Source organism: Psychrobacter immobilis (assembly GCF_904846225.1).
Classification (GTDB): Bacteria; Pseudomonadota; Gammaproteobacteria; order Pseudomonadales; family Moraxellaceae; genus Psychrobacter; species Psychrobacter immobilis_F.
Window position 1 is genome coordinate 1 of sequence record NZ_CAJGZJ010000018.1, and the last position, 57,407, is coordinate 57,407.

The following is a 57,407-nucleotide window of genomic DNA, read 5'->3' on the forward strand; positions in this document are numbered from 1 at the left end:
CAAGGGTGGATGGAGAATAATCTACCTAAACTGTTTCATGATATGGGTTGTATCTCTTTTATTCTGGATTGACTATAGACTGTCAAAACTATAAATGCCCGTCGCGTATTAGGCGACGCTTTCTGCATCATTGCGTTTCTCGATTTTATGCTGATCTTCTGTGTTATCGACTTTCCAATAGCTGGATATGTATAAATGCGTTTTTGGTATGGGACGCTCTACTTTAAAGTATTGGCGTAGGGCACGCATACTATGGAATTCACAAGCCGCCCAAACTGCAGGTTGCCCTGCCAGCCAAGTCAAGGTTTTGGCATGTTCAAGCAATGGGCTGCTTTCTATATTTGGCTCCGCGTTAATAACCCAATGGATTTCGACGTTTTCTGGTTTTTTAAGTGTTTGACGATCCGCCTCAGTCGTCACCTCAAGTACGGCATAGCCGCGTGCATCATCAGGCAGCTGGGCAAGGTTGACGGTAATGGCAGGTAGGGCGGTCATATCGCCAATTAATAAAAACCAGTCTGCCTCATTGTTGATGAGCTTTTTTGGTCCGGGGCCGCCGACTAATATTTGGTCGCCCATTTGGGCGTTTCGCGCCCATGTTGAGGCAGGACCTTCAGCATCATGCAAAGCAAAATCAACGTCTATTTCATTATCACGTTGGACGCTGATGGTATACGTGCGCATCAGTGGTCGAGCTTCTTCGCCCTGAGGAAATATGAGTTTGATGTAAGCACTTTCTTGATCGACAGGAAAGTCTAGTAAATCATCACCACCAAGCGTGATACGGCACATATTTGGCGTGATGTATTTGGTTTGAATGACCTCAAGTAATCTTGGATTGGGTTTTGCCATGATGTATTTTCCTTCTCTTGTAACGGTAGTGCTAAAAGTGTTTGCTATTATATTGTGACTAAACCATCAGAATAAAACCATCAAACCGATTTGATGGTTGTTCAGTCTTAATACTATGCTCAAAAAATATAATTGGCAGTATGGAATTTTGCTCATCTAATCAATAAACAGTTTTGAGATTATTAAAAGTTGGCCTTTAGACTGACTGACATTTGCCGTTCAGGTCCCATCCAGCAGTTATTGATATCGTAGCAAGTGCCGACATAGGTTTTATCAAAGAGATTGTTGATACTAGCACCGACAGTGAGCATCGGGTTGATTCGATAGTTGCCGCCGACATCTACTAAAGTCACGCTTTGCAGCTCATCTGAGTTTTGTTTATCAAGTTGCATGCCACCTTCATAGCGAACACCCGCATTGAGTGTAAGCTTGTCTGTGGCGTAATAGTCTGTCCACAGTGTGGCTTTGTGCTTCGCCGTTTGCGCTGGGGTGTTGCCGATCACATCAGGGTTGAATTCATCCTCTGTAATCTCAGCATCGGTATAGCTGTAACTTGCATTGATATCTACCCAGTCATTGAGCATGTGGCTGCCTGAAACCTCAAACCCTTTGGATGTGATTTCACCTGTTTGAGTTTGGCTTCTATAATTGATTTCATCAGCCACTACGACGTTCTTTTGTTTGATATCAAAGACCGCCAATGTTCCTTGTGTGGCGCGATCAGCAGAGAGATACTTGATACCGGCTTCTAACTGATCTGCCGTGGTAGGCTCAAACGCCTTGTTAGTAATAAAGTTACTGCCAACTACAGGCTGAAATGATTGCGAGTAGCTGGCATAAGGCGATATTCCATTATCAAAGTTATAAATAGCTGCGAGACGACCACTGGTTTTTGAGGCATCATTATCAATGTTTTGGTCGCTATAGACGGCACCTTCAGAGGCTTTGGTCTGCTTAGTGATACTATCAAAGTTATCATGACGTAAGCCTGCTACCACTGTCAAATCTTGCCATGTCATCTCGTCTTGTACATAAAATCCTAACTGGCTTTGCTCGATGTCTTCATCTTGTCGATAGGCATTTAAAGGCAGCGTATCGGTATTGATTTGTGAAAAATCTGGGTTAGATAAATCAAGGTTTGGCGTACCGTCTGCGCCAGCATCATAGTAAGTCGCAGTACTGTCTGTTTCTTGATACTCAATACCAAATAACAAATTATGAGAAGTGTTAGCAGTATCTAGTTTATAAGCAAGCTGATTGTCCGTGGTCCAGTTGTTCATACTCTCATCGGTGGTGTAGGCCACACGGTTTAGTATTTTATCACTCCCACTCACAAACCCACTGTTGTACATATTGCGTTGCTGCGCGTCGGTATCGGTATAGCGCAGTATGTGTTTGAACGTCAACTTATCGTTAATGTCCCAGTTTACGGTGACACTGGGCATAAATACTTCTTTGCTAAAGCGATTCCATTTATCACCCGCGTAAGCATCACTGCCCAGTTTGCCATAACTGGCATTATACACAGTGCCAACAGCAGGCAACGGAGTGGAGGGCACCATCTCTGGATCATCTTGATAAAAAAGATTGGCAAGAACAGAGACATCATCCGTTGGTCGCCACTCAAGTGAGGGATTGATAAGTGTGCGCTCTTCTTCGGTGGTCTGCATCTGCCCCTCTTTTCTACGTTTTAATGCCACCAAACGATAATTGAGCGTGTCTGAGATAGGACCTGTCGTATCGATGGCTATCTCTTTTAGGTTTTGATTACCAAGTCGCAGCTGCACCTCAGACGCTTGGGTGCTTTTTGGGGTTTTGGCTACTTGATTGACCATGCCACCGGGTGACGCATAGCCGTAGAGTGAGGATGCTGGGCCTTTTAACACCTCTACCGCTTCAGTGGCATAAATGTCTACTTGCGGCATCAGATTCCAAGCACCATCATAAGGCAATCTTAGTCCATCATAAAAATTGGAGTAGGTCTTAAAACCGCGAATATTATATTCATCAAATATAGACACAGTACCGCGGCTCTCAGCACTCACGCCAGGCTCATAACGCAGTGCCGCACTGACACTGTCTGCTTGACGTTTTTGTAATAATGCTTGATTAATTCTCGTATAACTCATTGGCGCATCATTGGGATCTAGCGCTGTTTTTGTGCCTGTACTGCGGTAGCTGTCAGCATAGACGGTAATCGCATCTAATGTAGTTGATGGCGTCGAAACCTCATTGTCGTCGATGCTACTCGGTGTTTCCTCGGCATATGAGGCAGAACTGAGACTCATTAATAAGCCAACTTGTACTGCAATTGCGAGACGTTTTTTTCGACTGGATGTGGAGATTAAAGACGACGGCATCATATTTCCTATTAAATAGTAATTATTGAATATTATAGACTGCATATTGAGCACATTGTTTATGCAGATAATAACACTAATGATTATCGTTATCATTAAAAAGTTGCAATTTGATAGACTTTAGAAGGATTAGAGGTGATCAATAATGAGAGACAAGTGACAAATACCACAAGCTTAGCAGTTATAAGATTAGCGCCTACAAATCTGTCATTCATTCAAATAGTATCGGCAAATCAAAAAAAGCTCGCAGAACACAAGTTACTTGCTATGAAAAGTGGTGTTTGAATAAATTTTCTCGTATCATGCAACCGTAGTTATAAATAAGATGATTTGTGTAAAAATATCTAATCAATGTATCGGTTTTATAATCTATTAGGAGTAGTCCTTAACAATGGAAGTTGTCTCTTATTATCACTATATTTATGTCGTTAATTAAGCAATGAAATTATCAAGGCCATATTTATGAACAGACACACACGTCAACCAATCAACAATCAACGCTATTTTACGGTATGGCGCTGGCATTTTTATGCAGGCATGTTTGTCGCTCCTTTTTTAATTATTTTGGCGTGCACAGGGCTTGGTATGATACTCATGTCCAACACCTCGGGGCGAGACAATGACCGTTTGAGCGTGCCTACTCCAGAGTCGATGGTGCAAGCGCCTGTTGCCACTCAAGCCAAAAACGCGCTCAAAACGCTACCTGATAGTACGTTGGTAAAATATATTGCCCCTCGTGATGATAAGACCGTGGCCTTGTTTCAGGTAGTATCAGCAGGGCATGACAATATGGTGGCGGTGAATCCTTATACGGCTGATATTGTTACCAGCACGCCCACTAATAGTGACTGGTACAGTACATTTGATGATATTCATAGTGATTTGCTATTGGGCAAAGTCGGCGACTATATCCAAGAAACCACCGCCTCCTTAACTATTTTAATGATTTTAACAGGCTGGTATCTGTGGTGGAAAAAACGTAAATCTGTCAAAGCCATGCTGATACCTGATGACGATACCAATATTAAGCAAAAACGCTCATTTTTTCGGACTATTCATGCCACATTAGGCAGTTGGATATCCATTGTGTTGCTGTTTTTCTGTATTTCAGGCATGGCTTGGGCTGGCATTTGGGGCGAGAGAATCGTGCAAGCTTGGAGTCAATTCCCTGCGGGCAAGTGGGGCGTTGCGCCCATGCCACTTTCGATTGATCCCAGCCATAAACACCATGCTGGCATGGATATGACTAACGCCGCGCCGCACGTTCATGGTGCATCACCAGCCGTGGCTCCCACACATGGTGATGTACTAAACACGGGCACTACCAAAGATGTGCCTTGGGTGCTCGAATTGACGCCGATGCCCGTATCAGGGACGACCATGGGTAAGGATGGTATCGCGCCAAATAGCCCTATTATGATTGATACGGTCGATCGGTTTGTCCGTGAAATTGGCTTTAAAGGGCGTTATCAGATGAATCTGCCTCAAGGCTCGACTGGGGTGTGGACGATTAGCCAAGATTCCATGAGTTATGACATGAAGAGCCCAACCGCTGATCGTACGGTACATATCGATCGCTATTCGGGTAAGGTTTTGGCAGATATTCGCTTTAATGATTACAATCCCTTTGGCAAGTTTATGGCAGCAGGTGCTGCTATCCATATGGGAACACTTGGGTTATGGAGTGTGCTTGCCAACGTTTTATTTTGTCTATCAGTCATTGCGATTTCTGTGAGTGGTTATGTTATGTGGTGGCAACGCCGTCCAAGTCATTCGAGTGAAAAGATTGGCTTGAACCCACCAGCACGTGGTCTCAGTTTTTCTGTATGGTGGCCGTTTGCGATACCTTTGCTGATTGTGTCCATTATTTTTCCAACGGCAATTATTGCTATTGTCGTTATCGGATTATTGGACTTTCTGCTGATTTCTCGTGTTGAATTTCTACAGAAACTATTGAAATAAATAAGTGAAGTAAACGATTAGACTTAATAATTGACTCATATCTATACTGAAAATAGGGGCGTCTTTCTAAAAGATGCCCCTATTTTTATCGTTATTGCTTTATTTTCAAGTATTTTATTCTTCAGGCCGTATTTTTACCATTTTCAAAAACTTGAGTAGCAAGGAAAATGAGTGCAAGTGCTATATTTCATAGACTAAGCGAATTTGACACTGCTAATCATATTTTTTGGCATTGGTATTACTTCAACATAGAGATTGCATCGGCACTGGCGCGTTGTCGCTCTTCAGCATTCAGCTCGATCAATTTTCCCTCTTTCATCAGCAGCAATCGATCAGCATGCTCAAAGTAACTGTCATCATGACTGATAATAAACAGGGTTTTACCCAGCGCTTTTAGCTCAGGAATCAATGATTGATAGAACACGCGACGAAAAGCAGGGTCTTGGTCAGCCGCCCATTCATCAAGTAACAGTATGTCCTTGTGCTCAGCGACAGAGATTAACATGGCCAATCGTTTACGTTGTCCCTGCGATAATTTGTCCGTAGATAAGCGATGATCCGTCACACTGACTTTATCTTGCAAATTTAATTTGTGCAGCCAAGTGGCGACTAGCGTCATATCGGGATCGCTGCCATGACTGCCAATCAGTTGTTTGAAAAGATGCTGATCGCTAAAAATGGCAGAAAAAAGCTGCCGATAATCGGTATTGTTGTTTGAGTCAATGAGCTGATTGTCTATGTGCACAGAGCCAGTGGTTGGGGTAAAAATCCCTGTCATAATCTTTGCAAGAGTAGACTTACCGCTACCATTCGCGCCGATCAAAAAGACCACATCACCACGTCTCAAAGTGAGATTGACATCTTGTAATATATCGCTTGAGTGAGCCGTTTTTTCTGTTGCTAAGGCCAGCGTATCAGAATTACTGTTGTCGTAACGGTAGTGAATATCGGTCAAAGAAATAGATTGCCAGTCTTTTGCGACGGTGTCAGTCGCAAACGCTGGATGATAATCTGCCAGCTCCAATGATTGTATTTTGTCCAAGGCAACTTGCGCCGTTTGCATGGTTGGATAAGCGCCAACCGCATGGAGAAGAGGCGACTGCATGAATAAAATCGTTAAAGAAAAAGTAGTAGCAATGCCCATGGGTATATCAAGATAGTTGGACACAGCAAACACGACACCAATCGCTGCAAACATCATAATGTTCGACCAGTTCACTGCCGATAAATGATATGTGTCTGCTTTAATAATTCGCTCTTGATAAGACTTGGCATGAGTCAAAAAATCATGTTTGTAGAGTTTTTCGGCGCGGTGTTGATTCAGGGCAAGCTCTTTGCGACCTTCTATAATGGATTGATAGTCTTGATACAAAAGATCGTTAATGTCTCTTATTTCTTTCAAATGAATATAAACATGCTTCACCAATATAGTACTTATCCAAATAGTCATCACGATCCAAAACATGATAATCAGTAATAGCGGTAATGAAAGCCATCCCAAATAAAGCGCAACCCCAGTAGATAAAATAACGCCTTGCACCAATTCTGGCATGCGGACAAAAGCCACGGTAATGGATTGAATATCTGAAGACAAGCTGGCGAGTAATCGCGCGCTACCCAAATGGTCTATTTGCGGAACGTTGGTATCGATAATTTGTTTGACCAGCTTGGTTCTGAGCTCATAGACAAACTTATGACCCAAACGGGTTAAAGCATATTGCGATATAAACGTAGTGATTAACAGCAGCAGCACTAATACGGCAAAGTAGCCCAAACTCACCCATGATAACGTACCAAATACAGGCTGACTAATAAAGGTATGGTTGATAAAAGCGATGATGCCCACACTGACAGCCGCATTCACCAAATTAAGGAAGATGACCTTAAGAAAAGGCAGGCGATAGTGTGCCCAAATCATATTGTATAAAGAAACAGTGGTGCAAGAAGACATAATGGCTCAATAGTAGAATGAATTTTATGTATTTTTGATAGCATAAAAGGGAGTAGGTTGTGCCTAATCCCTTTTATTGACAGATTATAAATATGGTTTAATCTACATGTCTTAAAAGTCGAACGTCGCTGATACTTTTAAGGCAGTAGGCTCACCAGCATTCAAATACCCATAGTTTGGAAGACCACCCACTGACTGCCAGTAATCTTCTCCTGTTACGTTAGTAACCACCCCTTTTAGCGTCACATCTTGTCCTGCGAGCATGGTTTTGTAGCGAGCACCAAGGTCTAGCGTGGTATAACCGTCAACTTTTAAGGTGTTGGCGGCATCGGCATAACGTGCACCTGTGTGAATAATATCACCTGTTAACGTCAATCCTTCTACTGCTGCTAGATCGTATTCTAGGTTGACGTTACTTTGAAGTGTGGGTACACCAATGACTCGCTTACCATCTAATGTCACATCGCCCGTATCTTTTTGTTTGGCGCTTAAGTAAGTAACACCAGCGATTAGACGCATATTTTCACTTGGGCTACCAAATACTGACAGCTCAGCGCCTTGATGGCTGTTTTCTCCAGCTGCTACAAAGGTATCGGCACTATTAACGTAAGCACGTGGCTCATCTGTACGGAATATTGCTAAGCTACTGCCAATCATGCCGTTGTCATACTTAACACCCACTTCAGTTTGTTTGCTGACGTATGGAGCCAAGTCTTGACCACCATTAGTGACAATTGTTTCACCCTGTACCAAAGGCGCGGTGTCTCCTTTAGCTAGGCTTTCAATATAATTGCCATAAACAGACCAATCTAGACTTGGTTGATAAACTATCCCAACACTTGGTGTCCATTTACTTTCGTCATAATCACTATTTTTAGCCTGAGTGTTATAGTCATAGCTGGTGGTTTTTATATTCTGATGACGCACGCCTACAGTGGTTTTTAGTTTGTCATCAAACAGAGAAAAAGTATCCGCTAGCGCAAAACTTTGTAGTGTTTTTTCACTTGCTAGTTTTGGATTATCTAAATTGCCGCCAAAAATTGCTGCATCTGACCAGTTGTTGTTACGATACTTAGTAGGGTTATACAAATTGGTTGCAAGCTGATTATTAAAATCAAAACCATAAGCACCTTTTTCTTCTTGATCGTAAAGGCTTGTTGCTATTACCCAGTCATGATCAACCTTACCTGTTTGCCATTTACCCCGCAGACCAAGCTCGGCACTTTGTACCAAATCTTTTCGAGTATTATCAAAGCGATAAGTCGTGCCTGTACCATCAACGTTGTTGACGGTTAAATTGGCTAAAGAATTTTCTTCCTCGCCACTTCTAACGCCATAGGCACCATAACCTGTCACAGTGTCGCTAAAGTCATATTCCCCTCTGAGCGTACCAAATACATCTTCTTCGTCTGAGTAACTCCAAGGTTGTGCCCAGTTTTTTGAACCTTTTGGTGCTTTCGGTACTCTAGAAACACCATTTAGAGTGACGTTGGGACGAGTCTCTTTGAGTTTGTTGTCTTGCCAGCCCAAATCTGCTGACAGTCGATACTGATCGCCTCTATAATCTAAACCAAGAGCCGCCAGACCCAATGTTGAAGATTCGTCATCGATTGCGCTATCACCATCTTGATAAGCGGCATTAAAGCGAACGCCCAATGCATCATTTGTACCGAAGCGATCACTCACGTCTACAGCAACTTTGCCTTGATCGCCTTGACCATAACCAAGCGTTAATTGACGTAGTGGCTCATTGCCTGCGCGTTTTGGCAGCAGGTTAATCGTACCACCTGAGTTACCACCACTTGGCGCGGCGCCATTTAACATAGTAGACGCACCGCGCTGAACTTCAACACGTTCAAACAATTCGGTCGCGATATACTGTCTTGGTAATATGCCGTATAGACCGTTATACATCGTGTCATCTGACGTCGTCACAAAGCCGCGCATAAAGTACGCTTCTTGAAAGTTACCAAAGCCTCTCGCGACACGGACAGTCGGGTCTTTTTTGAGCAGGTCGCCCACACTTTGCGCTTGCTGATTGGCGATATATTCATTGGTGTAAGAGGTGGTGGAGAAGGGCGTGTCCATAATGTCTTGATTGCCCAAGATTCCGACGCGGCTGCCAGTTGCAACTTGCCCGCCTTCATAGGCTGTCGGCAATCCATCTGCTGAAGCATCGGCGCTACTAGTGACTACAATAGTATCAAGCACTACACTAGGATCAGCTGACTGAGCATCCATGTTTGGGTCGGTTTGTGCCCATGCTGCTTGACTTACCCCAAGTAGCAGCACAGAGGTAGACAGACAAGATGAGCTCAATGACTTTAAGGAGATTGGAGAGCGAAATAGAGCAAAATATAGGCGAGACAGTTGCATGAATGTTTCCGGTGTAAGGTTTAAATGCTTATTATAATGATAATTGTTTTCATTACAATAATATTGTTACATTAAGTGTAAACCTCTCTGTCAAAAGTATAGAATGTCATTTAACGCTATTATTTTGTTCAAGATTGAGTATTTAAGGAAGAATATTTTATTTATTGATGAAGAGTTAGACAAAAGTTTTGCCGAGTAGAATGCACCTGCTATCACTTATATTTGATAGCTCACTAAGTGGCTGTTAGGTATAAATACATAAACGTATAAAATTCTAACGGTTACTACGCACGTCAATCAAATTTTATCACTATATTCTTTTATGATAAGCCAATGGTTGTCTTTGGTTTTTGTCTCAAATATTTAACATCTGTTACTTCAAGCGCGCCCCATGCTTTACCAATTTTAATAGGAAGTGAGGCTAATGGCCTGTTTAATGAAGCGGATATTTGTTCTGTAAGAAGAATTAAACGATCTACAAATTGGACACGCCATAGATATTATTGATAAAAATTATCATTTAAGCCATTATTATTTTTATCAAAGAGTCTTTACACGCTCATCGTCTCGAATCGTCAGAACCTCATAACCATCTGATGTGACCGCAATCGTATGCTCCCACTGTGCAGACAGTTTTTTATCACTAGTGACGACCGTCCAGCCATCATTTTTTATTTTGACTTTGGCTTTACCTTGATTAATCATTGGCTCAATCGTAAATGTCATGCCTTCTTCTAGTATTAAGCCTTTTCCCTGATGCCCATAATGCAGCACTTCTGGCGCTTCATGCATCTCACGTCCGATACCATGACCACAATATTCTCGTACGATAGAGTAACCATGCTTCTCAGCATAGGTTTGAATGGCATGACCAATATCACCAAGAGTCGCGCCAGGTTTTACCACGCGTATGCCTTCCCACATGGCGTCATAGGTCTTATTCACCAAGCGTTTGGCGAGCGGTTGCACCTCACCGATCAAATACATCTTGCTAGAATCTGCGATAAAACCGCCTTGCTCCAAGGTGATATCTACATTCACAATATCGCCTGACTTCAGTATTTGAGTGTCAGAGGGAATGCCATGACAGACCACGTTATTGACTGACGTGTTGAGCGCATACTCATAACCATATTGACCTTTGCTCGCTGGACGTGCAGCGAGCTGATCGACAATATAGCGTTCAGCGAGATCGTTGATTTCCATCGTAGAGGTGCTGATGGTAATGTGTTTATCGAGATAATCGAAAACAGAGGCAAGCAGTCGGCCAGATTCACGCATTATCATTATTTCTTCAGACGTTTTTAGTATTATCTCAGCCATCTATCAAATTCCCTATGTTGATATCTGCTTTTCTCATTTGCTCATTTATTATTTGAGAATAAGTCATAGTAGGATTAGCCTCAGCCAGCATCCCTATTTTCATCCAATATTCTGCTTGCGCGTTAATAGAACGCACCATCACAGCACTCGCCTTACGAATCTCTTCGTGTAGCTCGTCATCAATTTTTACAATACCCATAATAAATATCTAATATACGAAATGTATATGAATCGTATATTATTATCATAAATATGCAAGAGGATTTTTTCAAATAGGCGAGTCATAATTTTTACTAACAGGATAATAGCCAATTTTTTTATGCTATATTTCTAAACGGAGTGATTCAAATTAAACCAGTACAGTGCTACTGCCATATATTTTCTACTTAAACAGTTTTGATTATTCATTAACTATAAGAGCCGTGCTATGCAAACATTCGAACGTACGATTAATATAGACGGTAAAAACGCACGCTATTACGATCTATCCGCCTTGGTTGAAAATAATAAAGATGCCAAATTAGCACCTGCACATTTTTATGGTGGCAATGGATTTGCGACTGGCGTCTATGTGCCGTTATTGAACAAACTCAGTGAGCGATTTGATCTGAAAAGTCTTGCTATGCGTGGCTATTGGCAAGATTTGCCATCCATGAAAAAACTGACCCGTGAACAAGACGCTGACACACTGATTGATTTTTTGGAAAAAACACAAGACAAACCAGTGGTCGGTATTGGTCACTCTCAAGGCGCTACAGCCACTGCTATTGCAGCCGCCAAACGCCCAGATTTGTTTGCACAGTTGTATTTGATAGAGCCAGTGACATTTACTAAATCGCAAAAGCTCATTACCGATTTGATCCCTAAAAAAATAAAGATCAGTCAAGAACCTTTTAAAAGTACGCTCGCTAAGCAAGCAGAATGGGAAAGCATTGAAGCATATTACGAATATCTGCGGGCACATCGTGCATTCAAGCGCATCGGCGATGATCATCTTTATATCTTTGCAAAAAACAGTCTCATCCAAAATGAGAAAGCGGGGTATAGCCTATTGTTTGCGCCCAAGCAAGAGTTGGCAAGCTACTTTGATACGCCTTTCGTCAATGATGCTTTGAAAAAACTCAATAGCATAGATTTCCCCTATACCATTATTATGGGTAAACCCTCTATTTTCATTAGCAACAAAGTCCGTAAAATCTGGAAAAGTCTTGTCCCAACGACGCAAATTATCGAGCTATCTGACAATGGCCATCTTTTGCCAATGGAAGCGCCTGAACAATGTGCAAATATTATTATAGAAAAGTTCAACGATAGTGTAACTGGCCTCTCATAGCGATACGTTATAATAAGTGTGCTTATCTATTCATGGTGACGTAATAATTTAGGAGTGTAACTATGTCAAGCTTTCAGAAAAACCCATCTTACCCAAAAAGTAAATCAGCATTACTGTTTACCTTCCTTGTCAGCGCGACACTGTTGACAGCAGGCTGTAATTCACAAGAACCATCATCAGATGGTGACGTAGCATTGCAAACTGAGAATGCAGACAAAAACTCAACTGACGATGCTTCATCATTGGATACTCCAGCAGCCCCAAATTCTGATACTGCAAATGATAATCCAAAGCCTAATGCATCAGAAGTATCGGCTGACAAAGCCGTCAGCCCATCAGGTTACCAAAAGCTAAGCTTTGGGCAGACGATTACGCCCGAGCTGTTAGAGGATGCTGGATTAACGAGACCTGATAATTATAATGAGCAATGCTACTACGTGAGCGATCCAAAACTGAATTATACTGACAAGGACGCTGGCGAACGTCCTTCGATGTTGTATCAAATTATGGATGGGAAACTGGCGTTGATAACGGTTCGAGACAGAGCAGTGCCATTTTATACTGGCATCAATGTGGGTGATTCAGTGGGTGATGTCATGTTGGCGCATCAAGATAAACTTGCTTATGGGGTTGATAAATATGCTGTCGAAGGGGATTATTATGATCTGATCTCTAACGTCAACTTTAAGACAATAAGAGACGTTGAATCAGGGGTATTGTTAACCAACAACGATATTAAGCTTGATAACAGCGATGATAAATTAGCGCTACAAATTAAATATAATATGAAGGGTGGCGCAAAGCTGAACAGTAATATGATCAAAGCCACAGAATGGACAGCAGAGAACAAGGCCCTGTTAAAAGGTGAGGTAGAAAGCATTGATATTGGTGTTCCAGAAGCCATCTATCTGGTTGAAGGCTGCTCTTAAATCATAAAAAAAAACTGGGTTTTGAGCGATCTTCTTACTTATTAGTGAGAAGATATATATTAAAATCGCTACAGTACAACTGATATTAATTTTTCGCAGCCTCTGAAGATGCTCTACTGTAGCTGGTTTCAGTTATAGCTGGTTTAAACTATGATTGTTTAACATGCTCTAGTTGCTCATATATCATCATAGCTACATAAACCAGCCCTGCTGCCAATGTCAAACTGGCAAACCATACTACGACGAAATAGCCTGTCTGGTATGACAGATATGTCAATAAAAATGCAGTTGCTAATAGTATCAACCCCAGCCAGCGGAGGCTTTGACAATTTAAAAGGGGAGGCAATTTGTACTGAAAAGTATCCATATGCCTTTTACTGGTCATCATCAAAACCATCATACCCAGTAGATTCAGTAGCAATAGAAACCCAGATAATACTAAGCTAGACATATTATTGGTTTCCTACCTGAGGTTCTGAATGTTGATTAATTGACTTATTGTTTGACCTTGTTTTTTGCTTGGGCGCATTTTTTTTGAAACTGGCTGCATAAGTGATATAAGCAAACAATAGCGCTAGAATGAAGCATGTGACATCAAAGCTGATAAATAATACATCGCGACTTAAGACACTTTGGACAAACCCGCGTTCGGTAGTGAGGCTATTGATTAGCGGTGTGAATAAAAGAGATAGGGTAACCAATGACAGTAATATGCGCCATGCATGACGATTAGAAAGTAATAACGTCAGCACAAAACTACACGCCCAGATGATAAAAAATCCATCGACTTCCCACTTTGCGCGTGCCGTCATATTTAAAGGTAACAAACGGTTGAGCCACAAAAACCCCACCATGGCCAAAGGCAACCCAGCCAGCGTAGCGATATTGAGCTTTTCCACCAGCCAAAATCCCCAGTGTGGCTTAGCCATATTGAGTAATTGACGGCGGCGTTTCACTGTCCACAGCACTAATCCTGTCGCAATCATCGCGCAACCCGCTGCTCCCAATAAGAAGTATAGCCAGCGTAGCCAATAATCGGAAAAGCGCCCAGCATGCAAACCAATCATGACGGTTTGGGTCGTCACTGCGAGCGGTGGTGGTTCGCTTTGCTTAAGAGTTTCTCCTGTCTGCCCATCATAAATACGAAACACGCCAATCGTCGATATCTGACGATCTGCCCTGCCATCGATAATAATCATACTGTGGTCAGTATTGGGATGATTGACACTGACGCTTGTGACCGCATAATTGGGATTAAGCTTTTGCCAATCCGTTTGAGTGCTGGCTAGTAATGGAGAAATACTTATCATTGGTGCAGGTTGCAATTCTGTTGCATTGGCGTCCCGATAAGAATAAATTTCTTCAAAAAATTGTTTAGTATCAATATTGGCGACCATACCGCCCCACGGCATATATAACGTGATCAAGGTAATAATACCTGTGAAAGTAATCATGATATGAAAGGGCAGTGGTAGCACAGAAAAAGCATTATGAGCATCAAGCCATGAGCGTTGTCCTTTGCCCCAGCGAAAAGTAAAAAAATCGGTAAATATTTTTTTGTGAATGATAATGCCAGTAATGATCGCAACCAGCATCATCATAGACGCGATACCGACGATGATCCGTGCCCATATCACGCTCATATAATGCAAATCAAAGTGCATGCGATAAAAGAAATTGCCCCCTGCGGTATCTCTTGGTGTATATAGCGTTTGGGCTTGAGTATCAAATTGATATCGTAGTCTTTCATCATCAGTACTGGTCATAATATGCAAGCGCTGATCATTACTCGTGCTACTAGGGCCTTTGGTGATAAACCAGTTTTTGGCATTGGCTTGGGTTGCTTGCAGATGTGCGATTGCCACGCTAAATGGCTCTGGCCTATCTGTGCTGCTTACCACGTTTTGGGAGTGTAAGGGCGTTGGAGTCGTTTGCTGGGAGATAGCAGGAATTTCAGGTTGCATCCATGTCGTCAGCTCATTATTAAAATAACTGACCGTGCCCATGATAAAAATGGTAAACAATAACCAACCGAGTAGTAAGCCAAACCAAGTATGGACATCAGACAGAATCACCCGATAACCTTTCACCTTGGTTTTATTTTCACGCTTTATTTTGGTCATCGGCATGGTTTGAGCGTCGGCAGAGTCTGGAATCATAAAGATGGCCTGATGGTAATAAAAATCTAAATAGTGGCATAACCTATCAGCCCTAATGTTCCTGCAATGCCAGCAACCACTGCCCATGCCAGCCACAAACGTCGCAGTGAGAATACCAAAACAATCATGATCGCACAGACGACGACACTAGCAATCTGACCCCAATAGATGGCAGAAATGTCATCTATTGGTAAGGCCAAAAATATGAGGTCAGTGAGTACTGCTATGCCATAGCTACCACCAATTGCTAAAACAATACGGCTAAAAACGGTAAAGTTAGGTAGATAAAAACCATGGCGGCTACGGCGCTTACTCATATGACTGCCTATGTATTAAAGTAAACTATTATGATTAGTATGAAGACTAAAAGCGATAGGTCAGTCTGCCGACGACATTCAAAGGCTCACCATAAGTCAACTCACTAAAAGTACTGCCAGCAAGATATTTTTGGTTAAAGAGATTATTGACATTAAGCTGCGCCTCTAGGTTCTCATTGACGGCATATCTTGCCATGATGCTAGCCAGTGTCACATCATCTTGACCATACTTTTCAGAGCGCTTGGTCACAGGATTTGTGACGATGCCATAGTAGCCATTTGACCAATCAACACCGCCGCCAATGGTCAGATTAGGAATGACATAATCAAGATCATAGGTGGCAAACAGGTTAAGGGTGGTATCGGCAAAGCCCGTATTGATGGCTTTGCCTTTATTATCTTCAGCATTAAAATGTGTGTAACCGACACTCGCTTTTAGATTGTCGCTAATCTGACCAGTGACTTCTACTTCGAAGCCCTGACTGGTCGCGCCTTTTGCCCCGAAGTATGCTTTTTCAAGATCAGAACCTGGTATTATTTGACCGCCGTCGAGTTGAGCAAGGTTGTCTTGTTCGATTTTAAAGATACTGACTTGGCTTTGTAGCGCGCCATTGTCTGATTCGCTTTTTAGACCGATTTCGTAGTTTTTCCCTTCGATAGGATCTAGATAATCACCATTGATATCGCGTTGAGTTTGTGGTTTAAAGATGTCGCTGTAGCTGGCATATAGGCTGTGGTTTTTGTTAACCTCATAGGTAACACCCGCATAAGGCGTCCAAACATGTTTGGATTCAGTATTTACATTACGACCATATTGCACCCCTGAGCGCTCATAATCAGACACACGAGATCCCAAAATCACCGATAAAGGATCAGATAATTTGAGCTGAGTCGCTGCAAAGATGGCTTTTTCTTTAATTGTGACGTCAGAGCTTCGCGCTCTATCACCCCATGCGGGTTCAGAATAGCTGCCATCCCAATCAGAAAAGTCAGACAGTGGTAAAAGTCCATCGGGTGGCGCTTTATAAGTAAAGGTGTCAAGCTCGCTTTTGCTATAAGACCCACCCGCAATGACTTGGTGCGTTCTGCCTAGCGCATCAAAATTGCCCGTCAACTTGGTTTTAACATTGACTTGTTTGCGTTCGGTATCCGCATGGAATGGGTTTAGATTAAGAACCAGTCCAGTATCAGGATTGATTTCTTTGGTGCCATCGACATACAAATAAAGCAGTTTTGGACTACTGTCGCTCTCGTTATAGCTGGCGTTGGTTGTCAGGTTCCAATCTTCATTGAAATCATGAGAGATATCAGCGAAGTAGTAAGTATTGTCAGAATCCCAGTTTGTCCAATCTGCACTGCCATTTTTACTGGTGTCCCAATCGGCTTTTGAGCCATCACTTAGATAGTTTGGCAAACCGCCCCACATGGTTGATCTTGATTTATTGTGTTGACGACTGGCACCCACACTTACCGTAGTGTCGTCGCTCAGATCAGCATCAACGGTGGCATAAACCAGACTTTGACCCAATTCTTGACGGTCGATGAAGGTATCACCATCTTGATAGCTAGCGACGACGCGGCCTCGTACCGCACCGTTCTCACTCAATGACTGGCTACGGTCAACGCTAACACCATAATTACCATAACGATCGACATTGGCAGAGAGCTCTGTAGCGGGTACTTTGCTATCAGCGCGTTTACGTATCAAGTTAACATTGGCAGAAGGGTCGCCTGAGCCGCTCATTAGACCAGTGGCGCCTCGTACAATTTCAACATGGTCAAACATAGCGGTATTAGCAGAATATTCGCCCATTGCAGCTTGCTGGACGAAGTTGGTATTCAATCCATCAATTTGGAAGCTATTAATGCCAAAGCCTCGTGATGAAAGGCCATTACGTGCGCCATCGACGCTACTCACCTGAATAGCGGGCGTGCGTTTAAGCACGTCTATTAGGGTATTTGAGTTTTGATCTTTGATTTGCTGATTGGTGACCACGCTGACGGCTTGTGGCGTTTCCTTTGCCGACAATGCCAAACCTGTTGCACTACTAGCGACAGGTATGGTGTAGCTGTCAGTATTTTCAGTAATCTGGCCATTTGACTCTGCCATAACCACGATAGTGGGTAGCGTGGTACTTGGTTCCGCAGTGTCGCTAGCGTTATTAATTTCGAGACCACTATCATTAGCTTGTGTTGGCTGTGAGGTTTCAGCATGAATAATAGAAGAGCTTACTGCTAACGAAGCGATGGCTGAAAGGTGCATGGTGTGCTTGACGAACCAACTTAAGGTGCTGGGTTTATGCCGCTTTGTGCTTTGTGTCATAGTAAACATCAAATGAGATCTCAATTATAGTAATAGAATGATTGGTTTGACATTGTCTCGATACTGAGTTGAATTGTCTGCCAATGAGGAATTTGATAAGTAACAAGCCAATAGTTTTGTGTCAGATAGGCTCTGTTAAATATTGGTACATGTTAATGATAATTGTTATTATTAGCAATACAATTTAGAAATATTTTTGACACATTTTTCTATTTGTTTATATGGCAGGCTTATCAATGTGCGGCAATAAAACGAGAAGTATGAATAGGTGGTTTTTGAGATGAGATGATAATAGAGAAGGGAGTAGCCACAATATCTTGATGGCTACTTCTAGAGCGTGTCCTCATTTTTATGACCATTTTTAAAATGAGGATTCGCCCTAGTCACTTGTTCACTTTTTTAAAGGTAAAATTAACTTCAGTCTTACTGTCTGTTTTTAATATTATTTAAAAAATGCTACTTACGCTCTGATACGACGCATCAGGTATAAGAAATACGCGCCACCAATGATAGCGGCAATGGTGCCAGCGGGTATCTCGTAAGGGAATATGATGTAGCGACCAAGCCAGTCGGCAACGACCATGAGAGCAGCTCCCAAGATAGCGGCCAGTTGCAATTGGCGCTTAAGTTGTACCGCGCCTAATGTGCTGGCGAGGTGAGGAATCATCAGACCCACAAAGCTAAGTGGACCCACTGCCAAAGTCGATATGGTACTAAGTGCGGCTACGAGAATGAGGATCAAACTTTGAAACAGCCGCAAAGACACCCCAAGCTCACGTGCTATGCCGCTACCAAGGCTTAATATCTCTAATGGTTTTATGACCATAAAACTCAATGAGAATAGCACTAGAGCAAATACCACAAGCAGCCATGCCGTCTCAGGACTGGCAAGATAAGTCGATCCTGATAGCCAGCTAAGCACGGCCTGTAGCCGTTGATCGCCAGATATTTTTACAAGACTTAACAGCCCTCCCATCAATGCGGCAATCGCCACACCAACCAACAATAAATAGGCTGGATTTATTCGACGAGCGAGCCACAAGATTAAACAAAGCACGATAGAGGAGCCCAATAATCCTGACAATACGATGCCCGTGTAGCCAAAACTGGGTAGGAAAACAAATGCCAATACCACACCTATCGCTGAACCTGAGCTGATACCCAATACTTCAGGGCTGGCCATTGGATTGCGGGTCAAGGTTTGTAGCAATACGCCTGCGGTGGCTAACATTATGCCAGTTGCGGCAGCACTTAGGGTGCGAGGCAATCTAAAATCAACAATGAGATGCCATACAGTACTGAGTTGCCAGCCATTTGAGGTGGCAGTGAAGACAAGTATTCCAGCTATTAATAATACTAATGCTACACCCCAGCCAATCAAGTGAGTATTACGGCGTTCTGAGACAAGTGACGGATTCACCTCATAGGTATGCTGGCGACTTTGAGTCACGATCAGCCAGATGACCAATGGCGCACCTAGTAATGCCGTCATCGCATCAGCAGGAATGTTTAGGCTCAGATAATGTTGTAGTAACGTTGTAGCATTACTGGTAATCCATAATAAAAGCGCCCCAAATCCATACCCTAATAATAGGCGGTAACCAATACGCCGAACCGAAAACACGTTAACGAGGGTGGCGGCACCCAAACCAATAAAACCAATAGGGCCCACGCGACTAACGACGAGAGCAGTTAGTAGCGCGACTAATCCCACCACCAATCCACGAATGAGATTGATAGGCACGCCCAAGCTTTTAGCCTGCCTATCATCTAAGCTCATGATTTCTAGTGGTTTTAACAAAGGTATCAAGCTGACGAAAGCGACTACACTAGCAATTGCCAATATGATAGATACTTGCCAATTATTCTGAGTGAGGCTGCCCGCCGCCCACACCATGATGTTCAAGGATTCTTCAGCGTAATAGATTAATAGTAGGGCAGCGATAGCACCCAATAAAATATTGGTGACCAATCCTCCCAGCACTAATACCAAAGGATTCATACGACTAGGAGCAGCTAGGATGAATACAATCGCCATACTGCTGAGCGCCCCAATAAAAGCGACCCAAAAGCTGCCTCCTAGCGATAAACTAGGCAGGAATAAAGTGACGATTAGCAACGCCATGTTCGCGCCACTACCGACGGCCAATGTCGTGTCTGAGGCAAGCGTGTTTTTCACCAACTGTTGCAATAAAACACTGACCAACCCTAAGAGGCCACCAGCAGTCGATGCCACCAACATAGTGGGTACTATTTTCAGCTGGGCACTCATATCTGCAAGGGACAAATCAAATGACGGCGTAAACAGCTCAAAAAAAGATAGATGCCATAGCTGACGTATGACTGCGTAACTGCTTACTACTGCCATTATTATTAAAAAAATCACCATAATATAAATGCGGTTAGCAGACAAAAAATTATTTTTAATTATCATAAATCGGTACTGCCTACAAAAGTGACATTCATTAAACGATCGGCTAAGACATTCATAGAGGCCACACCACTGTTGTTCCATGTCGCGGGCAGTAAAGTGAGGCAGCGGCCTTTACTGGTAGATTGCGGATTTTCATCAAAGGAATACCCCAGTCGTTGCCATACCAAACTGTCTTTTAATTCCAGCTTGAGAAGGTCGCCGATAGGTTCAACGACCACAAGACAAGTATCCTCATCAAGCTGTCCCAAATCTCCCAGCATAATGGGCGCAAAACCCCATTCATTACCATCTGCAAATGCCACCAGCTCTAGCCCCATAGCGTCTAATGCTGGCTGAAATAAGCTGTTGTACGAAAACATACGCAAATTATTGGTATCAGCAAATTGTACGACGGCCAATTTCTTGATATGAGGATAGCGCGCGTGAAAACTCTGTCCCGCTTGTTGTATTTGATTTTTACTGTTGTCTAGATAATCCTGCGCAGCTTGAGGTTGGTTGATAGACCTTCCCAATTCTAAAGTGGGTTCTATAAAGTCCTCCCAAGTCGCCACTCTATTGAGACTGTTCAGCTCAAGAGAGTGGATGGGTAAGTCGCCGTACATAGGACGCAAGTGTGCATAAAACTCTCGGTCTACCACCAAATCTATATCTAGCTGAGAGAACATTTCAAGGTTAGGTTGATAGCGTGTGCCCACATCGAGTGTCGTATCGGGTATGAGTGGTTTGCCGACCCATTCTCTATAGAAAGGTTTATCGCCCATCGCAACTGGCGGGTAACCCATAGCCGTTAGCGTCGCGGCAATGCCCCAGTCGGGAGTCATAACTTTGGGTGATGTTTGGTTTTTTGATTCTGACAAGGGAGCAGGCGTGGCATCAGATGACTGGCAACTACTTAGCAACAAGCCTGAGCATAGAATCACACAAAGCCCAATCAAAAGGGTTATCACGCGACGCTTTGACTGATCAATTTTCATATCATATAACCGCGACTTTATGATTAGTGGCAGGATGGGTTAACAGCGTAAAATCTACCCCAAATATCGAATGTAATACTTCTTGTTGCATGGTGCTTGAGACATCACCCATGTGGCAAAGATTGCCTTGTTTTAAGGCAATGAACTCATCACAGAATCTAGCTGCTAGGTTTAAATCATGCAAGATAATCACCACACCCAAGCCTTGCTCGTCGACCAATTGACGAATCAGCTTTAGAACTTCGACTTGATAAACCACATCGAGCGCGGCTAACGGCTCATCCAACAGTAAAAAGTCTGTCTGCTGCGCCAAGCACATGGCTAGCCACACGCGTGCGCGTTCACCACCAGATAACGTAGATACTTGGCGGTCTCTAAAGGCGTCGACTTGAGTAAGCGTGATCGCTTTATTTACTTGCTCTTTATCTTGAGCAGTGGGTTTTTGTAGCCACTTTTGATGAGGATAGCGTCCCAGCATCACCAGCTCATAGACGGTAAAGGCACCCGCGTCGGGGAGGTGCTGTGGTAGATACGCTAGATTTTGCGCCAACGCTTTAGCAGAAAAATCTCGTAAATTGTGGTTATTGATATGGATGTCACCTTGAGTCGGCGTCATCTCACCTGCCATCGCTTTGATAAGACTGGATTTGCCTGAACCATTATGGCCAATGAGGGCATAAAGCTTTTTTGGCTCAATGTTGAAAGAAATCGGATGCAGCAATACTTTCTTTTGACGTATTAAGCCTAAATTATTGATGTACATCATAGTAAAACAGTCTAAAGTAAATGAGGCATTCTAAATAAAAACCACTCAATAATGCAAATGATTTTCATTTTTATTTATGATATTAACAAGTTAGAGGCTTTGCAGAAGACAATCGATAAAGTAAATGGTATTACATGGTCAACAATGTGAAATAGTCATTCCTAATCATGTAGTGGTCTGGTTTTAGAAAACCTGCTGAAGCGTTAAAGAAGAAGTTACGGTTGAAGAAAAAATGTTATATTTAAGATCATTAAGGCATCAATAGAGTTTGAGTGTCCTAATTGCTAATTGCTAATTGTAAAACACCACCATAAAAAATTATTAAGGAAGGGTTATGCGCATCACTGCTAATTTTGACACCGGTAATATTGACATTATCAGTTTAGAAGACAAAAAAGACATTCAGTTGGCTATCCGTCCGGACATTGGAGAAGAGTTTTTTCAGTGGTTTAACTTTCGTTTAGAAGGGCAGGTTGGCGAGCAGTATGTCCTTAACATTGTCAATGCTGGCGAGTCGTCATATGTGAAAGGCTGGGAAAATTATCAAGCGGTTGCCTCGTATGATCGTCAGCATTGGTTTCGTCTACCAACTTCTTATAAAGACGGCAAATTGACTATCGTCGCAGATTTGGAATATGAAAATATTCAAATTGCTTACTTTGCGCCTTACAGTTACGAGCAACATCAAGATTTATTGGCAGCAGTACAAATGCACCCGTTAGCGACTTTAGAGCATTTAGGGGAAACCCTTGATAAACGCGACTTAACCTTAGTCAAAATTGGTAATGGTGATAGTAGTGATGATGTGAATAAACGCAATATTTGGATTACGGCGCGTCAACATCCGGGTGAAACGATGGCTGAATGGCTAGTCGAAGGGCTAATAAATAGCTTGTTAGACAGTGATAATGCCAACAGTAGATTGCTATTGGATAAAGCCAATTTTTATATCGTGCCGAATATGAATCCCGATGGTAGTGCGCGCGGACATTTACGTACTAATGCTGTTGGGACTAACCTAAACCGTGAATGGTCAAATCCAAGTTTAGAAAAAAGCCCTGAAGTGTTTCATGTCATCCATAAAATGGAGGCGACAGGCGTTGATCTATTTTATGATGTACATGGCGATGAAGCGTTGCCTTATGTGTTCCTTGCAGGCTCTGAGGGAGCGCCAAGTTATAGTGATCGCCTCGCAGGGTTGCGTAACAAATTTTCAGAGGTGTTAAAATTGGCCAGTGCTGACTTTCAATCTGAATTTGGTTATGACGTTGATGCGCCGGGTGAGGCAAATATGACGCTCGCCACGAACTGGGTTGCTGAACGTTTTGACTGCCTTGCCAATACGTTAGAGATGCCTTTCAAAGACAACGATAACGTACCTGACGAAGAGATGGGCTGGTCACCAGAGCGTTCTGCCAAACTAGGGGAAGCCTCGTTAATTGCCATGTTAGCGGTTGTTGATGATTTACGTTAGTTAAAAAATTGCGCTAGTTAAGGATAAGTGCTGGTCAATTACCTACGTTAGGTTATGACGCCATATGGGTATAAATTTTTCTTGCTTGCTTGCTTGCTGTGCCTTTGCTGACAGAGGCTGCAAAAATTTGTACGCGTATGGCTATATCGTTTTTATATTAGACTGACTGTAACGAAGACTGTCATCATATTTTTTTATTGACTTATAAAATATCAATGTTAATCTAAGCGTTCTTTGGGGAGTAGCCTGCTTTCGTCTTACGAAAGCGTTCGTGTCAACATACTTGGCCACATGCCATGGTGCGAACACCTCTCGGTTGGCGAGACCATCGATATATCCACACTGCAGGTCGAGAGTGTGCGTATGTCGTGGACTCTATACTCGACCAGAGATCATCAAAATGAACCCCATCGCTCTTCTATTACTTGCTTTTTCTATGTCTACTGATGCCTTCTCTGTGGCGATTAGTAAAGGCGCAAGTCTCAGAAATCCTCGTTTTACCGAAGCTTTAAGAATGGGCCTTATTTTTGGCACCATTGAAGCGATTACTCCTATTATTGGTTGGTTGATTGGGCATTCTGCGACCTCTTTTGTGGATGCTTCTTTTATTGAAGCATGGGATCACTGGGTAGCGTTTGTCATTCTAGTAGGCTTAGGGCTGCACATGTTGTATGCAGGGCTGAAACCTAGTGATGAAGAAACAGAGGCACCATCGAGACATTCTTTTTTCAAACTTGCTTTGGCCGCATTTGGCACCAGTATTGATGCGATGGCTGTCGGCGTTAGCTTAGCATTTATAGAGGTCAATATTTTATTGGCAGCAGGTCTGATTGGCTTAGCGACCGCCATAATGGTCACATTAGGGGTACTGTTAGGAAAAGCCTTGAGCTCATTAATTGGTCATAAAGCCGAGGTATTTGGTGGCTTAATGTTAATGGCTATTGGTGGTTGGATTCTATCAAGCCATCTGTAATTGAATCCTGCCATTAAATCCATAGATATTAACATGGTAGGTTTTAATCAAGCAGCCTGACGATAATAATCAAATCACACCTGCCATAGTTATGTGCGACCAGTATAAATGTTCCTTGTTTGCTGCTATTACAGAGGCGATAAAAAATGTATTTCAGTATCGCATTTTATACTTATATCTCTTCTAGTTAGGACTGACTATATCTGTTTTGAAGTGAATTCACTATAAGTTGCTTGGTTTCTTTAAGAGATGCCATAATTTTAGTATAATAGCGTTCTGTGCCGACAAACTTGCTTTGATTGATCGACATTTTATTGATCATGGTACACTCCTTGTCGAGTGGTTCGGTTACCAAGCTCGTCTTTACGGTTTTTTCAGCATGGCTCGTCATCAACGTTGAAAGCTTATGAAGGACATTTAGCTTCTGATGGGTATCAATCCTTGACTATGTTAGTTTGAATAATTTTTAAAACAGTTAGATCAATATTTAAATAATCTATGTTCTTGAATGAATGAAAAAATATTTAAACCATTAATTTTGTACCACAATACACTTTTACTAAGAAGATTTTATTATGCAAAATAAACGTCCGTTATATATTCCTTTTGCTGGACCAGCACTATTAGAAACCTCTTTGTTGAATAAGGGCAGTGCTTTTTCATCAGAAGAACGGAGTAGCTTCAATTTAACAGGTTTATTACCTCACAACATTGAGACGATTGAGGAGCAATCATTACGCGCTTATCATCAACTTCGCTCATTTACGAGTGATATGGATAAGCATATTTATTTGCGTAATATACAAGATACCAATGAGACATTATTTCATCATTTGGTTGAGCAGCACATTGAAGAGGTGATGCCGCTCATATATACGCCAACCGTTGGCCAAGCTTGTGAAAAATTCTCTCAAATTTATCGCCGTAAACGTGGTTTATTTATCTCTTATCCTGAGCGTCATAATATCGATGATATGCTGCAAAATGCCACCAAACAAAAAGTAAAAGTCATCGTGGTGACCGATGGCGAACGTATCTTGGGCTTAGGTGATCAAGGTATTGGCGGCATGGGAATTCCAATTGGTAAACTGTCTTTATATACGGCTTGTGGCGGTATTAGCCCAGCTTATTGCTTACCAATTTTGTTAGATGTCGGTACCAATAACCAACAGCTGCTTGACGACCCTATGTATATGGGCTGGAGAAATCCACGCATTTCTGGCGATGAATACAATGAATTTGTAGACTTGTTTATTCAAGCTGTAAAACGTCGTTGGCCAGAGGTGTTATTACAATTTGAAGATTTTGCACAAGAAAATGCCACACCATTACTGAATAAATATCGTGATCAGCTATGCTGTTTTAATGACGATATTCAGGGGACTGCTGCAGTTTCAGTCGGTACATTGATTGCCGCTTGTTTAAATAAAGGTCAAAAACTTAGTCAACAAAGAATAGCGTTCTTAGGAGCAGGATCGGCAGGTTGTGGTATCGCCGAGCACATTATTCGTCAAATGCAGCGTGAAGGTTTAACGGAAGAGCAAGCCCGCAGCCAAGTGTTTATGGTTGATCGTTATGGTCTATTGACAGATAGCATGACAGAGCTACAAAAATTCCAAGTGCCGCTGGTACAAAAAGAATTGGCTATTGAACACTGGGATAAAAGTCAAAAACTTGGTTTAGCCCAAGTAGTCAAACAAGCAAAAGTAACGGTATTGTTTGGCGTAAGTGGACAAAAAGGTCTATTTACACAAGAAGTCATCGAAACGTTATGTGCTAATACTGAGCATCCAATCGTATTGCCACTATCAAACCCGACGTCTCGTGTTGAAGCAACACCGCAGGAAGTGACTAATTGGAGTCGCGGTAAGGCCATTATTGCAACGGGTAGTCCTTTTCCTAATACGACTTTTGAAGGTCAGACTTTTGAAGTTTCCCAGTGTAATAACAGCTATATTTTCCCCGGTATTGGCCTAGGTGTGTTAGCCGTGCGTGCGACGGGTATCAGCGATAATATGTTGATGGCGGCAAGCCAAGCACTTGCCGATATATCTATGGAATATGCAAAAGTACCAGGTGCGATATTGCCTTCCATTAAATTCATTAGAGAGATTAGTGAAAAAATAGCCTATGCAGTGGCGCGACAAGCGATTGAAGATAAATTGGCATTACCGATAACGGCAGAAAATTTAGAACGTCGATTAAAAGCCAATTTCTGGTTACCTAAATACCGCAGCTATCGTCGTACCTCTTTCTAGTTTCAACTGCTAGAAAGTACAAATAAAAAAGCCGAATACTACTGTTAGAAGTAGTATTCGGCTTTTTTTGCTTTCGATGTAACTTTAATTGTGGCTAATATAAAAATGGTCGTATTGGCAATATTAGATTAACTATAGTCAACGAAAAGTTAAATCGATACATCCATAGTCAGATACTACTGGTATAAATTTTTCTCGCTTGCTGTGTCGTTGCTGACAGAGGCTTCGAAAATTCATTCCAGTAGTACTGTAGTGATTTTCTTATTCTCTATCTATAACACCTCACATTTACATCCATCAATGAGCTTTTGCACTAGCTCGCTGTTTAAATACCAATAAACAAACAATGATAAAACCTAACAGTGCTGCTGACGCACCAAAGCGACTCAATGCCAGACCACCATGATCGATAGGTTTATCTAAAAAGTCACCCAATACCGCTCCTAAAGGCCGAGTTAAAACGAAAGCGCTCCAAAATAATAGCGTTTTTGAAATTTTAGTACCAAAATGCATCACAGCGATAAGTACCAATAGAGAACCAAAAATGATGGCACTCGTGGTGTAGCCCATGCCTTTGGTATCCGCTACCCAGTCGCCAAGTGCCGTGCCAAGCGTCTGCGAAAACATAATCGTCGTCCAATAAAACACCTCGGCTTTGGGTTTACTAATACTATCGACGGCAATGCTACCCATCGTTTTCTGCCATGTCATTAAACATACGGCAAGTAGCGCTAACAGTAATGCTGAGCCACATGCATAGCCAATCCCTAGTGATCTCGTCACGTAATCTGCTATCGTTGTTCCCAGCGTCGTTGTTGCAATAATTGTCGTCCAGTACAGCCATTTATTGAACGAGTTAGCTTTGATTTGGGTGGCGACCGCTATACCAAATAAAACAGCAAATATACCCGTACTGACGATGTAGCCTAGATTCAGCGACATTGATAAAGCGTCACCTGCGGTCTCACCAAGTGTCGTAGCCGCGATTTTTATGATCCAAAAGAGTAGGGTAACTTCGGGAACTTTGGATGAAGTGTTTAAGAGGAAGTCATTATCGGAGACGGCGGAGGGGTATTGAGCTTTTAAGGTTGTATTCATGGATGGATTCACTCTATCGATAAGCAAATTAATGTGGCGTTGTAAACGTCATTAAATTATCAATAGAGGTGTTAAGAAAGTGTCAAGATATACAGGTATTAATCTATGAAATATCTTATCTTTGGCTTAGAATATTAACGTGATACAGAGTCCTAGATTATTATTAGGACTTGAAATTGCCGCAGTAGAATCATTCAGAAAGACATCAATTCTTGCCTGCTCGCAGATTGATTTGACTATTGACAGTCCTAGTCCTGTGCCTTCTATCGCTTGTGATTGCTTGCTGGCACTGTCTGATCTTGATGCGCTTCTCTCATCATTAAATTGAGCATCTGCATTTGATAGCTGATTAAGCCGTACAAAGGGTTCGAACGCATTCTCATAATCATTAGGATGGATACCTACGCCTGAGTCTATTATTTGTAACACCAATCTGCTACCTAATACTTTGGATGAATGACTTAATTTTCCAGAGTGAATTACAAGTGAGCCAAAATCATACTGAGCATTTAAAGCTGATTTGTCTAAGCTGCCAGCGTTCTGCTCAAGTTGATACAGTTTAACCATGACTTGACCATTAACTGGCGTATAAACAATAGCGTTTTGAATCAAGTTTTTGACCAGCATGAGCAATGAAGTTTCATCTATATTCACTTTGCTATTAGATTGCAGATCAACGGTCAGCTCGATGTTTTTGTGATCAGCAATGGGAATGAGTAAACCAATGACTTGTTCGATAATAAATTTAACATTGGTTGAAGTTGCTTCAGTATCAAGCGCAGTATTTATGTTGCCAGCTCGAGCGAGTGTTAATAGCTGCTCAACCAAGCTTTGATTGCGCTTTAGACGGACAGCCAGTTTATTCAAACCTTCTGACATAATGCCATCATCAGTCATACGTTGTAATCGTTGTAGCTGTAATGAGATAGCAGTCAGCGGCGAGCGCAATTCATGGGCAGCATCGGCGATAAAGCGTTGTTGACGCTCGATGCTAGTCTTCACCATAGCCAATAATCTATTCAAGGATTCTGCTAGCGGTAGCAACTCAGAGGGCAGTTTATCAATCTGCAAAGGACTTAGGTCGTTCTCATTACGCGCGCTTATTTCATGATGCAATTGGCGCACAGGCTTCATCATTCGCCACATGATAAAAGGCAGCAGCAGTATTAAGAAAGCGATACCGATAATAAGGGGTAAAAAAGACTGTAGCGCGCTGGCCTTGGCTAAATCGTCTTGTAGATCCGTTTGTTGACGCAAGATAAGTGCGACTTCTTCATTAGTATCTAAAGATTTAATCTTGACGTCATTTCTATACGTTCGCCAAGAATGACCATCAATATCTTGATCGCTTATCCCTTGTGGAATGTCAGATAATGACGCCATCGATATAGGTTCTGAGTAATCATTCTCATCATCGCTATTATCATTGTCGCCATCATCGGCTTTGTCGTTCTGATAATCTTGTACGCCATTATCGAGTGGAGCGGAGAGTATAATGATATCGACGGTAATAGCACCGTCATCATCATCGGTATCAAAATGAATGTTGCGGCGCGCCCGATTATCATTGTCCGAAAGAGGCGTACTGCTATTTAAATCCCTATTACTTAAACCCCTATCATTTAAACCCTTATTATTTAAACCACTAATATCGAGTGATTGCTCTAACAGCGCCGCTGTATTTTTTAAGTTATCATCTTGAAAATCATTTATCTCTTTATAGCTATACCAAAATCCGTAACCACCAGCGATGATAGCCAATAACAACAATGACAAAACAGACCAAAAAATAAGTTGGAATTGTAGTGAGTTAAAAAGCTTACGGAATTTAGGCATTACTGATATACCACCCAAGTCCACGGACATTCTTGACTCTATCTTGTCCGACCTTTTTACGTAAGCTATGAATCAAGAACTCAATGGCGTTGCTTTCAACTTCATCGCCCCAGCCATATAACGAGTCTTCAAGCGCATTTTTAGACATGACTTTTTCAGGAGACAGCATAAAGGTGGTGAGAAGCATGTACTCTTTTGCGGTTAAATCGATAGGATTGCCATCCATCATGACGCGTTTGTGCGCGGTATCTAGCGTTAGATTGCCAACGGCAACTTGATTGTCAGCCTTGCCTTGGGCGCGCCGTATCAACACCCTCATCCTTGCAAAGACTTCTCCTAACTCAAAAGGTTTGACGACATAATCATCAGCCCCTGAGTCCAACCCTGCGATTCTGTCTTTTAATTGGTCGCGTGCGGTGAGTATCAACACTGGTGTGTCAATTTTGGCATCACGGATAGCGGTCAATACGCCCATGCCATCAATCTCTGGCAAGCCCAAATCTAGTAAGATGATGTCGTAAGGTTGCACTCTTAATGTCAATATGGCTTGACGACCATCTTTGACCCAGTCGACTGTATAAGCTTCATCCTGCAAGGCTTCACTCAGACTCTCGCCAATCATCAAGTCATCTTCGACTACCAATACTCGCATGGGATATCCTTATAGATAAAGCGCACGTTAAAACCTGAGGCGTTCAGTGTTACTGTTTTAGTCATCTTGGTCTAACTGATTACTGATAACCTGACCGGTCATGCTATCGATCATTAAATCATATATCTGTGTGCCCTTGGCAATCTCAACATCATACATTGGTTTGCCATCTTCTAAGTCAAACTTGGCGTCAATAACTTTGCCATTGACAGCTTGAGTGGCCTGTTGCATGGCTTGTATCAGACTGATTTTAGCTTGTTTCATTGCTTGATGTTCGGCTAAGTCTTCTGCATCGAGTTTTTCTAATTTGGTCTTTAAGATTTTACCACTACTTGCATCAATTTTTATTTCATGTTCGGTATCATTGGAGATGGATTTAACTTCAAACTTGCCACCTGACAGGTAATCATTTTGGTCGAATTCAGCACTGACTACATCCCCTGTCATGTTTTTTTGGGCGATAGCGATGGCTTGCTCTAGGCTAATTTTGCTTGTCGCTATGGCTACTGAATCGCTGACTTTAGCGCCTGAAACTGCTGGAATCTGACCTGAGGCAATAGCGAGCGTACCCATACCTAGAACGCTGAGGGCAATGAGCACTGATTTGGTTAGGATTGATAAATTTTTCATCGTGCTTACTCCGTATTTAAGATTCATGGCTGACGACTGGTTAATGAAATGGTCAGCGGCGTTGATATAAATCCATCATACAAAATAAGACATAGGAGAAGCTTAGCGCAGAGTAAGCATGTGATTAGAGATTAACATTCATCAGATTTATTCACTAGGATCAGCGCCAGGCGGAAAGTCATGACGTAATTGTGCGACATTAGCCGCGCTAACCGTATCGGTATAATTATTCAAGTCGCTATGTATATATTGAGTCACGGCGGCTATTTGCTCATCATTCATCATGCTATGAAAGGACGGCATACCGCGAAATCCATTCATAACGACGCTAATGATATAATACTTTGATTCCATCTTGCTGTTGTTCGCTAGTGGCGGGTAGTAGCCCGCACCTTTTGCGCCTTCGCCTTTAGCCATGTGACATCCCGCGCAAGAATCGTTATAGAGCTTTTTGCCATTGGTCGTAAAAAACCCTGTTTTGCCTTGTGCGCTTCCTTCAAACTTGGTGAGCCACTTTTGCAAGTTAGCGTCACTATTCATTTTAGGTATCAAATTAACATCGACGATATTCATAGGCGGGCGAGTGAGCGCTTCTTTTGACATATAAACCGCACCCCACGCGCCATTATTACGGCTAGATTGATTGTCGAAATCGTTATCAAAATCTTTGTCAACAATCATTGGCGTGGTTTGAGGATTGGCAATAGTAGGGGCATTTTGTTTATTATATTGGCTACAGCCACTAAGCGCGCCGACACTCAATATACTTACTATTAAGGTTAAGTGTTGGGTCTTGAATGAATGAAATAAGCGATGGTTTTTCATAGGAATTGCCCTTTAAATAAATCATTATTAGCGTTTTCAAAATGACGACACGGGCTAGCCTAATTTTTTCGCTTTTTGATGTAAGCGTTTTGCCGCATCCATTCCTGATAATATTGCGCCTTCTTGCCAAGCAGGAATATGTGAGCAGTGCTCGCCTGCCAATACAATACGGTGATCGATGGCACATAACGTATCGTAGTATTGCTCGCGGCTTGATTCACTCCACAGTCCATAGCAGCCAAGCGACCATGGGATACGATGCCACGCGACTGACGTGCCCGAGCGGAATTCTTTGGTATATTGCGGATGAATACGTTTGCCATACTCTAATGCCGCATTAATGCGTTCTTTCGGTGTTAGCGAGTTGAATTTATAAGAGGCTTCACCAAAACCGTAGGCACCGAGTAGTACGCCTGATCCTGAGGTAAATAAATCTTGTGAAGGATACGAGATTTGGGTGATAGGCAGATCGGTATAAGTGATGCCGCCATAGATCCATTCGTCCTCTTCCCAAAAACGCCGTTTGAACTCAAGTCCGACCTTAAAGGAGGTGTCGTAAGGCACAGCCGCCATCGCCTGCTTCATTGGTTCTGATACATTGATATCGATTTGGGTCAATACTGAGAGTGGAATATTGCAAATACACCAGTCGGCGCGTACTGTTTTGGTGGCACCGTCAGGGCTATTGCTATCGACATAGTCAACGGTGACGCCAGTCTCGTCTTGATTGATTTTGGTGACCTTAGCATTGAACTCAATCATATCTCGACATTCGCGAGTGAAAGCATCGCCGATTTTGCCCATACCACCGACAGGCTGGAACATCGCAGGTTGATGCACATAAATGGTGTAGTTGGCGTAGAGATCAGACCACATGCCTGAATCCAATAGTTTACTCATAGGTATCGGGGTAGAGGGCTTAGCATCGGGCATTAGACCGCCACCCGGATAAACGCTATAACCGCGATGTTTACTGATCTCATGACTTTTGACATAACGATAGTTAGTATCGAGGACACCCCAACCTTTTAACCCTTCTAACAGCTTTTCTTTGTCTTCTTGAGTCACGGTATCATCCAAGCCGCCTTTATTAACGGCTTTGGATAATAGCTCAGAGACATAGCCGCGAATATCACTTTGCACTTCACCTAAGCGCTGCGGCGCGCCATTGAAGTGATTGGTACGATGCAAATAAGCGCGATCATTGGTTTGAATAAATGGCTGCAAAGCGACATTGAACTTTTTGCAGTAATGAAAGACCGCATAGTGATGAACGGGCAATCGCCAAGGACCACCATTGAAATAATTGCCTTTTTTAAAGTCGCAAGTGACTTCTTCGCCGCCAAGCTCCGTATATTTATCGCCACTGTTTAATGTCCAACTACGGCCACCACCACGATTTTGGTATTCAAGCACGGTGACTTTGTAGCCCGCTTTACGTAACTCATAAGCGGCTGTCAATCCGCCTAAACCAGCACCAAGAATGACAATACTAGCGCCAGCAGGTGCACCCTTAAGATCCATCTCTTGCTTGAAGCTAGACTCGGATGCAAATCCCAAGGTAGTCATCGCCTGATACATGGCCGTCGCGCCAGCAGTCTTACCAATCATGGCGAGCAGCTGTCGCCGTGTAGGGGATTGCAGTAAATGGTTCATTTAATTATCCTTGTCATACTTCGTTTTTATAGTAATCAAACAAGCAAATTTTTAGATTCAGTGACTTTAAATTTAAGAAATGAGATTCAGTGATTTAAGATGTGGGATTTAATTTTTTTCTTTGATGACGCGTTTGACATCCGCAGCAGTTACTTCGCTAGTGGCTAGTCCGCCGAATTTGACTCGCACATAGTTAGTAATACTCGCAATCTGTGCAGCGCTTAAGTCTTTCTCAAAACCGGGCATTTTCGGTGCGGTATTAAAAGCACCCTTCGCCCCAAAAGCGATAACACCAATGAGCGCATCAGGTTTGACGCGGCGAATACTACTGAGACCGACGATAGAGGCATAACGAGCATCAGGCTGAGCGTAACCATCGACCCCATGACAGCTGGCACAATTGGCGAGATATAAGGATTTTGGCGAATGGCTATTATTTATAGTGCTATCGTTCGTATTGCTACTAAAATGAGAGGTGTTGGCTTTGGCCTTAGCTAAATAGTCTTTTTGTTCAAGCAAATTGTAGGTAATAGAAGCGCTAACAGGATTTGGTAACCGCGCGATATTCACTGGTATGAGATAATCATCGGTCTTGATGGCAGGCACGACTTTTAGGTAGTTTGCCATCGCACTCAAATCTTCATCGGTGAGATAACGAGTACTATGTCCTACTGCTTCTGCCATAGGACCGCCTGCATAAGCCCGTTTATCGAGCTTGCCCGTACGCAGATAAGTGACGATATCGATCTCGCTCCAACGTCCTATACCAGTATCGTTGTCAAGCGTGATATTAGGCGCGAACCATTTGCCAAGCGGCGCACCCGATAGGTAACGGTCTTTATCGAGACCTTGAGTGAGATTGCGCGGCGTGTGACACGTGCCGCAGTGTTCTAGATTATTAACTAGATACTCGCCGCGCTGCTGCACGGGCGTCAGATCTGTGCGGTTTTCGGTAGAGGGCACATTGATGACATTCCACGCAAGCATTAAGCTACGAATGTTTAAAGGAAAAGGCAGATGAGTTGTTTTTTCAGGTGGTTTATCGACGACAGGAACCGTTTGGAAGTAAGCAAACAAAGCGCTGATATCATCATCTGTCATCCCGTGATAGGAAGGATACGGCATAGCAGGATAGATCTGATGACCGGGCGCACGACCTTTATGCAACGCTTTTTTGAGATCCGCCTCAGTATAGTTGCCGATACCATAAGTCTTAGAAGGCGTGATATTGGTCGAATAGATATTGCCGATGGGCGTTTCAATCGCCACACCGCCGCTATAATCCTCACGGTGACAAGCCATACAATCGGCAGTCCGCGCTATATAAGCGCCGCGATTGGCTAAATCGCTATTGCTTGGACTAACATTGGGCAAGTTAATCTTAGCAGGCAAGGCATCTTGCTGAAAGCGCGCGCTATCAGCATAAGCTGGACTGAGTAATGGGCTAATAACTAGCGTTGATACCAACATAAAAAGTGGTTTCATAATATCCTTATCGTACTAGTGATTTAAACCAGTTAATCATCCATGATTGCCTTTACTAAAATAAAACTATTTGCTATTTATAGCTGCTGTTTCGTCGCTTCAATCTGCACTTTTAAATCAAGATTCTTGGTTAGACCAAACAATGAAAATTTATTTATATTCCATTTGGTTCGGTCTATCGTCGTGGAGAATTCACCGCTACAGACCTCATTTTTAGCAATAGAAGCTTGATAACAATTGAATCTAGTTGCTGTTAGGCTAATAGGATGAGTCTCACCATGTAAGGTCAAATTGCCATCTACTCGCGTCACTTTACTATTATTAAAATACCAATTGGTTGATTGAAAGTGAGCAGATGGAAAACGCTGCATATTAAAAAAACCAGTACCCTTTAAATTATTATTAATCGCTTTATTACCAGTATTCAAAGAATCAATAGGTATCATCAGTGAGATATCGCCTGATTTTACAACGGAATCGTATTGTAATTGTCCTTTGACGTTGTAAAAGCCACCCGTAGTCGTAGAGGTCTTAAAGTGTTCAATGGCAAAGCGCACACTGGTATTTTTCGGGTTTATAACATAGCTGGCAGCATAGCTACTATGAGCAGCGCTTGCTATCAATAATGACAATATCAATAAACGATAGCCGTGTGATTTTTTTAGAGTAAAAGGTAGGATGCTCATAGCGACATTCCTTTGCAAGCTATTGATAAATAAAGAACGTCATCGACGAGCGCAATCCTTGCTGTTACTTAATAATAAGTAAGTTATTTATAACTATTTATACATTATTCTTCAAATACTTAGTAGATTTATTATTGATGACACGCCCTAGAACGACGAATTTGTTTTGGAGTCAGGAGTTTTATAAGCGCTGTCATCGTTCAATAATTTATTTTTAGCCCTGTTTTTAGCTTTACCCTTAGCCGTTCTTTTAAAAAATAGGCTGGCAAGCGCACAGGTAATGGTCAATGACAGCAGCATCGATACTAAGGTATGACTAAAGAAGTGATCGCCAAACAGCATTTTATATAGCCCCATTGTCCAGCCTAACACAGTGACGATTTCAAATATTCTATAGCGGTACTTGTGTAGAGTGGGCAAAAAAGCAAAACCATATAAACTAAATCCTGCACTGGCATGAGCCGCAGGGAAGCACTTTGCTGGTGTTTTGGCCAGCATATTTTGCCAGATATCTAAATAAGGTAAGTCCCCACCAAACAGCGTTAAATCATTGGGGCAACTGACATGGGTGACGCCCTTTAATAAAGCAATCGTAGAAGGTACGACGATAAGAATAATCAACAGGTAGCTTATTTCACGCACTGAAAAGGGAACCATAAATCTACTGAACTGACTGTCATTGGCGATAGCAGTATTGTCTGAAGGTTGTCTATATTTGATAATTAACACAGCCATTAAATAGATGGCTAACAAAATTAATAACGCTTTCGGCCCATCATAAAAGAGAAAAGCATAAGGTTGCGCCCCTTTTTCTAAGAACCATTGCCCATTGGTATAAAAAAGCTCACTAATACGAAGATCAAACTGGCTATGTTCAAAGATTAACGCTGCAATGATCGTCAAGCAAAAAAGCTTAAGCCACATCCAGTTAGATGAGTTATTTTCTAAAGTCATCAAGACGCCTTACTCAATTTATTAAGTTGCCGTTCGTTAGGTTGTAAAAGCCTAAGTTATAAAAATCTGAGTTGTAAAATCTGACCCTTTTATTCAAAATAACAGGTTTGCTAATGCCATCAGCCATAAAACAAACAACAGCAATAACGCCAAAAACTGGGCAGCAGAGCCGACATCTTTGGCGATTTTGGCTAATGGATTTTGTTCGGTTGAGGTATGATCGACACTTGCTTCAATACCGGTATTGATAAGCTCAACTATAAGGGACAAAAATGAAGCAACCACAAGCATCATTTTTATGCCGATGCTAAAAGGCATAAATACAATCACAATGAACAATACCAAGTTGAGCCATAAAACTTGTCTAAAGGCCGCTTCAAACTTATAAGCCGCTTTGAAGCCATCAATAGAATATCCGCTCGCTTTTAAAATACGAGCCAAACCTGTTTTACCTTTAACGTTACTTGCAAAACTATCAGCCACAAGCGCATCACCAGCCATTTTTTTGGTTTTATGGTCGGCGCTTGCATAATCGTTGTCGAGGGTAATAGGTTTGAGATTGCTCATATTCATTGCTTCATAGTCGTTAAAATTAGAGTAGGCTGCAAATATTGAGAGCTATATGATTTCTCAATAGAATTAGCAGATTTTAAGTATATGATAGGAGATGTTAAGAAAATGTTAAGTTGGGATAAATAATAGTTGCTATTACCAAAAAGCAGTAGCTGATACTTGGTTTTACTTTGGTATCGGCTACTACTGTCTATTGACGTTAAAGTGAAAATACAATAAAAGTGAAAATATAAGAAAAGTGCAATCACCGATATATTTATTGTTGTAATGATCCCAGTGTAGGAGAAGGGCACTGGTTAGCACTTGGTTATGAGTATGAGCCTGATGCCGTTAAGAAAATGTTAAGGTTAAATGCTTTTTAGTCATTTTTTAATCCTAATCATCCATATCAACCTGACTACTTAAAACCTTACCCGTATTGGCGTCTATACTCACATCGTATATCTGATTGTTTTTGACCACTTCGATATCATAGATAGACTGACCTTTTTCTAAGTCAAATCCAGCGCCGATGACTTTACCGTTCACACGTTGAGTGGCTTTTTGTAAGGCATTAGTCAGTGATACTTTGGCTTGCTTCATGGCGCTATATTCAGCCATGTCTTCTTTATCTAATTTTTCTTGCTCAGTTTTGAGAACTTTACCCGTATTGGCATCAATCTTGACTTCATAAGACGTGCCGTTAGAGATGAGCTTGATCTCATATTCATTGTTCACAGCATTATTGCCATTGTCGTCATCATAATCAAACGTTGCGCTGACTAGATCGCCCTTAGCGTTTCTTTTGGCTATATCAATTGCCTGCGTTAAGCTAACTTTACTTTGCATGGCGCTGATGGCTTCACTTGAGCCAGTTACTGCTTTGGTATTGGTAGTCGGGGCGGCTATAGCCGTTGCTCCCACACCTGTAATAGTAAGCGCGATGATGGCTGATTTAGTGAGCGTTGATAGGTTTTTCATAAGAGTCATCCTTTATAATAAGTCGATTTCTGACATACCTTTCGCGGTGTTGTCAGCTACCTTGTGGGTATGAATCTATAATACGAGAGACGACATAGGAGAAACTTAGCGAGGATTAAGAATTTAGTTAGGGGCGCATATTTATACGAAAAGACAAATGACGTCTTAACATTTTCTTGATAGCTGGGTGGCTACTATTGAGAGCGTAGCAAATATAGTGCTATGTCTTAACCATCCTAAAAAAGGAAAGCACTCATGTCTACCTCCCGTCAAATACTTGCATCAGAAAATAGCCTATCTAAACCGTCTAAGCTTGGTCATATGCTCAATAAAGTGCCTGAAATTACGATCGTGTTTTGGCTAATCAAAATGATGTCAACCACAGTAGGTGAAACTGCTGCTGATTTTATGATTTTTAATTTCAAGTTAGGTTTGCCGACGACCTCTTTTATTATGACGGTGCTGTTTTTAATCGTATTAGCCATACAACTAAAAGCTAAAGAATATATACCGTGGAAATACTGGCTCACCGTCGTATTCGTCAGTATTCTTGGTACGCTGATTACCGATAACATGACAGACAATCTTGGCATACCACTCGCGTACTCAACGATAGGGTTCAGCATACTACTTGCAGTCGTATTTGCTATTTGGTATGTCCGAGAGAAGACTTTATCTATTCATCACATTGATACCTTTCCTCGTGAATTATTCTATTGGATAGCTATATTAGCTACTTTTGCGCTAGGCACTGCTGCAGGTGATTGGTTTGCTGAAGGGCTTAATATCGGCTATCAAAACTCTGCATTGATATTTGCGGTAGGAATCGTTTTTATTACAGCCGGGTTTTATGTGCTTAAGTTAAACAGCGTTTTATGTTTTTGGTTGGCTTATATTTTGACCCGTCCTTTGGGCGCAGCGCTTGGTGATTGGTTATCACAACCGATAAAGAATGGAGGTTTGGCTCTAGGCGTGACCAGTATCAGTATTGTATTTTTATTAATGATTGTGAGCTTGGTAGTCTATGAGACCTATAAAAAAAGCAAAACGATAAAAAGCAACTAAGGCGTATCCTCAATCTGAACGGAAGTAGCTAAATAGGCTGGAAATGTCTAAATCTTGCCAAACGGCGTCAAACATTTGGCCAATATCCCGATATTATCTGCACTATTTTTCTTATTTGGCTACAATTTATCTCATTTTCATTTTCATTATCATTTTCAAAATGAGAACACGCTCTAATAAGTTAATGATATCCATAATTGAGATATGTGTTATAAATCAATTGAGAGTTAAGTATTTAACTTGCCAGCCAAGTAGTTGATCAGCGATGTCCGTGTGAGCAAATCGTCTAATATAAGCAAACAATGATGAATATAAAAAATATAAAGTTTAGTTGGCATTGGTTATTAGCGATTATCGCTATCGTCATGTTCACCTTGGCATCAAAATCGCTGTTTCATATGGCGCATACCCTAGATATGGCGCAGGTGACGTCTGTGCTTACTTCGACGCCACCATTCATAATGCTCAAAACCGTTGGCGTTGTGATAGCTGCTTATATGCTACTTAGCGTTTACGACTTAATAGCGATACGTTATCTCAAGACGAAAATTCCTTATCCCAAGATACTCAACACCTCGCTTACCGCTTTTTCAATTGGTCATACCTTAGGTGTGTCTATGCTATCAGCAGGGGCAGTGCGATTTCGCTATTATGGGAAACACGGTGTTGAAAGCACCAAAATAGCCAATATTATTTTGCTGGTATCGCTGGCATTTAGCTATGGCATGATGACGGTGATTGGCATATCGCTGGTAGTCAATCCACATATGTTGACGAAATTGCTCACTCATATATCGTGGCTAGGCAGTATATCGCCATTGGTATTTAAAGGGATTGGTTTCGCCATTCTAGTGTTGATTGCCGCCAGTCTCCTGTTTGCTGGCAAGTCAGGAAGGATGTTTTCTATCAAGAACTGGCAATTGCAGTTACCACCAGCAACGGTACTGTGTAGACTCATCATTCTTGCCGTGATTGATATCGCTTTAGTCGCCTATATTATTCATATGCTAATACCTGCCAGCATATCGGTCAGTTATTTAGAAGTTTTTTCCGCTTATGTCCAAGCCATTACGGTTGGCATTATCAGTCATGTACCAGGTGGACTAGGGGTGTTTGAGCTCACTATGGTGGCCTCACTTCCTCAGGTCGATAAAACCACGCTGTTATCCATACTGCTGTTATTTCGCATTCTTTATTATTTCATTCCCTTTCTGCTGGGGATATTATCCTTTGTCTTACATGAAGCCTATATTCGCTCAGGCATGGATGCCACCAAAAAACGTAGAATTTTGCCTAATATATGGGTGCCTCAGTTATTCGCTCTAGCAACCGCGGGCTTGGGTGTCGCTATGTTGGTCGTCAGCATATTACCGCCTATTGCTAACCGAGAGTTATTATTGGGAGAATTGATACCCATACCCATCATTGAAGCCTCTTATCTTCTCAATACGCTGATGGGTTTTGCCTTAATTATATTGGCGCGTGGATTGTATCAACGTCTCAATGGTGCATGGCACTTATCAATGTGGCTATTGGGCGCATCAATAGTAATTTTATTGGTCAAGCATCTAGAAATAGAAGTGGCTATTGTCGGCGGCATATTGTTCGTCATCGCCTACTTTAACCGCAGTTACTTCAATCGCCAGTCGCATTTAATGAGTTTACGCTTAAACTCACAAACCCTCATTTTGTTATCCGTATTTTTAATCAGCTTGTTTTGGGTCGGTATGTACGTGCATCGTCACGAAGCCTACAGCCCTGATTTATGGTGGAATGTATCAGGTGATGGCGGCGCCCGCTTTTTACGTTCTTACGCCATGCTTGCTATATTGACCATCGCTTACGCATTATTTAGTCTGATTCGCTTCAAAAAACTACCAGCAAGCTTACCTACTCAAACAGAGATTGCCAAAGCTGAACAAGTAACAAGACAATCTGCTTATTCAGTGGCAAATTTAAGCTTATTGGGTGACAAGCAATTGTTATTTAGTGACACGGACAATAGCTTCATCATGTATCAAATTCAGGGTAGAAGCTGGATTGTAATGTCCGATCCTATTGGAGATGAGCGTGAGTTTGGTGCTTTGATCGAGAAGTTTATGGAGTTATGCCAAAGTTTCGGCGGTACGTGTGTGTTTTATGAAGTCAGCGATAGACATCGGCAAGTATTTAATGAAAATGGCATACAACTACTGAAAATTGGCGAAGAAGCTATTGTCAATTTAAATGATTTTAGTCTACAAGGCAGTAAAAACTCTAAATTTCGGCAAGTCATTAGCCGCGGCACCAAAGATGGACTGAGTTTTGAAGTCATACCACGAGAGCAAGTTCCTGCGTTATTTGGGCAATTAAAGATGGTTTCTGATATCTGGCTACGGGATAAAAATTCAGCAGAAAAGGGGTTTTCACTGGGCTATTTTGATGAAGCATATTTAAAGCATTTTGATTGTGCGGTAGTGAAGTACCAAGAAGAAATCGTGGCTTTTGCCAATGTTTGGCAGAGCGGTCATCGTAATGAGCTATCTATTGATTTGATGCGCTACAAAGAGGTTCATAACAGCGAGGGCAAAGCAATTAAAAGTATGATGGACTATCTGTTTGTGAATTTATTTATGTGGGGGAAAGAGGTCGGCTTTCAATATTTCAGTTTGGGAATGGCGCCATTTACCGGTCTTCAAACCATAGCTAAGCCAGTTACCAAAAGCGAAATTTTAAAAAGCAATGTGTTAAGAGATGAAGCCTCAGAAGCTATGACTCAACCTACAATAAATGATAATCAAATTGAAGTGCCTATAGGGGAAGCTATCGGACCAAAATGGCGCTATGTTACCAATACTGTGACCAAATACGGTAAGAGTTATTATAATTTTACGGGGCTACGTAACTTTAAAGAAAAATTCAATCCTACTTGGGAGCCACGTTATATAGGGATTGAAACGGGGCTTAGAGCTGGCATGAGACCGATTAAAGGCTTAACGGATACGACATTACTGATATCAGGTGGACTGGGAAGTTTGGTTAAAAGTTAATACTAATGAATATAGCGGTCTAATTTGATTTTTTATTTATAGAGTGTAAGTAAAATTATGGCACTATTTAAAGATACATTCCCTACAGATATATTTCTTAGCCATTGGCGCTTGTTAGGTAGTCTATTAATAGGGCTAATCGTTGGGTTATTAGTAACCAGTATTTGGTCGTTATCTTTTAGTACCAGCTTCATTATAGGATGGGACTGCGCTATTCTCATGTTTCTGAGCACTATTATAATCATGCTACGAAAAGATACGATGCACGAGCATTTAAACAGTGCTAAGCAAAGTAAGCTTTCAGTTTTAAGCTTGATTGTCGTTTCGAGCTTTATATGTATTTATGCCATTGCGAAGCAAACTCATATGGGTAAGAACTATCAAGACCTGATGTTTGCTCTAAGCATTAGCCTGACTATTGGTACGATATTTATCACATGGCTGATGATTCAAATTATTTTTGCGATGCAATATGCTTATTTATATTTCTCTGAAGCCCAAAAAGGCCACATTTTACCTTTAGAATTTCCTGAAGCTATGATGGAGTCTAATGCTGACAGTGGGACACCAGTTGATGTCAGATTTGAGGACTTCTTTTATTGTGCGGTTGCGATTGGCACATCAGGTCAAACGGCTGATATTGCCTTTACCTCTAAAACAGGCCGAAAGCTAGCGACACTTCACAGTATCATCGCTTTCTTTTTCAACTTAGTCATTATTGCCTTGCTGATTAACATCATAGCCACTTACTTGTAATACGCTAGGTTTGAAGGGCAGTCTCTCGATAGACATTATTTATAATAAATACTAAAAGTACTACCGCCTTTGATATTGGCTTGATGGGTCAGTTGCCAGCCCATATGCGCCATGATGCGTTGAACAATACTGAGACCCAACCCTGTGCCTTCAACTTTATAACTGGCATAATCATCGTCAGGCAGTAACTCTGTAGATAACGGAGTGCGATTATTCGGCTGCTCTAAACGCGCAAATCGTTCATACAGCAAGGGCATCATAGATTCGGGAATGCCCAGACCCGTATCAGTGACTGTTATCTTGTCTTTATCAATAGTGATTATGACTTCACCATCGTCCGTGTACTGAAAGGCATTTTTGATGAGATTGCCGAGCGCCATTTTCAGCAACTCAGGTCGTACGTATGCGACATACTCTTGGTCAGCGACTACAGCATAAGTCACCGTCTTATAGCGCAATAAATACTGTAAGCGCTCCATCTCACTTAACGCAATTGTATTAATAGAGGTTTGCGGTGCGTCTAGCTTTTCTGGGGCGCGCGAGAGTAGTAATAAAGCGCTGATAATCTCGGAGGTTTCTTTGGCTGTCGTGCTAATACGGTCAGTAAACTCGCTCAAATAGCTGTCGGCTTGTAATTGGGAAGCCAATACTTCTGACGCGCCCATAATAATCGTTAAAGGCGTACGCAATTCGTGGCTCACATCTCCTGTAAACAACTGCTCACGTTTCAAATACTGCTCCAGCTTACGGTTTTTCTGATCAATAGCCCGTGCCAATACACCAACCTCCGATGGTAAGTGCGTCAGTTCGGTTAGATTTCGATGATCGGTTTCAACCGCTTTTTTTAGGTCTAATAACGGTTTGGTGATCTGCTTCGACGATAGCTGAGAGAAGATAGCGGCAATTAATAAGCTTAAAATGACAGCGACTCTCAAAGCATCAGCAAAGATATCTTCTAAATGTTCAAAGATGGCCAAAACAGGATAATTCGCCAACGCCATTTCTCTGTCTTCGATATAGGTCAAAATATATTTCTGTTTATTTTTATTGTAGATAAAGTAATGAAGGTTAGTGTGGGTTGTGCCTGTCTTAGTGTTAACAGTGACAGAGGTTTCTTGCACCTCATTCTTTGCCATTGCTTTCAGATTTTCAGGCGCATTATCATAGCGATAAATTTTGATGCCCGGATCTGCGACATAAACAGGTTGCTCACCTTCCTTTTCTTGACTCAGCTCTAACTGTTGCAGTAGACGTGCTTTTACCAGCTCTTTCTCCATCGTTGTCTCAGCATACATAAAAATGCTGACGAAAGTCGCACACAGTAGTAAAGCAAATAAAAAGTATGATATTCGAAACTTGTTAACGATAGAGTCAATACTGAACATAGCATCACTTCGTAGTAAAGGTGGTAAACAGAATGGCAATGAATAACTATAGTTGATTCACTTTAAGAGTGATACACAGGTTTTACACTTTATCTGGGTCAATAATTTGGTAACCAACACCCGGCACTGTCACTATCATAATATCAGCAAACGGTTTATCAACTTGTGCACGCACACTGTGCATATGGGTACGCAGCGCGTCGCTACTAGGCGTATCTTCACCCCATACCTTGTCTTCTAATTCGTTCTTACTGACGACTCGGGGCGAGGCACACATCAAAGCTTCCAATATTTTAAACCCTGTTGGCGTGAGTTTTAACGATTTATTTTCTCGGGTAATTGTGTGCTCCTCTGTATTCAAGGACAACTTTCCGATAGTGATACTGTGATGAAAATGGTCATTTTGATGTCGACGTATAAGTGCTTTGATGCGTGATTCTAGCTCAATTAGTGAGAAGGGTTTTACCAGATAATCATCAGCGCCACTATCGAAGCCTGCAACTTTATCTGAAATCGTATCGCGAGCGGTTAGCATCAATACAGGGGTTTTATTATGGAACTCTTCTCTGAGTTTTTTGCACAGTTTTGTACCGTCCATACCGGGCAGCATGACGTCTAATAAGATAACGTCGTAGCGATTATTTGAGGCCAGCGTTAGGCCGCTAATGCCATTATGAGCATTATCTAACTCAAACCCTTTGGGCTCAAAAAAAGCATAAATATTGGCCACGATATCCGGATTGTCTTCAATAATAAGTATCTTGTACATATTTATCTCATGCATAAATGCGAGCAGTGTTTGGGTTTAAACGCCCTAATAATCAGACTTAAAAAAGGTTAGTGCTGTTGCCACTTCGTCAGTCGTAATACCGAAAAAGTTAAGCAAAGTTGGCGTAATAAAATCATGTGATACTGGCTGATCAGTCATGCTAACAAGGCTGCTTTTATCAATATTATTGCTGGTAGGTGACCAAATAATAACGGGTACATGCTTTTGCGCGTCAGGCGCTATAGAGTATGGTAGGCCATGCAAATAAATATTATTTTCACCCAAGCTTTCTCCATGATCGCTCATATATACCATCACCACATCGTAATCTTGCTCATAGGTTTTTAGTGTATCAATAACTTTATCCAAGAAATAGTCGGTATAACGAATGGCATTGTCATAACCATTGATAACAGATTGATCATCGCATTTAGAGAGCTCGTTAGTCTTGCATACGGGCTTATATTCTTCAAATTCTTTAGGATAACGTTGGTAGTAAGCAGGACCATGATTGCCCATTTGATGTAATACAATCAGTGTGTCTTTAGCAGGCACGTCCGATTTTACCGCTGTATCTGACTTAACTAAAGTATTAAAGCCATCAAGCATACCGATATCGCGACACTCAACATCGCAATTTGGATTGACATCGGCTTTCTTGTAATCTTCGAAATTTACTCGATTTGCCACGCCTTTAGAGCTAGAGTTATTATCACGCCAAATGACGTTGATCCCTTGTTTGTTTAACGTGTCCAGTACATTCTCATTATAGTTCGCACTATTAGGGTCATAATTTTCTCTATTAGCATAGCTAAACATACAAGGGACGGAATAAGCGGTAGAAGTCCCACAAGAGGTGGCCTGTTTAAAACTATAAATATCTGGTTGTTTGGCTAGCAGCGGCATTGTATCGCGCTTATAGTCATTAAGACCGATATGATCAGCACGAACCGCTTCACCAACAACAAATACCATAAGTTTAGGTTTCGCAGCCTTAGTCCCAGCAGTAGGTACGAGACGTTTGGCATCGGTCGCATGCAATATTAAAGTGTCAGGACGGCGTAGCTCATCTAAATAGTCGGTACCTAATTTAATCACGGAGTAGATAGGCGTAATGGGGTTAGCATAGCTACGAACCATTTTATGTTGACGAAAAAAGGTCGCGTATTGATCACCGAAGGGTAGAAGACAGACGGCTATTAAAGCAATAGACAGTATTAGCGTCACGGTTCTTTGCAATAGTGCTCGACGTAAAGGCGTTCGTTTTATGCGAATTTTAGCAATAATAACAGCAGGTATAATGCCCAGCAAAAACACCCGAATAAATAAGCTTAACGACATCAGTCCCATCGCTTCGCCTTCATCGGTTTGCATGCTATTAATCAGCATATTACTATCAAATATTGTCCCGTAAGAGTCCGTAAAATAACCGCACACAGCAGCGATCAAAACCATCGCTATCAGCACTGGCTTTGCGATTGGTCGATAGCATAATAATTGGAAGAGTAGCCACATTAAGCCAAACAACAAGCCTGTGATAGAAATCATGAAACCAATGTTATGACTAAACGGATAAATACTCAGCACTTGCTCAAAAAAACCAAAGTTCGCGGTAGCTACTAAATAAAGAGCAACGATAACAATCAAATAATTGAGATTAATCTCGTGATTGTAAATCTTACTTAGATGGCTTTTTTTAGTATTGCCGTTAGTGGTATCGGTGCTAAGTGCTTGAGAGGTTGACATAGACGGGCTTCTCAACTGAGTAATAAGGAATGCAATTTCTTACGATAACAAGTGACCTGTTAAGAAGGTGTTAAGATCGTTGGGTTAAGTGACAGTTTAAACAGATATTAAGATTAATTACACTAAAAAATTAGCTAACGTTAATGAGAAGCACTTTAACACGCACTGCTGCTATCAATTTTGCTTGCTGTGCATGCGCAGACAGAGGCTGCGAAAAATTGATGGCAGCAATACCGTAGCGTTTTAGGGTGTTTTGACTATATTTAACTTCGATAATACTCAGTATATCTACTTTAGTCTAAAATTTAAGCAATAAAAAACCCCGCAAACAGTGTGTTTGCGGGGTTTAAATATGGTGGGCCCAGTAGGACTTGAACCTACGACCAAAGGATTATGAGTCCTTTATCTTACAACAACAATACACGATAACTAACAATAAATAGCTATGAGAAAATTTTTATCGCCCTAAAACAGGTAGGTTTAGAGGATAAGCTAAGTTTATATAGCAACAATTAGATATATCTAAAGATAATTTTCAAGTATCAAAATAGTATCAAAATAAATTATAACTTCAATGCTTAAAAGTACAGGGGTTCATAAAACCTAGTTTATGCTGTTTAATGATAAAGGACAAAGCTTTCGTTCAAAGTATCAAAAAAGTGAAGAGCAAGTCACTTTTATTTTTATATAACGTATTGGTCAACTGAATTTAGACTACCTTTAAATATTTTATCCAAAGTAATATTTTTGTATTTTTACTGATGTTAAGTGACATTTTAATTTATAAGAACTCACCGTTTGAAATTAGGCTCAAATATTGTCACTAATAGCACTTCTAGTCTTGTAAATATTTTGTAACTGTTCTTTAGCATCTGCTCTTTCTTAAAGCTTCTAAAAAAGCGCTTATTAGGTGGATTATACTATGAGATAGAGTTACCAAAGTACTGTTGTAATTGAGCGGAATGCAGTGGGATATAGCTCTAATGGTTTATCGTTTCAGCGCCTTCTTCATTTCATATTATGGCAATCTGCCACCTCTCTATCAAACGTATTACTGATGCATTTTAATATGTTGATATTGTCACATGTAATATATTATTCATAAGAGTGTTTAAAGTTATACTTCGTTAGTTCTGACCAATAGTCCGATCAGCATTACAAGCTTGATTTTTATAGTAAAAGGTCCTGCTGATTAGACTACAAGCAAGTTAAGCTGATTAATACCAATAATGGCAAACATCTACTGACCATAAAGAAATGTAAAAACCATAATATTATTCTATAAAATTGTTTCCCATAATAGAGAAACAATGATAGAGTGTTTCTCTATTATGGGAAACAAAGAGATATATTATGAATAATAAATCAGAGCAAACTATAGCAACAAGACTTAAAAATGTCATGAAAGAAAGGCGGTTAAGGCAAGTTGAAATATCTAAAGCGATAGGTGCATCCAGAGGAACCGTGTCTAAATGGCTGTCAGACACTGCTCAACCTAGCCAAGAATATTTATTACGTTTAGCCGAAGTACTAAAAGTTTCTGCAGATTGGATTATAGAAGGAGATAATTACTATGCTTCTTATGATGACTTAGATGACATGGTAGATGCAGTCAGGGAAACCAAGAGGGACATGTACCTTCAAGAATTAAAATTGAAAAATAATATTCCTTATAGCATAAGGTACTTAGAAGAACTCTATGAAGATATGAAATTTAGAGAACTTGAAGAGCTTGAAGAAAAACATAACAATTCATTATCACATTTTCATGATTATAATAATGAATTTAATGACGCTTCACAGAAGGATAGTGAACTTGAATTCATAGAAAACTATGAAAATGAAAGAAAGATTTCCCAAAATATTTTGGCTAAATTTGCAATGAAAGCTGGCGCAGACATAAATAAAACAATCTACTATATTTTGGAAGATGATTGTATGTTACCTGTGATGTATCGTAGAGCTGAATGCGCGGTAGATACTAGTAAACTCGAAATTAAGAACGGTAAGATTTATTACTTTAAGCATGGTGTGGTTTATCGAACAAACGTTTTATATAATCAGCCTGATGGAGGATTACTGATTCGAAGTATCAATGATGACTTTGAAGATGAAATAGTGAGCGCCAAAGATATAAGCGTTATAAATATCATTGGTTGGGTATATTCATGGACAAATTTGGATATTTGGTAACTACCCAAATTACGTTAATGTATACATAGCTGATTTCTTATAGAACTTTGCTTATTGTTTCAACCACCAGTTAGGTGGTTTTTTTTGCTTGAAATTAATTAATCTTCATAAACTGTGTTCAGATATATTTATATGTGGTGAAATATATTTACATGTGTTGCTTTCGTTTCTTTACTAATATATAGTCATTATGAATCAACACTTAGTGAGGAACAAAAATGAGCCCTAAAAAAGGTTGGTCCCAATACAGCGAGGAAGAAAAGACTTTAATGAGACAAGCCGTGGTCAATGCAAATTCAGATACGCCTTTTCCACCTAAATACGCAGCAGCATATCTTGGAAAATCTTTAAGTACTCTGCAACATATGCGTTGTCATCAAACAGATGGCATTAAGTATATAAAAGTTGGCGGTCACATTATTTACAGAAGGCGTGATCTTGACGAATATCTTGATAAGTATGGGTAATCTTATATTTGAGAGATAAAAGAATAGATTAATAGTTAGCTAACCCACAAGTTTTTAATAACTAAATTAGGAAAAGCAAATGAATAAATTGAATAAAGACTCTTTTACTAATCAAGAGAGCATGTTAGTAGACAATACTATTGATTTACAAGTCGAACAATGGAGTGCCCCTGAGTCATTATCTAATGATTCAATAGAACCAACACAATACCCAATACGAGCATGGCCAGGCAAATTACGGAAAGTAGTGGAAGCAATTGCTTTTTATACACAGGTTCCAACAGCTATGTCAGGTCAGTGCGTATTAGGGTCTATAGCACATATTGGACAGGCTCTTATTGATGCGCCAATGGGTCATATTCATATGCCTGCTAGTCTATATTTAATTACTGAAGGATCTAGTGGCAGTGGTAAAAGTAGCGCTATGAGACTAAGTCATAATGAAATAAGAGCTCATCAAAAAAAACGATACGACATATTTGTAGAAAAACTAGAAGAGTGGGAATCTCAGAAATCGGGATTAAAAGGCAATGATCTTAAAAGCTACCTACATAAGAACTCTAGACCACTCAATCCAGTAAATATGTTTAGTGATGCTACTATTGAGCCCGTACTTGATCGTTTCCTCAGTAAAGAGATGAAAAATGCCAGTTTTATATCAGATGAGGCTGGGCAGTTCTTCAATGGCTATACAATGAGTAGCGATACTGCAGGGAATGCTATGTCTGCATTAACCACTTTGTGGAGTGATGGAACTGTTGATCGTTTACGATCACAAAAAGGTGAAAACAGTATCACTAATTCACGTGCTTATGACGTACGTCTAGGAATATTTCTTATGGGCCAAAGAGTAATTCTTGAAAAGGCTTTAGCTAACCCATTGTTAGATGGTCAAGGGTTGTTAGCACGATCGCTATTTGCTTGTCCCAGTAGCATACAGGGACATAGAGTATGGAATGACCTAGATCGCAGACAAAAAGACCCATATGCGGATCCAGATTTAGTAGGCTACTGGGAAAGATGTGGACATCTTTTGAAACTGTCAAGTACCAATGATTCTCAAAATAATGAAGAGCGTATTAAGATGCGCTGGCATGATGAACTGGCAGAGCAGGCATTTTATGACGGTATGCAAGCTATTGAAATTCGACAAGCGAATGGTGAGGCCTTAGAGTATTTAAGAGCTTATGCAAGTAGGTTAGCGGAAAATGCTAGTAGAATAGCCTCTCTAATCGCATTCTTTGATGAGCGTGAGACGATAACATCCGATGATATCAATAGAGCATTCTTACTAGTAGAATATTCAATAAGTGAACGTTTGCGTTATTTCGATTCTACTCCTTCAGGAGAACAGAATAATAGTGAAAAATTGAGTAGCTGGCTTATTGATAAAGCTAAGAATAAACAACCTACAAAGCTTAGTTATTCTTATATTTACAATGGAGCACCAATGCCCATGAGAAAAGATGTAAGACTACTGAAAACAGAACTCAGTATTTTAGAAAATGCTGGGCATATTAAGCAAAAAAAAGAAGGCAATAAATTGGTAGTTTATATAAATCCCCAATTATATTCATGATAAGTACGTTTAATCTATCTGACCATAGATTAAGAAGTTGTCTAGTAAGAATTACACGTTAGCTTACTTTTGTAGGTCATTTGATGCTGTCTAAATATAAAGGTTTAGGCAGTTTAGGCAGGATTAGGAATAGGTTATTACCATGTATAGACCTCTTATTAAAAGGCTTGTAGGCAATTAAGGCAAATTAGGAAAGCGCTAGGCTTATAATTTTATATAGGGAATATATATACTCATCTGTGTATATGAGCCTATATGTAATTTGAACTGTCTCGATTTTATCGGAGACAGATTCATCTAAGAAATCAAACCCCAATATTAAGAACGTCACTTAAGAAAACTAAGCTTTATATCTCAGCCCTCTAAACTATATAAATAATAACATATAGGGCTTTTCCGAATAATTAGATTCGAATAAATTTGTAGCAAGTTTAGATATCAATGATATTTCGAACACCATAACATCAGGGGAAGTACTACCTAATTAGTTAGAGTTTAGACTATTCTAGGATTAAATTATTTCTAATATCGGTCTCAATTTCAGAACTAAACCTTCAAACACTAACAACGGTTAAAGGTATCGATCTAGCGACTAAGGCTTCTTGAGTTATTGCTAAGAAATTATCTTTTAGATGATTATAGTATGGCTGTAGAGCAGGGTGGCTAACAGCGATATGTGACTGAACCAACCTAGTCTGCTTTTTATTCATATTCAGCATCTCATCGTTCTTTAGCCAAGGCTCTTTAGGTAGAATAACGCCATTAGCTAAAATAGCTTCTCCGATGGATTGCGCTATGCTTAGACCAGCAAAATCGTAGTCAGCAAATACATATTTACAGCACTTAATATTTTTAAGGCTCTCATAAATTAAAGCGGCATTACTAGCCTTATGGCCTCTATAAACTAAAGCGGTAGTTTTACCAAGCCAGCCTTCTATTAATGCTAAGTCTGGCTTGGTAAAACGACAGAAGCTAGTGAAGTTTTCTATGACAATAAGATTATCAATATTCCACTGTGTCAAATCATCACTATGCACACCGAGATAGGCGTTTTGTTTAGAGGCTTTATGGATATAATTCTGGGTAGCAATGACCAAATCATCGTCAGAACCTAATAGTCGCAATTCGAAGAAACCTTCTGTGGGGGCTTTACTCAATATTTTCTCATTGGACATAGTCAAGCTGTTGTCGACACGATCTTTGGTTTTCATAGCTGCTATGTCGTCGTGCGCTATGTCTATCTTGGTATGTGCTTTGATTAGGCTAACAATACGGTTCCAGCCACCCGGCTTTATATGTATAGTGCGTCCTATTTTGTAACCTATATCTGCATCATAAACGACCAGTAGCGCAAAGACATTGCTAGGTGTCCTAAAAGCGATGGTATCCTCGCCAGCCTGTAGCTTTTGTTGTATATCAAGCAAAGTCTTACTACTCTCTAGGCGCTGAGCGAGTTTGGCGTCCATAATTCGTTTTCACTAGGTTCGGTAGAGGTGGTATGGCATCTGACGTACTTGGCATCTGTTATATACAGAGTGTCACAAGTATCGGACAGCCATCTCTTTTTTAGATAAAGCTTCCAGTAGCAAGTGTCTTTTTTCTTAATAATATAATCGTTCTTGAAGTTGCTCCCACAGACTTTAAGCACTAAAGCTAAAAAGGCTTTGTATTCCACGACATGGCTCAAGCCTGCAGTTTGCCAATATTCTCTGACTGAGTAACACCTGCTTAGATCATCCGTATTATTATTGGAGAGATATTTTAGAACCCAAAGCTTTTCAGGTGAGGGCTTTTGTTGTTCAACCCTATCTGACGATTCAACATACTCACCCTCATAAACCTTAATATCTTTACCTTGAGTAATGGGTTGGCTGCTGGCAAGTTTACCCATGATGGTCGCGAGTAAGTAGCTGTCGTCGCTTAATTCAACATTGTAAAGATTATCACTGACGTCTATACCACCAAATGCCAAGCCTATGCTTTCAATATCTCTTAACTCAAGCCCCATCTGCTTAGGAGTAAACTGCTCATTTCTCAATGCTTTATGCAGTTGCCAAAGTATCTTATTCTGGCGGTTCTGATCTTTTTTTAGTTTGTCGATAAGCAGGATAGTCTTATCTAGATGAATGCCCATTTCATGGTTGAATCTAACGATAGAGTCGGATAGATACTCGTCCAGTATGACCGCAGCTTTAGTGTAGTCGCCATGGAGTTTATAAAGCTCTTCACGACCTAAAATAGCTGTTTTCTGGATCTGTGATTTAATTTTTTTATTTAAGCTTTCAAGGATAATACGCTTAGCTTTTATGTTAGGGGTATTATTTAGATCTGAGTTAATTATGTACTCTATATTTGCCATCTCGCGGCCTAAAGCCTCTGATAGCATATTGGCTTCATCTCGGATATTCGCTAAGTGCATCATCTCATCATGCGTTTCATCAAATGAGTCTGATGCCGCTTGCGCCATTTGAATGGAGTGGTGAATATTTTGCTTCCAGTCTTCTACGTCTGGCATGGTATGCGTACGGTAAGACTTTTGATCAACCGTTCTCAAAATATCTCTAAAACTAGATCCAAGCGTAATACTATTGGCATTAACGCTTATGACGCCACTATCACGAAGAGTTTTATACTGTTTGGAGCTTGTATTTACGGGACCGTAACACCCTTCAGGAGAGTAAGCCTCAAAGAGCACATCGGCTTTATCCGTAATTGCTCGGCCCAAGGTTTTTATCTTATCCTCTGTAAGTTTTATACCCTCACTCATAAGCCAAGTCCTTGCTGCAGTTCGACCTCGCTTTCATCAGAGTCATCACTATCATCAAAAAGGTTTTCGGTGATGTATTCAAAGATTTGGCTAATATAACTAATCGTGCCAGTGACACGATATATCTTTTGTGCGCTATTAGACAAGATGACAATATCATGTTTTCTTAGTCGCTCAAGTAGCGCTTCTACTTGTTGATCATTGGGTTTTTTGGTAGCACCCGTAATTTCAGAGATTTGATTGAGCATACTCTCAAAATGTTTATTGTCATTAGCGGCCAGTACTAACTCAGCTTGTTTAAGCTTGTCACCTATTACCAAGGCGTTATTATTCTCATCAGCGCTGGCAAGACAAGTCAGCATCTCAATGATAGGCCCAATATTGTTATATATATCATGGAACTGCTTAGAGATTGCCTTTTTGTCAGACTCAGAGGGCAGGGTGTTCAAGCCAGCATAAACATCGCCATCACACATAGAGACAAGCTTAACGCCAAAGGGTTGAAGATGGCTTAAGATACGATTGAAGTTGTCTTCACTATCCTTTAACCATTTATAGGCTTCAGGTTCGCTGACAGGACAGATAAGCTTGTTCTGCATTATCATTCTTAATATGTCATGCTCTTTCATTCTTCAAATACTCCATATTGCTCCAACTGATGGTCTTGAGTTAGCGAATACATATCATCTGTCTGTGATAGCTCATACCTAAAGGTGTTAACATCATAAGCGCAGCCAATGTTGTTAGAGAACAGGGGAATCACAGCATCATGTGGGTTTTCTGGAGCGGCGCACATGGCTGAAATACCAAGTTTTTGTAGTAAACCTAGTAGCTCTTGGGTATTGGTAGGGTCAAGCACACCCACTTCATCAATAAAGAACTTAAGCTCGCTGGTATCGGTGGTTGATATGACTGAGAGTAGGGCAATATAAATAATCAGCTGGGCAATACGCATGGTGCCATTTGAGCCGATATCAGGGAAAGATTTGGCACGGTCGGTATGCTGCTCCTCTTTACCTCTTTGTTTCACTGTTAAGCTGACAAAGAACTGCTCTGAGAGTTTGATATTCATTTTGTTTTGACCAATATAGCTCTGTACTTGATCAAGTTTCATTAGCAGATCTTTATCAGGCATACGATATCTGTCATGAATATCCTTATTAACCCATTCTTCAAACGCCTCGGTAAAGGTATTGAGTACCGAATACCATTCGTTATCTCTAATACTAGAGGTTAGCGTAATCTTTAGATTCTCGATAGCCAACGCGCCTAATTTATCACAGACCTCTCTACAGCTACGATTAATACGATTTGAGAATGTGGTTAGACTATGATGCGCTTGGTCTAGTTTAAATTTAAAATCGCGAATTTTATGAGCTTCGACCAGATAGTGATTGATGATGACCTCTTTTCTAGTCTCATGCTCGTTGTTTAAATACTCAGTAAAGATACGCGCTTGTATGAACCAGTTATAGTCATCAGGACGGCCTACTGTGCTGTTATTAGCAAGTAGGGTCTCAAACATACTCTCGTTATTAATAAATGGCGATTTTACCGCGCTGAGTATTTTGATACCATCAAAGATCGTATGCCGAGTTTTCTCAATGGTCCCCTTAGATTTATCAAGTACAGATAGGGCAGTATCATGTAGCTCCAATAGGGTTTTTGAAGCAAATTCTACAGTTGGTGGCTGATTGGGTACAAGTGTACTTACAAAGGTATTGTTAGCGGCTTTCAGGGTAATCTCTAACCGCTCAAAATCAGTATTAGCTGCTGCTAAGTCTTGCTCAATACTTAAGGCTGCCTCCGATAAACGAGTAGCTTCTTTGGTTTTCTCTTCGATAGTCTCGTTGAAAGTCTGAGTCTTGGTGATAACAATAGATTCAAGCTCACTGCGTTTTTGAGTATAAACACTAGTCTGTGTGTACTCTTCAGTTAGAAAATCTTTATACAAGGCGACGCGCAACTTTGCCGCTTCAGCACGTTTGAGCTGAGCGTTAACGTCTTTGATAGTCTCTCTAACTTTAATTATCACGCTATCATCATAGCCGTTAGCATTAATAGCATGGTCTCGGCGCTGGCGAGCACTAGCACTCTCTTGTTTCGCCTCAGCGTTAGCCGCCTTTTTGTCTTGAGCGAGCTGCTCTTTTCTCTGGGCTTGAGTCGTTTTTAATTGCTCAAGCTTAATCTTATCCTGTTGCTTGATATTATCAAGCCCCGACTTTCACAAAGCCACCTGGCAAATCTCATTATTATCAATTTGTAGTGGAGGCATTGTGAATACTGACTTAGAGGTTTTATCAGTATAGTGTGTTCATATTTTGGTTGATAATCTATATCTATAAATGCTATCTGTAGACCCTTAATATTGTAGGTAATGGCATCTAGTAATAATTAACTCATAGATATACATTAATTCTGTAGAAGTTATTATTTCAAAACTACCTTGCCAGCCGCACCATCCATTCGATAGTTTTTAATGTCCCCAGCGATAACCAGGTTAATGGCTTTTTCGATCTCATCAAGCGGAACATTGAACCACTCTGTTGCCTTGTATAGGTTGTCATTTGCTGCTTTTGAGGATACTTTTACTCTTTGATCATAAAAGAAGGCGTGCAATACACCTTCCACGCTCCGAGCATTGGCATCATAGACTTGCCACTCAGCAATGATATCTACTGGTTGTTGTAGGAATGCGGTATCCCTAATTGAGTGCTTAGTACGAGCCTCTCCTGTAAGGGTTGAGAAACCAATTTTATGCAGGTGTTTATAGTGCGCTAAGTTGCTTGGCGTATCAGTCAGCTTGGCGACATAAATGACACCAGTAAGTTGCCGATTGTCTCCAAAGTTTTTGGCGAGCTCATCATCCATCCAGTCAGGATCAGTAATTAAGAGCTGATAGCTGTTTTCATATTTATACTGCGCGGTAGCCAATGAATGAGTAAGCATATTCGACTCTGTACCGTTAGAAAATATTAAGCGTAGCCTCTCTTGGCTTCGAGTGTTCTTTCTAGCCTCTGCTTGATAGATATCAGCCACATAACAAAGCATGCCGTTTAAAACAAAGACACTACCGATATTGATGTCTTTCACCGATGAAAAATTATTTTTGGTAAAAGCCCCCGTTTGAATAGCTTTAGATATGCGCTCAAAGGTTGCTTCAAACTTATAAAAGTCCTTACATTCAAAGCGAGTTGCTATTTCTTCATCATCGTACTGGTCATAAGTATTGCGAGAACTGAGCTGACTATCACTGACTAAGATTTCAGAATGGATGTTGTCAAAAATCCCTAGGTCGGTAACCCTCCCAAACTTAAGACACCTAATAAATAGAATTACGCTGGGCACAGCCTAAGTTTCTGCACCAAGGATGGATGGTGAATAATCTACCTAAAATTTTTCATGATATAGGCCATATCGATTTTATAAAGAATTAACTATAAAACAATAACTATTGAGCTATGCTGAAGAAACCGTAGAGATAAACTTGGTAAACTAAGCATATTCACAGGAGTTTACCATGACCAAGAAA

Annotated in this window: 44 protein-coding genes and 1 riboswitch; of the genes, 12 read left to right on the forward strand and 32 right to left on the reverse strand. The window is 41.0% G+C overall.

Features of this window, described 5'->3' with window-relative positions; all coding sequences use genetic code 11:
- Nucleotides 1-108: 108 nt before the first annotated feature.
- Both JMX48_RS11090 and JMX48_RS11095 read right to left on the reverse strand, forming a co-directional pair.
- Nucleotides 109-852, reverse strand: coding sequence for a siderophore-interacting protein (locus JMX48_RS11090; RefSeq protein WP_201537744.1), 744 nt, complete (start codon nt 850-852; stop codon nt 109-111).
- A 182-nt stretch (nt 853-1,034) separates the two neighbouring features.
- On the reverse strand, nt 1,035-3,212 hold the full coding sequence (locus JMX48_RS11095) for a TonB-dependent siderophore receptor (RefSeq protein ID WP_227687994.1): 2,178 nt from the start codon (nt 3,210-3,212) through the stop codon (nt 1,035-1,037).
- Between the two features lie 462 nt (nt 3,213-3,674).
- Between JMX48_RS11095 and JMX48_RS11100 the strand changes: the two genes are divergently transcribed.
- Nucleotides 3,675-5,174, forward strand: a complete 1,500-nt coding sequence (locus tag JMX48_RS11100) for a PepSY-associated TM helix domain-containing protein (RefSeq protein WP_201537746.1) — start codon at nt 3,675-3,677, stop codon at nt 5,172-5,174.
- A gap of 238 nt (nt 5,175-5,412) precedes the next feature.
- On the opposite strand, the gene JMX48_RS11105 is transcribed toward JMX48_RS11100, so the two are convergent.
- From JMX48_RS11105 to JMX48_RS11120, 4 genes are all read right to left on the reverse strand, one after another.
- Nucleotides 5,413-7,125, reverse strand: a complete 1,713-nt coding sequence (locus JMX48_RS11105) for a multidrug ABC transporter permease/ATP-binding protein (protein ID WP_201537748.1) — start codon at nt 7,123-7,125, stop codon at nt 5,413-5,415.
- Between the two features lie 111 nt (nt 7,126-7,236).
- Entirely contained in the window at nt 7,237-9,501 is a 2,265-nt protein-coding gene (locus tag JMX48_RS11110) for a TonB-dependent receptor (RefSeq protein ID WP_201537750.1), read from the reverse strand.
- Between the two features lie 540 nt (nt 9,502-10,041).
- Nucleotides 10,042-10,824 (reverse strand): type I methionyl aminopeptidase, encoded by a 783-nt coding sequence (map, locus tag JMX48_RS11115; RefSeq protein WP_201537752.1) that lies wholly within the window; start codon nt 10,822-10,824, stop codon nt 10,042-10,044.
- The gene (locus tag JMX48_RS11120) at nt 10,817-11,023 is read right to left on the reverse strand and encodes a ParD-like family protein (RefSeq protein ID WP_201537754.1); all 207 of its coding nucleotides are present in this window, start codon (nt 11,021-11,023) and stop codon (nt 10,817-10,819) included. The genes map and JMX48_RS11120 overlap by 8 nt, the downstream gene beginning before the upstream one ends.
- A 228-nt stretch (nt 11,024-11,251) precedes the next feature.
- Here JMX48_RS11120 and JMX48_RS11125 point away from each other — a divergent pair, with 228 nt between their 5' ends.
- Nucleotides 11,252-12,157: an alpha/beta fold hydrolase gene (locus tag JMX48_RS11125; protein ID WP_201537756.1), complete on the forward strand. Its 906-nt coding sequence runs from the start codon at nt 11,252-11,254 to the stop codon at nt 12,155-12,157.
- Between the two features lie 62 nt (nt 12,158-12,219).
- A complete protein-coding gene (locus JMX48_RS11130; RefSeq protein WP_201537758.1) occupies nt 12,220-13,086 on the forward strand; it encodes a hypothetical protein in 867 nt (288 codons plus the stop codon).
- A 148-nt stretch (nt 13,087-13,234) separates the two neighbouring features.
- Here the strand turns inward: JMX48_RS11130 and JMX48_RS14255 are convergent, their stop codons facing one another.
- The 7 genes from JMX48_RS14255 to JMX48_RS11165 all read right to left on the reverse strand — a co-directional run bounded on the left by JMX48_RS14255 (nt 13,235) and on the right by JMX48_RS11165 (nt 22,059).
- Nucleotides 13,235-13,537 (reverse strand): DUF3325 family protein, encoded by a 303-nt coding sequence (locus JMX48_RS14255; protein ID WP_201537760.1) that lies wholly within the window; start codon nt 13,535-13,537, stop codon nt 13,235-13,237.
- Nucleotide 13,538: 1 nt separating this feature from the next.
- Nucleotides 13,539-15,245, reverse strand: coding sequence for a PepSY-associated TM helix domain-containing protein (locus tag JMX48_RS11140; RefSeq protein WP_201537762.1), 1,707 nt, complete (start codon nt 15,243-15,245; stop codon nt 13,539-13,541).
- Between the two features lie 26 nt (nt 15,246-15,271).
- Nucleotides 15,272-15,562 carry a hypothetical protein gene (locus JMX48_RS11145; RefSeq protein WP_201537764.1) on the reverse strand — a complete coding sequence of 97 codons (291 nt, stop codon included), beginning with the start codon at nt 15,560-15,562 and terminating at the stop codon, nt 15,272-15,274.
- A gap of 46 nt (nt 15,563-15,608) precedes the next feature.
- Nucleotides 15,609-17,885, reverse strand: coding sequence for a TonB-dependent siderophore receptor (locus JMX48_RS11150; RefSeq protein ID WP_201537766.1), 2,277 nt, complete (start codon nt 17,883-17,885; stop codon nt 15,609-15,611).
- Nucleotides 17,886-18,345: 460 nt separating this feature from the next.
- Nucleotides 18,346-20,319: a Fe(3+)-hydroxamate ABC transporter permease FhuB gene (gene fhuB / locus JMX48_RS11155; RefSeq protein WP_201537768.1), complete on the reverse strand. Its 1,974-nt coding sequence runs from the start codon at nt 20,317-20,319 to the stop codon at nt 18,346-18,348.
- Complete coding sequence (locus JMX48_RS11160; protein ID WP_201537770.1) at nt 20,316-21,293, reverse strand: ABC transporter substrate-binding protein; 978 nt, start codon at nt 21,291-21,293, stop codon at nt 20,316-20,318. The genes fhuB and JMX48_RS11160 overlap by 4 nt, the downstream gene beginning before the upstream one ends.
- Before the next feature lies 1 nt (nt 21,294).
- On the reverse strand, nt 21,295-22,059 hold the full coding sequence (locus tag JMX48_RS11165) for an ABC transporter ATP-binding protein (RefSeq protein ID WP_201537772.1): 765 nt from the start codon (nt 22,057-22,059) through the stop codon (nt 21,295-21,297).
- 334 nt (nt 22,060-22,393) lie between these two features.
- Here JMX48_RS11165 and JMX48_RS11170 point away from each other — a divergent pair, with 334 nt between their 5' ends.
- The 3 genes from JMX48_RS11170 to JMX48_RS11180 all read left to right on the forward strand — a co-directional run bounded on the left by JMX48_RS11170 (nt 22,394) and on the right by JMX48_RS11180 (nt 26,764).
- Complete coding sequence (locus JMX48_RS11170; protein ID WP_201537774.1) at nt 22,394-23,533, forward strand: M14-type cytosolic carboxypeptidase; 1,140 nt, start codon at nt 22,394-22,396, stop codon at nt 23,531-23,533.
- 224 nt (nt 23,534-23,757) lie between these two features.
- Nucleotides 23,758-23,889: riboswitch (yybP-ykoY riboswitch) on the forward strand.
- Nucleotides 23,890-23,933: 44 nt separating this feature from the next.
- Complete coding sequence (locus JMX48_RS11175) at nt 23,934-24,506, forward strand: manganese efflux pump MntP family protein (RefSeq protein WP_201537776.1); 573 nt, start codon at nt 23,934-23,936, stop codon at nt 24,504-24,506.
- Between the two features lie 575 nt (nt 24,507-25,081).
- Complete coding sequence (locus JMX48_RS11180; RefSeq protein WP_201537778.1) at nt 25,082-26,764, forward strand: NAD-dependent malic enzyme; 1,683 nt, start codon at nt 25,082-25,084, stop codon at nt 26,762-26,764.
- A gap of 297 nt (nt 26,765-27,061) precedes the next feature.
- Here JMX48_RS11180 and JMX48_RS11185 read toward each other — a convergent pair whose 3' ends face one another.
- The 11 genes from JMX48_RS11185 to JMX48_RS11235 form a co-directional block, all read right to left on the reverse strand.
- Nucleotides 27,062-27,862 carry a hypothetical protein gene (locus JMX48_RS11185; RefSeq protein ID WP_201537780.1) on the reverse strand — a complete coding sequence of 267 codons (801 nt, stop codon included), beginning with the start codon at nt 27,860-27,862 and terminating at the stop codon, nt 27,062-27,064.
- Between the two features lie 126 nt (nt 27,863-27,988).
- On the reverse strand, nt 27,989-29,728 hold the full coding sequence (locus JMX48_RS11190; RefSeq protein WP_201537782.1) for a sensor histidine kinase: 1,740 nt from the start codon (nt 29,726-29,728) through the stop codon (nt 27,989-27,991).
- Complete coding sequence (locus JMX48_RS11195) at nt 29,691-30,350, reverse strand: response regulator (RefSeq protein ID WP_201537784.1); 660 nt, start codon at nt 30,348-30,350, stop codon at nt 29,691-29,693. The genes JMX48_RS11190 and JMX48_RS11195 overlap by 38 nt, the downstream gene beginning before the upstream one ends.
- Nucleotides 30,351-30,407: 57 nt before the next feature.
- Nucleotides 30,408-30,980, reverse strand: coding sequence for a PepSY domain-containing protein (locus tag JMX48_RS11200; RefSeq protein WP_201537786.1), 573 nt, complete (start codon nt 30,978-30,980; stop codon nt 30,408-30,410).
- A gap of 147 nt (nt 30,981-31,127) precedes the next feature.
- Entirely contained in the window at nt 31,128-31,805 is a 678-nt protein-coding gene (locus JMX48_RS11205; RefSeq protein ID WP_201537789.1) for a c-type cytochrome, read from the reverse strand.
- Nucleotides 31,806-31,859: 54 nt separating this feature from the next.
- The gene (locus JMX48_RS11210; RefSeq protein WP_201537791.1) at nt 31,860-33,461 is read right to left on the reverse strand and encodes a flavin monoamine oxidase family protein; all 1,602 of its coding nucleotides are present in this window, start codon (nt 33,459-33,461) and stop codon (nt 31,860-31,862) included.
- A gap of 108 nt (nt 33,462-33,569) precedes the next feature.
- Nucleotides 33,570-34,946 (reverse strand): cytochrome c, encoded by a 1,377-nt coding sequence (locus tag JMX48_RS11215; protein WP_201537793.1) that lies wholly within the window; start codon nt 34,944-34,946, stop codon nt 33,570-33,572.
- Between the two features lie 77 nt (nt 34,947-35,023).
- On the reverse strand, nt 35,024-35,632 hold the full coding sequence (locus tag JMX48_RS11220; protein WP_201537795.1) for a YceI family protein: 609 nt from the start codon (nt 35,630-35,632) through the stop codon (nt 35,024-35,026).
- Between the two features lie 147 nt (nt 35,633-35,779).
- Nucleotides 35,780-36,586 carry a PAP2 family lipid A phosphatase gene (locus JMX48_RS11225; RefSeq protein WP_201537797.1) on the reverse strand — a complete coding sequence of 269 codons (807 nt, stop codon included), beginning with the start codon at nt 36,584-36,586 and terminating at the stop codon, nt 35,780-35,782.
- Nucleotides 36,587-36,679: 93 nt separating this feature from the next.
- Nucleotides 36,680-37,087: a diacylglycerol kinase gene (locus JMX48_RS11230; protein WP_201537827.1), complete on the reverse strand. Its 408-nt coding sequence runs from the start codon at nt 37,085-37,087 to the stop codon at nt 36,680-36,682.
- Nucleotides 37,088-37,534: 447 nt separating this feature from the next.
- On the reverse strand, nt 37,535-38,119 hold the full coding sequence (locus tag JMX48_RS11235; RefSeq protein WP_201537799.1) for a PepSY domain-containing protein: 585 nt from the start codon (nt 38,117-38,119) through the stop codon (nt 37,535-37,537).
- Nucleotides 38,120-38,374: 255 nt separating this feature from the next.
- Between JMX48_RS11235 and JMX48_RS11240 the strand changes: the two genes are divergently transcribed.
- The 3 genes from JMX48_RS11240 (at nt 38,375) to JMX48_RS11250 (ending at nt 42,969) form a co-directional block, all read left to right on the forward strand.
- Nucleotides 38,375-39,184 carry a hypothetical protein gene (locus tag JMX48_RS11240; RefSeq protein ID WP_265088788.1) on the forward strand — a complete coding sequence of 270 codons (810 nt, stop codon included), beginning with the start codon at nt 38,375-38,377 and terminating at the stop codon, nt 39,182-39,184.
- Between the two features lie 305 nt (nt 39,185-39,489).
- The gene (gene mprF, locus JMX48_RS11245) at nt 39,490-42,213 is read left to right on the forward strand and encodes a bifunctional lysylphosphatidylglycerol flippase/synthetase MprF (RefSeq protein WP_201537801.1); all 2,724 of its coding nucleotides are present in this window, start codon (nt 39,490-39,492) and stop codon (nt 42,211-42,213) included.
- Nucleotides 42,214-42,270: 57 nt separating this feature from the next.
- Complete coding sequence (locus tag JMX48_RS11250) at nt 42,271-42,969, forward strand: DUF1345 domain-containing protein (RefSeq protein WP_201537803.1); 699 nt, start codon at nt 42,271-42,273, stop codon at nt 42,967-42,969.
- Nucleotides 42,970-43,004: 35 nt separating this feature from the next.
- Here the strand turns inward: JMX48_RS11250 and JMX48_RS11255 are convergent, their stop codons facing one another.
- The 3 genes from JMX48_RS11255 to JMX48_RS11265 form a co-directional block, all read right to left on the reverse strand.
- Nucleotides 43,005-44,354: a sensor histidine kinase gene (locus JMX48_RS11255; RefSeq protein ID WP_201537805.1), complete on the reverse strand. Its 1,350-nt coding sequence runs from the start codon at nt 44,352-44,354 to the stop codon at nt 43,005-43,007.
- Nucleotides 44,355-44,436: 82 nt separating this feature from the next.
- Entirely contained in the window at nt 44,437-45,123 is a 687-nt protein-coding gene (locus JMX48_RS11260) for a response regulator transcription factor (RefSeq protein ID WP_201537807.1), read from the reverse strand.
- 45 nt (nt 45,124-45,168) lie between these two features.
- Nucleotides 45,169-46,869, reverse strand: coding sequence for a phosphoethanolamine transferase (locus tag JMX48_RS11265; protein WP_201537809.1), 1,701 nt, complete (start codon nt 46,867-46,869; stop codon nt 45,169-45,171).
- Between the two features lie 1,353 nt (nt 46,870-48,222).
- Here JMX48_RS11265 and JMX48_RS11270 point away from each other — a divergent pair.
- The 3 genes from JMX48_RS11270 to JMX48_RS11280 all read left to right on the forward strand — a co-directional run bounded on the left by JMX48_RS11270 (nt 48,223) and on the right by JMX48_RS11280 (nt 51,108).
- A complete protein-coding gene (locus tag JMX48_RS11270) occupies nt 48,223-49,062 on the forward strand; it encodes an XRE family transcriptional regulator (RefSeq protein ID WP_201537811.1) in 840 nt (279 codons plus the stop codon).
- Nucleotides 49,063-49,280: 218 nt separating this feature from the next.
- Entirely contained in the window at nt 49,281-49,529 is a 249-nt protein-coding gene (locus JMX48_RS11275; RefSeq protein ID WP_201537813.1) for a helix-turn-helix domain-containing protein, read from the forward strand.
- 79 nt (nt 49,530-49,608) lie between these two features.
- Nucleotides 49,609-51,108 (forward strand): DUF3987 domain-containing protein, encoded by a 1,500-nt coding sequence (locus JMX48_RS11280; protein ID WP_201537815.1) that lies wholly within the window; start codon nt 49,609-49,611, stop codon nt 51,106-51,108.
- A 554-nt stretch (nt 51,109-51,662) separates the two neighbouring features.
- Here JMX48_RS11280 and JMX48_RS11285 read toward each other — a convergent pair.
- The 5 genes from JMX48_RS11285 to JMX48_RS11305 form a co-directional block, all read right to left on the reverse strand.
- Nucleotides 51,663-52,574 carry a hypothetical protein gene (locus JMX48_RS11285; protein ID WP_201537817.1) on the reverse strand — a complete coding sequence of 304 codons (912 nt, stop codon included), beginning with the start codon at nt 52,572-52,574 and terminating at the stop codon, nt 51,663-51,665.
- Nucleotides 52,547-53,875, reverse strand: a complete 1,329-nt coding sequence (locus tag JMX48_RS11290; protein ID WP_201537819.1) for a hypothetical protein — start codon at nt 53,873-53,875, stop codon at nt 52,547-52,549. The genes JMX48_RS11285 and JMX48_RS11290 overlap by 28 nt, the downstream gene beginning before the upstream one ends.
- Nucleotides 53,872-54,504: a hypothetical protein gene (locus JMX48_RS11295; RefSeq protein ID WP_227687995.1), complete on the reverse strand. Its 633-nt coding sequence runs from the start codon at nt 54,502-54,504 to the stop codon at nt 53,872-53,874. The genes JMX48_RS11290 and JMX48_RS11295 overlap by 4 nt, the downstream gene beginning before the upstream one ends.
- Nucleotides 54,501-56,081, reverse strand: coding sequence for an ATP-binding protein (locus tag JMX48_RS11300; RefSeq protein WP_201537831.1), 1,581 nt, complete (start codon nt 56,079-56,081; stop codon nt 54,501-54,503). Before JMX48_RS11300 ends, JMX48_RS11295 begins: the two co-directional genes overlap by 4 nt.
- A gap of 224 nt (nt 56,082-56,305) precedes the next feature.
- Nucleotides 56,306-57,223 carry a GIY-YIG nuclease family protein gene (locus JMX48_RS11305; RefSeq protein ID WP_201537823.1) on the reverse strand — a complete coding sequence of 306 codons (918 nt, stop codon included), beginning with the start codon at nt 57,221-57,223 and terminating at the stop codon, nt 56,306-56,308.
- Nucleotides 57,224-57,407: the final 184 nt, after the last annotated feature.

What these genes read in the sequence shown, in the direction of transcription:
- JMX48_RS11090 (WP_201537744.1), bottom strand. Translation starts at nt 852, where the DNA reads ATGGCAAAACCCAATCCAAGATTACTTGAGGTCATTCAAACCAAATAC.
- JMX48_RS11095 (WP_227687994.1), bottom strand. Translation starts at nt 3,212, where the DNA reads ATGCCGTCGTCTTTAATCTCCACATCCAGTCGAAAAAAACGTCTCGCA.
- JMX48_RS11100 (WP_201537746.1), top strand. Translation starts at nt 3,675, where the DNA reads ATGAACAGACACACACGTCAACCAATCAACAATCAACGCTATTTTACG.
- JMX48_RS11105 (WP_201537748.1), bottom strand. Translation starts at nt 7,125, where the DNA reads ATGTCTTCTTGCACCACTGTTTCTTTATACAATATGATTTGGGCACAC.
- JMX48_RS11110 (WP_201537750.1), bottom strand. Translation starts at nt 9,501, where the DNA reads ATGCAACTGTCTCGCCTATATTTTGCTCTATTTCGCTCTCCAATCTCC.
- map (WP_201537752.1), bottom strand. Translation starts at nt 10,824, where the DNA reads ATGGCTGAGATAATACTAAAAACGTCTGAAGAAATAATGATAATGCGT.
- JMX48_RS11120 (WP_201537754.1), bottom strand. Translation starts at nt 11,023, where the DNA reads ATGGGTATTGTAAAAATTGATGACGAGCTACACGAAGAGATTCGTAAG.
- JMX48_RS11125 (WP_201537756.1), top strand. Translation starts at nt 11,252, where the DNA reads ATGCAAACATTCGAACGTACGATTAATATAGACGGTAAAAACGCACGC.
- JMX48_RS11130 (WP_201537758.1), top strand. Translation starts at nt 12,220, where the DNA reads ATGTCAAGCTTTCAGAAAAACCCATCTTACCCAAAAAGTAAATCAGCA.
- JMX48_RS14255 (WP_201537760.1), bottom strand. Translation starts at nt 13,537, where the DNA reads ATGTCTAGCTTAGTATTATCTGGGTTTCTATTGCTACTGAATCTACTG.
- JMX48_RS11140 (WP_201537762.1), bottom strand. Translation starts at nt 15,245, where the DNA reads ATGATTCCAGACTCTGCCGACGCTCAAACCATGCCGATGACCAAAATA.
- JMX48_RS11145 (WP_201537764.1), bottom strand. Translation starts at nt 15,562, where the DNA reads ATGAGTAAGCGCCGTAGCCGCCATGGTTTTTATCTACCTAACTTTACC.
- JMX48_RS11150 (WP_201537766.1), bottom strand. Translation starts at nt 17,885, where the DNA reads ATGACACAAAGCACAAAGCGGCATAAACCCAGCACCTTAAGTTGGTTC.
- fhuB (WP_201537768.1), bottom strand. Translation starts at nt 20,319, where the DNA reads ATGATAATTAAAAATAATTTTTTGTCTGCTAACCGCATTTATATTATG.
- JMX48_RS11160 (WP_201537770.1), bottom strand. Translation starts at nt 21,293, where the DNA reads ATGAAAATTGATCAGTCAAAGCGTCGCGTGATAACCCTTTTGATTGGG.
- JMX48_RS11165 (WP_201537772.1), bottom strand. Translation starts at nt 22,059, where the DNA reads ATGATGTACATCAATAATTTAGGCTTAATACGTCAAAAGAAAGTATTG.
- JMX48_RS11170 (WP_201537774.1), top strand. Translation starts at nt 22,394, where the DNA reads ATGCGCATCACTGCTAATTTTGACACCGGTAATATTGACATTATCAGT.
- JMX48_RS11175 (WP_201537776.1), top strand. Translation starts at nt 23,934, where the DNA reads ATGAACCCCATCGCTCTTCTATTACTTGCTTTTTCTATGTCTACTGAT.
- JMX48_RS11180 (WP_201537778.1), top strand. Translation starts at nt 25,082, where the DNA reads ATGCAAAATAAACGTCCGTTATATATTCCTTTTGCTGGACCAGCACTA.
- JMX48_RS11185 (WP_201537780.1), bottom strand. Translation starts at nt 27,862, where the DNA reads ATGAATACAACCTTAAAAGCTCAATACCCCTCCGCCGTCTCCGATAAT.
- JMX48_RS11190 (WP_201537782.1), bottom strand. Translation starts at nt 29,728, where the DNA reads ATGTCCGTGGACTTGGGTGGTATATCAGTAATGCCTAAATTCCGTAAG.
- JMX48_RS11195 (WP_201537784.1), bottom strand. Translation starts at nt 30,350, where the DNA reads ATGCGAGTATTGGTAGTCGAAGATGACTTGATGATTGGCGAGAGTCTG.
- JMX48_RS11200 (WP_201537786.1), bottom strand. Translation starts at nt 30,980, where the DNA reads ATGAAAAATTTATCAATCCTAACCAAATCAGTGCTCATTGCCCTCAGC.
- JMX48_RS11205 (WP_201537789.1), bottom strand. Translation starts at nt 31,805, where the DNA reads ATGAAAAACCATCGCTTATTTCATTCATTCAAGACCCAACACTTAACC.
- JMX48_RS11210 (WP_201537791.1), bottom strand. Translation starts at nt 33,461, where the DNA reads ATGAACCATTTACTGCAATCCCCTACACGGCGACAGCTGCTCGCCATG.
- JMX48_RS11215 (WP_201537793.1), bottom strand. Translation starts at nt 34,946, where the DNA reads ATGAAACCACTTTTTATGTTGGTATCAACGCTAGTTATTAGCCCATTA.
- JMX48_RS11220 (WP_201537795.1), bottom strand. Translation starts at nt 35,632, where the DNA reads ATGAGCATCCTACCTTTTACTCTAAAAAAATCACACGGCTATCGTTTA.
- JMX48_RS11225 (WP_201537797.1), bottom strand. Translation starts at nt 36,586, where the DNA reads ATGACTTTAGAAAATAACTCATCTAACTGGATGTGGCTTAAGCTTTTT.
- JMX48_RS11230 (WP_201537827.1), bottom strand. Translation starts at nt 37,087, where the DNA reads ATGGCTGGTGATGCGCTTGTGGCTGATAGTTTTGCAAGTAACGTTAAA.
- JMX48_RS11235 (WP_201537799.1), bottom strand. Translation starts at nt 38,119, where the DNA reads ATGAAAAACCTATCAACGCTCACTAAATCAGCCATCATCGCGCTTACT.
- JMX48_RS11240 (WP_265088788.1), top strand. Translation starts at nt 38,375, where the DNA reads ATGTCTACCTCCCGTCAAATACTTGCATCAGAAAATAGCCTATCTAAA.
- mprF (WP_201537801.1), top strand. Translation starts at nt 39,490, where the DNA reads ATGAATATAAAAAATATAAAGTTTAGTTGGCATTGGTTATTAGCGATT.
- JMX48_RS11250 (WP_201537803.1), top strand. Translation starts at nt 42,271, where the DNA reads ATGGCACTATTTAAAGATACATTCCCTACAGATATATTTCTTAGCCAT.
- JMX48_RS11255 (WP_201537805.1), bottom strand. Translation starts at nt 44,354, where the DNA reads ATGTTCAGTATTGACTCTATCGTTAACAAGTTTCGAATATCATACTTT.
- JMX48_RS11260 (WP_201537807.1), bottom strand. Translation starts at nt 45,123, where the DNA reads ATGTACAAGATACTTATTATTGAAGACAATCCGGATATCGTGGCCAAT.
- JMX48_RS11265 (WP_201537809.1), bottom strand. Translation starts at nt 46,869, where the DNA reads ATGTCAACCTCTCAAGCACTTAGCACCGATACCACTAACGGCAATACT.
- JMX48_RS11270 (WP_201537811.1), top strand. Translation starts at nt 48,223, where the DNA reads ATGAATAATAAATCAGAGCAAACTATAGCAACAAGACTTAAAAATGTC.
- JMX48_RS11275 (WP_201537813.1), top strand. Translation starts at nt 49,281, where the DNA reads ATGAGCCCTAAAAAAGGTTGGTCCCAATACAGCGAGGAAGAAAAGACT.
- JMX48_RS11280 (WP_201537815.1), top strand. Translation starts at nt 49,609, where the DNA reads ATGAATAAATTGAATAAAGACTCTTTTACTAATCAAGAGAGCATGTTA.
- JMX48_RS11285 (WP_201537817.1), bottom strand. Translation starts at nt 52,574, where the DNA reads ATGGACGCCAAACTCGCTCAGCGCCTAGAGAGTAGTAAGACTTTGCTT.
- JMX48_RS11290 (WP_201537819.1), bottom strand. Translation starts at nt 53,875, where the DNA reads ATGAGTGAGGGTATAAAACTTACAGAGGATAAGATAAAAACCTTGGGC.
- JMX48_RS11295 (WP_227687995.1), bottom strand. Translation starts at nt 54,504, where the DNA reads ATGAAAGAGCATGACATATTAAGAATGATAATGCAGAACAAGCTTATC.